The organism is bacterium (genome assembly GCA_022763185.1).
Lineage (GTDB): Bacteria > Bdellovibrionota_G > JALEGL01 > JALEGL01 > JALEGL01 > JALEGL01.
Genome location: JALEGL010000005.1, coordinates 173014 through 229497 on the forward strand (window position 1 = coordinate 173014; position 56484 = coordinate 229497).

Consider the following 56484-nt stretch of genomic DNA (forward strand, 5'->3'; position numbering starts at 1 on the left):
TCAACAGGCTCCTCTTTGATGGCTGCTGCAGGAGGTGCAACATCAACCACACCACCTACCGTAATAGGGGCATTCGTGCTATTTAAATTAGTATTCTGCTCAAGCACGGTATCTTCTGTGATGGGCATGCTTTGTCGAACTTGTTTAACCACCGGCTCAGTGCTAACTTCTTCGCTAGGTAAAAACAAACGCTTTTCTTCTTCACTCATTTCCTGCACTGTAATAACAGGAAGCTCTTCTGAAGGCTGGGCGATGACCAAAGAACCTGCAAAAAAACTCAAAATTAAACTCAATGATAACAACTTTTTATCCATTTTTTTACCTCATTAACGTATGTATACACTGCAGCTAACACATTGCACAATTATCTTCAAGCATAAAATTACACACTGCTTCATTTTTTGTAACACTATTAATCTGCACATGTTCCCGCTATTAAAAAGCAATTGCTGTGCCAGCACACAATATTCATAAGGTATTGATTTTTTTAGATTAAAAGAATGGCGTTGTATCTTTTTGCGGCAAAGCTGTCGCAACAGCAGTGTCCCTATAAATTGCTTTAAGAAAAAAATTAATATTTTTAATGATTTATTTTAATATTATAAAAATAGCAAATACTGCCAATCACTATAGCAATTAAATTCAATGACTTTTAAATTTATTATCTTACTGAACGTAGCGGTATTCGACTTGGCTTTGTTTGTCTTGAGTTAACAATTTAGACAAAAAAGTCTTGCCAAAAACCTTGGCAAAAAAACTGTCATCTTCTTTGGGAGGATAAATGGCTTGAATATCTTTTTCTTTAATATTCGCCAACTTAGCCGCTGCTTTAATGGCATACTCTAAGCCACCCAACTCATCCACCAATTTAACTTGTTTTGCCTGGCGACCTGAATAGACTCGACCATCAGCCAAATTACTAACCGTTGCTTTATCCAATTTTCTGCCTTGGGCAATGGCCTCAATAAACTGATCATGCATATCGTCCATCATATCTTGCATGATTTTTCTCTCTTCTGGCCGCAAGTTACGCAAAGGTGAACCAATATCTTTATTTTTACCGGCTTTAATCAATTCCCAGCGAATGTTCAACTTTTTCAAAGCATCGCCAAAAATAAAGTAATTGGCAATCACACCAATGGAACCCGTTATGGTTCCTGGATTGGCAATAATTTTTTCTGCTGGAGCTGCAATATAATAACCTCCAGATGCTGCGACATCTCCCATAGAGACCACGACTTTTTTACCTTTATTGATGCGTTTAATTTCATCATGAATTTCCTGAGATGAACCCACAACGCCACCAGGAGAGTTGACTCGCAAAACAATGGCTTTAACCTCTTTTTTTTCTTCATATTTTTTCAATAATTTTACAGTATCCATTGAGCCATCAATAGCGCCTTGAACTTCTACAACTGCTATATTGCCATCGGGGTTGGCATCCCCCTTTAAAATAGCAACAATCATCCCCAATTCAATAACAATACCTAAAAGAAAAATAACAATAAAAAACCTTGAAAAACCGCTTCTGTTGGACATGCCGCCTATTGTGACCTTTTTATCAAAGAGGTCAACTTATTCAGCTGTTCGTGATTAAAATTATAAAAAAAGGGGCACGCCTTTGATGCGTGCCCCTTATTAAGAAGAATAGCTATGAATAACTAATAACAAGCTATTTATTCAGCTTTGTCTCCACCAAAACCTTTGAACTGGTCGCCCATGATATCACCCAAGGTAGGCTTAGCTTTTTCTTTAGCTTTTTTAGCCGCTTCTTGTGCAATTTCTTGTGACATACCATTTTCAAAAGCTTTTATAGACAAGCTCAATTTTCTTTCTTGCGGATCCATGGAGGTTACCACTGCTTTCACAGCATCTCCCACGGCATATTTATCATTGACCGTTTCTTCAGCGTTCAATGGAATTTCAGAAACGTGAATCAAACCTTCTAGGTCGTCTTCCACTTCCAAAAACAAACCAAAATCTGTGATTTTGACAATCTTGCCTTCAGTTTCTGTACCGGCAGTGTACTTGCTTTCAGCTTTGTTCCACGGATCATCCGTCAATTGCTTGATGCCTAAGGCAAAACGTTCAGCACTAGGATCAACATTCAATACTACTGCTTCAATTTTATCGCCTTTTTTGTAAACATCATTGGGGTTCTTCACTTTGTTGGACCACGAAATATCTGATACGTGAACCAAACCATCAATGCCGTCTTCTACTTCAACAAAGACACCAAAGTCCGTAATATTACGCACTTCACCAGAGATTTTTGAACCTGGCTGATATTTTTCAACCAAAGCATCCCAAGGGTTAGGCTGAGTTTGCTTAAGACCCAAAGACATTCTTCTGTTTTCTGGATCTAATTCTAAAACAACCGCTTCCACTTCTTCACCCAATTTTAATAAAGCGGATGGATGTTTCACACGTTTGGTCCATGACATTTCAGAAACGTGAATCAAACCTTCAATGCCTTCTTCCATTTCAATAAACGCACCGTATTCAGTCAAGTTAACCACTTTACCTTTTACAGTAGCATTTTTGGCGTATTTCATTTCAGCATTGATCCATGGATCTTCACTCATTTGTTTCAGACCTAAAGATACACGCTCTTTGGCACGATCAAACTTAAGAACTTTAACATCAATCTCTTCACCCAATTTTAAAATTTCATTGGGATGATTAACCCGTTTCCATGACAAGTCTGTAATGTGCAACAAGCCATCTAAACCGCCCAAATCAACAAAGGCTCCGTAATCGGTAACATTTTTAATGATACCTTTAACAATGGCACCCTCTTCAATTTTACCAATAATTTGTTGACGCTGTACTTTTCTTTCTTGTTCAAGAATAGAGCGACGACTTAAAACAATGTTGCCTCTGATTTTGTTAAATTTAATAATTTTAAACTGATAAATGTTACCCACCATGTTACTCAAGTCACGCACGGGTGTTAAATCAATTTGTGAACCTGGTAAAAAAGCTTTGACACCAATATCTACAGATAGACCACCTTTGACTCTATCTAAAACACGACCTTCAATAATATCACCACGCTCACAAGCTTCGGCAATCTCATCCCAAATTTTAAGTTTATCGGCTTTTTCCTTTGATACAATAACCAAACCATCTTCGTCTTCGGCAGTTTCCAAAAAGACATCTACTTGATCGCCTACTTTTACGGTTAAGTTGCCTTCAATATCGACAAATTCTGAAATATCGACTCGACCTTCAGACTTATAGTCAATATCAACCAAGACTACGTCACGGCCGATCTTAATGACTTCACCTGAAATAATTTCACCCGCTTTAATTTCTTTATCATCGCTAACGGATGCCAAAAAGAGTTCTTCAAAGCTTTCGCTGTTTGTTGTTTTAGTATTTTCCATTGAATTAAATGTTTCCTTTCATTCTTTAAAAACAAAACTAAAATCTTAATTTTAGCTTTACCCTGATCATCCAATAATGTGTGATTGTTTAAAGAATGAATTGTTAAAGGTTAATATTACTGCATTCCAGCCTATCTGGATTGCCTTATATTTTAATATCTAAATCCTCCTTGTGATTTTTTAGATATGTTTGCCATACTTTTCGTAATGACACTTTTTTGCGCTTGCTACCCAGTTGTCTCTTTCAATGCGGTCTTTAAAGGCATCCAAATTAACTGACACTTTTTTAAGGTCCGCTTTTGACAATTGAGCAACATGCTCAAACTTTGTAATTCCCAATTGGTGAAGTTTACTTTCTATAACCTTCCCAATACCATAAATCTTTTTTAAATCGTCTGTTTCCTGAGTAACAGGAGCGTTCATACTGTTTTTTACAGTTTTTGCAAGCTTTTTGCTTGGCGTCACCTTACTAGGAGTTGTTGATGTTAATTGTGCTTGCAAAGCATCAATGGTTTGTTGCTTTTCACGCAAACGATCTTGCATATCAGCCAACTGCACGGCATGAGTATAGTCAGAGTTTTTTTCACCAACACTGGGTGAAATCCATAAAACTTTTTTCATCCACCAACCTGCGACCAAACCTAAAATAAAGGCTGCCAACATCCAAAATAAAACTTGTATTGCTAAATACACCATGCCCATTCTCCCTATGTCTTAATACATCCCTGGCTTAAGTTGAACAATTTCAATTCTTCTATTTTTCTCTCTACCGACAGCCGTACGGTTATCAGCCACTGGCTGGCTGTCCCCATAACCTTGGGCGATCAGCTGATCTTGCGGCACACCTTGCGCAACCAAGTAAGCTTTAACAGACTTTGCTCTTTTTAAACTCAAAGAAAAATTGCTTGCTGAGTCGCCTGTTGCATCCGTGTGCCCAGACACTTTAAACACTGCTCCAGGCATAAGCTTAATGGCTTCAAGCAAATGATCAAGCTTGTCTTTTGCTTGTTGACTTAAGTCAACACTTGCGGAAGAAAACTGCAAACCAGATAAGTTTACATGACCGGTCTCTAACAGCTGTTTGGCTGTCTGGTTGACTTGTAAATCTTGTGAAAGGCTTGGCATGATATCCAGCTGATTGTTAACTGCCCGCACGCCCCATACCTGAGCAACCTTATCGACTAAGTCTGCTCCTTCTTTTTCAGATAAAACAGTTCCGGTTAGCGTAGCGTCACGGCCCTCAAAAGAAACGTTTACGTTCTCATTACTTAAACCCGCCATGGATCTGGCTGTAAGGTCTTGTTCAATATGTCGTTTATTCAATTGTAAACTAAAAAAGTATAAAAGAGCAAAAGCAGTGCTCACAACAACCAAAACAGGCCTTATTTTACGTTGCCCTTCTTGACTGAATAGATACAACTCATGTTCATTGAATGCTTTAAAATCAGCTTGTTGCTTAGCGATTGCCATGATTGCTGGCATCTTTATACAATATGTACCAAAGCGTCAAGTCAATTCTTGACTTTAAGTGGCTTAAATTTATAGGCTTTTCTTACTAAAAGTTGATCATCACACATAAAAACACATGTTCATCTAAGTATTTATGACCCAGACGATCCTGTATTTAGGGCATCAATGGCTGCTCGCAAAATATCACTTTCTTTGTTTAAGCGCCTTGACCATACCAAATCAACCTTAGGATACTTAAAGCTAGGCATACCGTAAGGAACATAATTTTTAAATCGATCATCATTTTTTAAAACCATACGCTGAAAGCCCAAACCATCTCTATGCAACATTGCGTTGGGTTTCTCAAAACTCATACAGCCATAAAGCCATATGGCGTCAGAATAGTTCCGTTGCAGTTCTTGCCCATCAGGACAAGCACCCGGGTTTACATCATTGACCGCACACACGGCCGGGTTTTTTTGATGAAGCCAGGCCGCACTGACCGAGTCATAATAGTAATAATAATCACCGGCTCCTGAATTGTACTGATCCCAAATCGATCCATTATTGGCAACAATCTTATCGGCCCCATATGAAAATGGCCAAACTTCCAAATCACCAAAGCTCATAAAACACCCATCCAAATCCAAGTTACCATAGGCATTTTGACTGCCTCCAGAAACATTAGGGTTATAATACCGGTTATTCCCCGTATCCCGATCATTACTGACCGTCACATTGGTTGAGCTGAGCAAAGTTCCTGTGCTAGCAACATCAAAGTAACGACTGTAATGGTTGGGAATGGTGCTAGGAATTCTAACCCCATCCAAGGCAAAAACACTGAACATATCATTGGATTGACCCGATTGATCTGCATACTGAATATCCCCTTCTATCCAAGCATAACCCTTTGCAAAAATAGCAACTTTGCCATCAAGCTTGCCCTTCACATGCACTGAGCCTTTGATATAAATATTCAACCCTCCATCTGGGATTTGATAAGTCTTTATGGGTGCGCCACCCTGAAATTCCCCATCATAGCGTCTATCTGGACGCAAATTGCCTGTCTTGCACTCCCACTGTTGAATAATGTTATCCACAAACTTAAAGCAAACATCACTGGCGACAATACTCAAGTCAGCTGTATCAAACAGCTGTCCATCCCATGCATTAATTTTACTCGAACTATCATCCATGTATTGAACATCAAATTCATCTTCATAATCACTCATTGAAAAGCTGACATTGGCAGACCTGTTAAATGTTGCTGCAGTTAAATCACCTGTAACGGCATTGATCGTGGTTTTTCCACTAAAGACATATTCATTGGCCGGCACGGTATGACCAGGGTGATAAAACGATGCCCCAAAATAAAAATTGTCTTTGTGAATTTTACCCAAATGCACATCACCCTCGGCCACGATAGGAATGAAAGTATACGGTACCGGTGTCCGGGCATTATCATCTAATGTATACAAGCCCCCACCATAATGGTTTTCAACAAAGCTTAATGCATAGTCTCCTGGCGTCATCAACTTTACCGCCACCAGCGCTTCCATACTTTCAATTTGAGCAGAACCGGCCTTTTTACTTTCTACCACCACATTGAATAACTTTGGATATAAAGAATTGTAATTATCTACCCCTCCTCCAGGGTCTGCATTTTCTATGCTGGGAATATAATAAATATTCATGATAGAACCATCCTGTTTTTGCCGTGAAAATCTTGGCGTCATATTTTCTCGCAAAGGATTGCGAGTAGCTATCACCAGGCCCATATCGGTCATTCCTTGCAGACTAACAGTCTGGCCATTTTGCACCATTCCCGTCCAATCATTTTGTTGAGCCCGCTCAAGCAGATCTCGGATGGCGAGCTGTAGACCTTCTTCTGATAAACTGCGCATATCCGTGCCTTTATTACGTTGACCAAAATACCGCTGCATGGGTTGAATCACCGACGCACTGCCCGCCATAATCAAGCCAGCGATTCCTAAAAGAATAACCGCAGCCAATAAGGCGCTCCCTTGTTGCTGATGTTTAGTTTTAAACATGATTGTTATTAAAGAATCCTCGCTGCACTTTTATTTGCTTGAACACACTAAGAAAAATAGAAATATTTGTGTCAAAAAAGCAAATGATTAAAAAACTTGGGCCATCTTCTATTATAGCAAAAAACATGAGCAAAAATACAGCACTTTCTCAAGTTTTTAAGCTATTGCTAAAAGAGTAAAATACTGAATTTTATACAAAAAACCCATTCTTTTTCTTTATTAAACTTTATTTTTATCTTCTCAAATAATGATAAAACAGCATGTCTCTTGCAAACTGAATTTTATACCTGTTTCAAAGAAAGTTTCCTACACTCTTTTTATTACCGATCAAACGGTTAAAACCAATCATGCATAAAAAAACTCTGCAAAAAACACCGCCGGACTTGCATAAGATAAAAAACAATCCATAAAAAGGCTTGACAAACAAATCTAAATTATATTTAAGGTCGGGATTATGGCATCACATGCATCAGCACTAAAAAAAATTAGAAAAGATAAAACTCGCACAACTTTAAATCGTTGGTGGAAAAGTAGAGTTAAATTTGTAAGCAAACAAGTATTGGCTTTGTGTGAAAGCAAAGATAAAAAAGGCGCTCAAGACGCTTTAAGACAAGCCAATCACGAGATTAGCAAAGCTCAAAGCAAAGGTATTTTGCATAAAAACACTGCAGCTCGTAAGGTTTCTAGTTTGAGCAAAGCCGTTAACAACATTGCTTAAGTTTCTCTAAAGAATTTTTTATTTTAAAGGCGCTTTTAAGCGCCTTTTTTCTTTTTCCATTTGGCCGAGTATTTATTGTCCGCCTTTGCTCTCGTGCTTTTGTTGGAAGTCAATCGCAAACTTAATCCTTGATCAAAAATAGCCAACATGTTTTGCACCATGGACCAAGTGAGTTTGATTTTTATTTTTTCTTTTAAATCCATTTTAAGCAGCCACTTGCCTTTTTTGGCCAAGTACACATCACAATCGATATTTCCAGGATTATCTAAAAGTGTTTGCCTCAACCGCGCTACTTTATCCTGCTGTAAATACTCCCATTCTAACTTAATTCTGACCTTTCCAGAAAAAACTTCTGCTGGCGTTTCAAGGTAAGCAAATTTATCCGCTATAATTTTGCAGCTCAAATCATCGCCATGCTCCAAGATTCCACTGACAATGATGGGTTTATCGGCCTTGAGCAACTCTCTTGCCTCTTCATACACATCTTTAAAAACAACCAACTCTGTGCTGCCAGATAAATCCTCTAAACCCACAAAAGCCATCCGATCGCCTTTTTTGGTGGTAATTTCTTTTAAACTTGAAACCACACCACCCACCCTAACCGTGGACTTGTTGCTTTGTTCGCTTAAACCCAAAACATCACAAGAAGCAAAGTACTTTAAAGCCGGTGCAAAACTGGCCAAAGGATGCCCAGACACATAAAAACCCAACATTTGTTTTTCAAACTCCAGCTGTTCTTTTTCCGGCCAAGCTTCTATTTTTGGATTGATCAAGTCAACCGCCATCCCAGTTTCATGGATACCAAACAAGCCCACCTGGCCCTGACTGTTATCTTTTTGGTTTTTACCGGCAATGGCCAAAATTTGTTCAATACTGGCCATGCTTTGCGCTCGATGCGGATGCAAAACATCCATCGCGCCACACTTGACCAAAGCTTCTAAGGTTTTTCTATTGACAGATTTGGTGTCAATGCGCGAGGCAAAATCAAATAAATCTGTAAAGGGCCCATTCTTTTTTCTTTCTTGCACCACGGATTCTATAGCGGCTACCCCAACATTTTTGACCGCTGCCAAACCATACAGCACCTTCCCATTCACCACATTAAAATCGACATCACTCTCATTGATATTGGGAGGGCACAACTCAATGTCTTGTTTCTTACAGTCGTTGGCAAAACGCACCACTTTATCGGTATTGGATCGGTCAATGGTTAGACAAGCTGCCATAAACTCTTTAGGGTAGTGCGCTTTTAGATACGCCGTTTGATAAGAGATTAAAGCATAGGCTGCAGAGTGCGATTTATTAAAACCATAGCCGGCAAATTTTTCCATCAGATCAAAAATCTTCTTGGATTTATCGGCTGGAAATTTATTTTGGGCTGCCCCCGTTAAAAAGCGCTCTTCCTGCTTGGCCATCTCAGCAGCAATTTTTTTACCCATGGCTCTGCGCAGCAAATCCGCTTCACCTAGCGAGTAACTGGCTAGAGTAGAGGCAATTTGCATCACTTGTTCCTGGTACAAAATCACACCATAAGTCTCTTTAAGAATAGGCTCAAGCTCAGGCAAATCGTATTTAATTTCTGTCCGGCCGTGCTTACGATTAATAAAGTCATCCACCATGCCTGAGCCCAGAGGACCCGGCCGGTACAAAGCCACCAAAGCCACTATATCTTCAAAACTATTGGGTTTTAAACGCATGACCAGTTCACGCATGCCGGAGGACTCCAACTGGAAAATACCTTGAGTTGAGCCTTTGGCTAAAATTTCAAACACTTTTTCATCTTGCATGTTCAGCGTTAATAAGTCGATATCAATAGCATGCGAGGCTTGAATCAATTCACAGGTTTTATGCAATAAAGTTAGGGTTTTTAAACCCAAAAAGTCAAACTTAACCAAGCCAACATTTTCAACCGCTTTCATATCCCACTGGGTGACGGCTTCACCATGTTGTCCAATAGATAAAGGAACATGATGTACCAAGGGCTGTTCATCAGAAACCACAACACCGGCAGCATGCACGGAAACGTGACGGGTCAGACCTTCCAGCGACAAGGCTACATCCAAAAGCTCATTGACTCTGGGGTCTTCTTGCCTGAGTTCTTCAAACTGCGCTTCTTGTTCAAAGGCTTCTTTTAATGAAATATTCAAAACATTGGGGACCAGTTTGGCTATTTTATCGACTTCTCCATAAGGCATACCTAAGGCACGCCCAACATCTCGAATCACCGCTCTAGCTTGCAACTTCCCAAAAGTCCCAATTTGCGCTACTTTAATGCTATCCAAAGTTTTTTCTTTAGCATCCAAACTGCCATCGTATTTTTTTGCCACATACTGAATAACCTTGTCTCTGCCCTCTTGGCAGAAATCAACATCAATATCCGGCATGGAAATACGCTCAGCATTCAAAAAGCGCTCAAACAACAAATTATAGGGAATTGGATCAACGTCCGTGATCCGTGTGCAAAAGGCCACCAAAGACCCTGCCGCAGAACCACGCCCAGGACCCACTGGGATAGCATTGTCTTTGGCATAATTGATAAAGTCTTGCACAATCAAAAAATAACCCGCAAAACCTGTACCCTCAATCACTTTGAGTTCGATTTCCAGCCTGTCTTTGTATGTTTGTTTCATCCCGGCCATAGATGCTGTTGGATCATTTTTTTGATAGAAGCTTTCTATCTGTGGCCAGCGCATCTCTAAACCTTCATAGGATAAACGCACCAACTCCTCAAAAGCTGAACGACCCTGCGGCAAGTCATATTCCGGCATGCAATAGTCTTCTAAATTAATACTGACCTCACATGCCTGGGCAATTTTAACGGTATTCTCTAAAGCCTGGGGACAGTTAACAAACAAATTTTGCATTTGCTCTGCACTTTTCAAATAGTGCTCGGTGCTCTCGAATTTGATTCTATCTCTGTCCTGAACCCTGCGGGCAGAGCCTATGCACATCAAAACATCTTGGGCATGCGCGTCGGACTCTTGTAAATAATACACATTATTGCTGGCCACCAAGGCCAATTCATGCTGCTTAGCAAAATCAATAATCTCTTGCGCATCATTTGCATGCTGCTTACTGATGGCCATATACATATCTTGTGGTGCAAAACATTGTTTCAAACGATTGATGTGTGTTTCTATGAGCTGCAATTGTCCAAACAAAGCGTGTTGACCAAAAGGTTGTTGCGGTGCCAGGGCACAAATCAGACCTTGGCCGTGCTTTTGTAAATACTCTATGTCAACAAAAGCCTGTTCGCTATTGTCTTGGGTGAATTGTGCATGACTGGAGAGATAAAAAAGATTGCGCAAGCCTGCATTGTTTTTTGCCCAAAACAACACTGGACAAAAACGGCTATTTTGTGGATCTAAACTTAAATCAAGTTCAAGACCAATGATGGGTTTTAAATCTTGTTTTTTGGCTTTTTGATACAACTGCAAAGCACCGTGCAGATTACCTTTGTCCGTCAGTGCCACTGCTTGCTGCCCCTGTTGTTTGGACCAAGATACCAAGGCTTCTATTCTGAGCGAGCTCTCTAATAAAGAATATTGCGAGTGATTATGTAAATGAACAAATTGCATAGGGCCTTTAACATGTATGAAAAAGCCCCATTTTGATCAAGCTTTTCTTTAAGCAAAAGTCTTATTTTGCAATCGTTTTTGTTTTTTTACATTAAGTCAGCGGCACAGCTTTTTAAATCTTCCAAGCTACACACTTCTAACGCTTTTTCATGGGTACTGGCCAAAAAAACTTTAGGCGCTGCACCCACTTCAAAAGCCTCTTGCCAGCGTGACGCACACAAACACCACTTATCTCCAGCCTTTAATCCTGGAAAGCCCATTTCTGGTCTAGGGGTCATCAAATCGTTGCCTCGACTCAAAGAAAACTGCAAAAATGCATCAGTCAACTCAACGCAAACTGCATGCACACCATGATCTTCTTCTCCAACTTTACAATAACCATCGCGATAAAACCCAGTTTTGGGAGAAAAACAACAGGGCGTTAAATCATCCCCAAAAACATTTTTATGACTGTCTTGCATAAGCATCTTACTTAGCACAAAAACATCCATGCCTTAAATATATGTTCGGCACAATTATTTTTAGTCCAACTTTAACGCTTGCACTCAATTTAAAAGATGTCGTTGCCCACACTTTACATTGTATTGCTTGTATCCGGGGTTTAGAAATTTAAAATCTCATCAATTCTGAAACAATATTTTTGATAGTTTAAAGTTTTATGCCGCACCGTAGGTTAGCGCTCTTCTTCTATTCGTTGTTCTTTCTTTTCAATCAACCTATCAAAGCGTTCCAACTTATGCTTTAAACTTTCTATGGTTTGGCTTTGCTCAGGTGTGGGTTCTTTTTTACCAATCAGCTCTTTGATTTCATCAACTTTGTTTTGATATTCCTTTTTCTTTTCTTTGATACTTTCTATAGACTCCAGTTCATCAGCTTTATCAAAAATAATATTTTCTGGACCGCTTTGTGTGTTCTCTTCGTTTTCTTTTTTATGTTGCGGGACATACATGAATTTTTGTTTGGGTTGAAATACGCGCTGATTCATAAATGTAGGCGAAACGATTTCTATTCCATGCGCATGCAAAGACACCAACATGCTCTCTCTTAAGTTTGACCGTGCAGATATCAAAGACTTTACTTCTGACAAAAAACCCGCCGCTTTGTAGCTGACAGAAAAATCACCTAATTTTTCTAATAGAACATAAGGCTTTTCTAGTCCCGCATTCAACACCGCTTTTTCCAAAGCTTCTTTTATTTTTTTATGACTGGTGTCATACCCTAATGAAACCTCAGCAGATACGATGGTACCTGAACTGCGCACCACATTCACTGGGTTGCTGACCAAATACAAATTGGGCAACGTGGTCAATGAACGCTGATCAGTTTGGATTTCTGTATGCAACAAACCCCATTCTGATATACGACCAAAATGCTCTCCGGCTTGAATAAAGTCTCCAGGCTTAAAAGCTTTAATAGACCTTAACATCATACCTGCCATAATGTTGCCAAGAAAAGTCGTTGAAGATAAAGCAATAGCTGCTGCTGCAACCACACCAAACAAGTTTAGCAACTGCCCTCTTGAAGTAATATCAATAGGCAAAGTCATCAACACGGAGATCACAACAATCACAAACACACAAACCATTAAAATGGGCTTGATTAAACTGCTGCTGGCACTGGGAAAAAGCTTATCTAAAACATTTAATTTTTTAACCGTTCTAAACAGAACAAACCAAATAAGAATTAAAAGTAAAAATGGCATCCAAGCAACGAAGTATTCTACGATTGAAGCAATCATGATGAATAGACTATAACAATCCTTTGACTTAGGCCATCATTTTAACGCATCAAACAGCATCTTTGGGATGATTGATACCATCACTGTAAGGGGTATTTTTATAATCTTCAATTTTGATGCCTTCAATACAAGCAATGTTAACGCCATATTCTGATGGATCAGAGCGCCTTTGGTGATGCGTGTAAATTCCACAGACCTTGCAAAAGTAATGCTTGGCTGTATGAGTGTTAAACGTATACATCTGAATTAAATCTTCACCTTTGATAATTTTTAATTGATTCAAAGGAACCGAAGCCACCACCGCTCCCTTACGAGAACATATAGAACAATTGCAACGGCGTACTTTTTCTAAACCCTTGTTAAGCTCGACTTCTATTTCAACCCCTGCACAATGACAGGTCATTTTATATTTTTTCATAAACTAATGTATTTATAACTATCGAAAACACCTAAGTAAAGGATGCTTGAGAAAAATATTTTCTACCAGCTCAAACAGTGGGCAGCATAGCTGCCCAAACTCGCTGTACGAAATTTATTTTTCACAAGACACCTATAATTATATAGCCCTCAAGAAACGGAAAATTTTGTACAGATCGATTTTTCTTATTTAGTTTATAAAAGGAATGGTAAGTTTTTCGAAGACCTAAGCTCAAAGGAGAGAAAAACCGGAGGCGTAGCCCACTTACCTCGAGCTTTTAACATTAAAAACAGGTGAACAAATGGCAACGAAGGCAATGCATGTTGAAAGCATGCTTATAATAAGCAGCGGAAAAGTCGCCATTCCCTTAAATATCGGCAAAATTTTTTATTCCCATTCGATGGTGGCTGGTGGCTTACTGCTGATATCGTAGACTACTCTGTTGATGCCTTTAACTTCATTGATGATGCGGTTGGATACATGCGCTAAAAATTCATGCGGTAGATGCGCCCACTTGGCCGTCATCCCATCTACGCTAGTCACTGCCCGCAAGGCACAGACGTGCTCATAGGTTCGTTGATCACCCATCACCCCTACGGTTTTAACCGGTAACAAAGTGGCAAAAGCCTGCCAGGTTTCATGGTATAAACTTTGGCTTTTTAACTCTTCAATAAAAATAGCATCCGCGTCTTGCAAGGTTTTGATTTTATCTTCTGCCAACTCTCCCAAAACTCGAATCGCCAAGCCTGGCCCAGGAAAGGGGTGCCGCTCTATAAAGGCTTGAGGCAAGCCCAACTCTTGACCCAATAAACGGACCTCATCTTTAAATAATTCCCTTACCGGTTCAATTAACTGTAAGTTCATTTTTTCTGGCAAGCCGCCAACGTTGTGATGACTTTTAATGGTGACCGATGGCCCACGATGGGAAACACTTTCAATTACATCGGGATACAAGGTACCTTGTGCCAAAAACTTAACATCGTTTATTTTTTTAGCTTCTGCATCAAAGACTTCAATAAAGGTATTGCCAATAATTTTACGCTTCTCTTCTGGATCACTGACGCCTTGTAATTTTGACATGAATAAATCTTTGGCATCCACCGTAATCATATTCAAAGAGAATGCCTCTTTAACATCTCGTTCTACCTGTTGACGTTCATTTTTACGCAATAAACCGTGATCCACAAAAATACAGGTCAATTGCTTGCCCAAAATTTTATGTAAAAGAATGGCCACCACGGATGAATCTACACCACCAGACAAGGCACATATGACGTGCGCATCACCCACTTGCTGCTTAATGGCTTTACTTTGGACTTCAATAAAATGTTCCATGGTCCAATCTTTTTTGGACTGACATACATTAATCACAAAATTGTTTAAAATATCTTTCCCTATACTGGAATGCACCACTTCTGGGTGAAACTGCACGCCAAAAATAGTACCCTTATCAGACTCAAAGCCAGCATAAGGACAGGTTTTGGTTGTGGCGGTTACCTGCCAACCTTTTGGGATACTTTCAATTTGATCACCGTGACTCATCCACATTTCATGACGTGTTTCATGATCTATTCCAGAAAAAATTGCACTGGCTTTTTCAATTTTAACCTGTGCAGAACCAAATTCTCTATGTGAACAAGCTTCTACTTTACCGCCAAACTCTTGGCTTAAGAGCTGGGCACCGTAACACACACCTAAAATAGGAACATTCCAGTCCAGTATTATTTCTGGCAAGTAAGGAGAAAGATCTTCATAAACCGATGCCGGGCCACCAGAAAGAATAACGCCTTTCACTTGATCCTTATAACTTTCAAGCACATCGTCAAAAGCTACTACTTTTGAAAAAACATGCATCTCACGTATTCTTCTTGCAATCAGTTGGGTGTATTGAGAACCATAATCTAAAACTACAATCATTTTACTGCTCCTGTGTATGCTTATATTTTAGCAACCTTCAAGTCGCTATTTTGTCTAAACTACGTTTAACGGGTTTGTTTTTATACATCATACCTTGCCTGTACTGGAATTTTACACAAGGTTCCCTCTACTATCACTTGGTTGACTATAGCATTCATCTGCAACAAAACATCGCACACTTGTGGATCTAAGTCCTGTAAAACAATATAAATTTTACCTTGTATTTGACTGGTGCCTAAACCCAAAAGGCTATTTTCTCCTGACCAGTTGAGCTGAGTTGACGCAATTTCAAGTGCATTGTTCAATAAAAAGCAACGCGTTTGCCCGGCAGTTTGTGCAATCCATTGCGCATTACCAGATGCTAAATTAAGTTGAGCTTGACCTTGGACGTCCACATCATTCATTAAGCAGTTTAAGCTTGCAAAAAAGCTATTTCCCGATGTGTCCACAGCAGCCACTATGGCTGCTTCTACGATCTCTTCATGCGTTGAAGTGGCTAAAAACTCCAAAATTGCTTCTTGCTGCGCTTCGTTCAAAACAATATTTTTTTCAGAGGCCTCTCCACACGCACTTAAACTTAAAATCACCAAAAAACTAAAAAAAACTCTCATCTCATGCCCAACTTGCTCACTTTTCTATAAAAACACCCTGCTACCTTGTTGCCTGATAATTTGGTGTCTCCTTAGTAATACTTACGTCATGGACGTGGCTTTCTCTTAGACCCGATTGCGTGATACGCACAAACTTTGCACGCTCATGCAAACTTGCAATATCTTGGGCACCCACATAACCCATTCCTGCTCTTAAACCACCGGTCAGTTGATGGATAACATTGGATAAAGAGCCTTTATAAGGCACTCTGCCTTCAATGCCCTCTGGCACCAACTTGTATTCTGCAGTCATTTGATCTTGAAAGTATCGATCAGCAGAGCCACCTTTCATGGCCCCCAGGGATCCCATACCTCGGTATGTTTTAAATGTTCTGCCTTGATACAACACCTGTTCACCAGGAGCTTCTTTGGTTCCTGCCAACAGAGACCCCACCATAACACTTGATGCCCCGGCTGCTAGAGCCTTAACAATATCACCGGAGTATTTTATGCCGCCATCGGCAATCACTGGGATATTTTTCTTTTGTGCTATTTTGGCCACATTCATAATGGCAGTAAGCTGAGGTACACCGATTCCAGCAATAATACGCGTTGTACAAATAGATCCTGGTCCAATGCCAACTTTTACGGCATTGACCCCAGCATCAATCAGTGCTGAAGCGGCAGCTTCCGTGGCTATATTGCCCGCAATAATTTGTACATCACTGAACTGTTTTCTGATGGCTTCTATTTTTCCAAGAACGCCACTAGAATGTCCATGAGCTGTATCAACTACAATAACGTCAGCACCGGCTTCTAAAAGGGCCGCTACTCTTTCCATGGTATCTTCACCTGTTCCAACAGCGGCGCCACATAACAAGCGGGCTTCTTTATCTTTAGAAGCATGAGGAAATTCACTGGCTTTTTTAATGTCTCTAATGGTAATCAAACCTTTAAGTTCTTGCTTTTCGTCCACCACCAACAACTTTTCAATTCTGTGCTGATGCAACAAGGCTTTGGCTTGTTCTAAACTCACCCCTTCTTGGGCGGTCACCAATTTTTTTGTCATCACCTCATTGACCGTCAACTGCATGTTGCTTTCAAACTGCAAGTCCCGGTTGGTCACAATACCTTTAAGCTCATTGCCCACAGTTACAGGGATACCGCTAATCTTATTGTCCAACATAATATTGAGCGCTTCTTGCACGGTTTGGTTGGGCCGCATGGTAATGGGGTCTTTAACCATGCCACTCTCTGATTTTTTAACTTTTTTGACTTCTACCGCTTGCTGCTCAATGGTCATGTTGCGATGAACAACTCCTAATGCACCTTCCTGTGCCATGCGAATAGCAAGTTTGGCTTCTGTCACGGTATCCATGGCTGCTGAAACAATGGGTGTATTAAGCTCTATTGCCTGCGTGAGCTTGGTTTTCAACTTAACTTCTTTGGGTAAAACTGTGCTTTCTTGCGGAAGCAACAAGACATCATCAAAGGATAATGCGGTTTGAATATCTGTAGAATTGTTTGCCATAAAGTACACCTCTTTTGGCAAGTTCTTATACTGAATTTAGATGGCTTTAGCAATCTCTGATTTTATTTTTATGCATGTGTGCCGGTTTAGCAAACTTGAGATTTTTATCTAGTAACCACAAGATGGAGCACACACAGATGTTCCATAAGTGTCACAGACACTCATTCCACATGAGGTATAACCAACCAAGCCACCTCCATTACAGGCTCTCAAAGTACACAACGAACCGTTGGTTCCCTCAAAGACGCAGTAAGCTCCAGAACAAGTTCCACCTGTTGGTGTTGGCGAAGGTGTAGGTGTAGCGGTAGGCGTGGGTGTTGGCGTAGGTGTTGGACTAGGGGTTGGACTAGATGGAACGGGTTGACTAGGACAACTGTTCCCACTACTGTAAGAAGGCACAGTAAAAGCAAAACTTTCAGTGCGATCGTAACGGGTAGTTCCTGGTGCAGAGCCAGTCCCCGCAAGATCAAAGACTGAGCTGTCACTAATATACGTCGAAGGTCCAACATATATGTAAGAACCAAGCGGCAGAGTGGATGTACTCCCCACATTACTATTCAAATCAAATCTCAAATACACCGTAAAACTTCTACTTGCTGAATCCAATATACTGATATTACATGAACTTGAACCAGAAGAACTCATCGTACCGCTACAGACAGTCGCGCCTCCACCACTAACTCTAATCTGATAGCTTACTGCTGAAGGTGAACCTGATTCAATGCTCCATAGAAGACCAATTGAACAGCTGCACCCACAACCACTGCTGTCACAAATTGACTGAGAGTTATTACAGTCGCCATTGGTAGAACACGTTTGAGTACAACTCGTAGGTGTAGGTGTTGGCGTCGCTGTTGGCGTAGGGGTTGGACTTCCAGGCGTTGGCGTGGGTGTAGGTGTAGGTGTAGGTGTAGGTGTAGGCGTGGGCGTGGGCGTTGCAAAACCTGGACATCCTGGTGTAGTTGAACAGACTATTGGCCCGTACAAAAAGGCACCTCTGTTACAAGAGTCAACAACCTCACACTGAGGCTCTTTAAAAGGACGCGGATTTATGTATTGACACTGCTCACATGATGGCGTTGGTGTTGGCGTGGGCGTACGTGTGGGTGTGGGTGTTGGCGTCTCTCCTGTTGGTGTAGGAGTTGGAGTAGGCGTAGGACTCGGATTCGGCGTAGGCGTGGGCGTAGGCGTAGGCGTTGGACTAGGTGTCGGTGTCGGGGTTGGACTCGGCGTCGGAGTAGGACTCGGCGTCGGAGTAGGCGTTGGGGTTACAGGCGTTGGTGTAACATTGGGCGGAGACGCTGGGCAACTACCGCCACTTGCACCAGCAGGAATAGTAAACTGTGAACCGCTGGCTGCAAATTGCCTCGATGTTCCTGAACCTGCTCCTGTTGCAGTATATGTCAAGCTATGCGCAGCATCTGTTCCAATATAAAAAGTTTGCCCGGGAGCCATGGTTGCTTGAGCGCTCATATCTCTAAGCCAAAAATCATAACGAGGTGTAATGTAGCGTGTATTGCCAGTCAAAAGCTTAATTCCACAGACTCTCGTACCTGAACCTGTCACTGAGCCTGTTTGAAATCCGCATCCTGGTGATCCAAAGCCGCTCTGGTCTAAATCATAATATACTTGATCAGGCTCAGACGAACTGGTTAGATTCCAGCTCATACCAACATCACAATAACAACAATTGCTTCTACACACAGATCCAGATACGCCACAGTCGCTATCAACGTTACACGCAAAACCTCCAGCACATGAAGGGCCCGTTGGTGTGGGTGTTGGAGTTGGACTCGGTGTAGGGGTTGGCGTTAGCGTTGGTGTCGGCGTTGGACTCGGCGCAGGTGTTGCTGAACAACAAGGAGGATTTCCAAAGGTTGATGTGTAAGTACAACTAGGATCTGAACAACTTATTGGTCCACCACCCAAATAGGTAGTAGGGCAACTAAACCGGTAGCAATCGCCACCGCTTTCTACACAATATGTTGTACAAGAACTTGAAGTTGGGACTGGGGAAGGTGTCGCCGTTGGACTCGGGGTCGGCGTTGGACTCGGTGTCGGCGTTGGTGTCGCTGTCGGCGTTGGACTCGGTGTCGGTGTCGGTGTCGGTGTCGGCGTTGGACTCGGCGTTGGTGTCGGCGTTGGACTCGGCGTCGGCGTTGCAGCCGGAGTTGAGCCTGTTGTAGGTATTGCCGTTGGACTTGGAGTTGAGCCTGGGGTTGGTGTTACACCCACGGTTACAACGCTAGAACCGGCTTTATCTAAGCCTCTTAACCTTGGTGGCGTTACCAAACGTTCATAAGACTCACCAGCTACATCAATTTTAAGATGAACTTGTTTTAAATAAGGCAGGCCCAATTGATTACCACAATCACCCGTTTGCCCGACCAAACCAGCAATAGGACGGCGTGTTCTAAAACGACTACCATTTTTATCTTGCACAATGTACTCAATGACAAAACGATCAACATCCTCAGCCAATTTACGCCACTGATTGGCTCTTCCAGAAGCAAAATTAAAACTTTTATCAATTGGATTAAAGCCATCGTCTGCGACATGATCATTTACCCACAGGGTTTTATCACTGGCTGAATAAGCGTAGCTTGCCAAGGCTGCCTTTTGCACTGTAGCACCACCGAGTTTGCGGCTTCCGTCTTCATTTAAACCATAATTGCGGCTCACATCTCTACCACTGTTCCATAAGGATTGAGAACTATGATGTAAAACATAAGGCCCATAAGTTTCGTTATTATCAATAGTTTTGCTGGTAACCCTGCCCAAACGAATCCCATCCGTATCCGATAAAATAAAAAAATCTCCAGTATTGAAGTTTTTGTATGCTGTTTTATCACCAATATTGATTTTATAACCCGCTGCATCGTTGGTTGGGTAAGGTGTATATACCCCCTGAGAAACTTGTGTACCCACCAAATCTGTGGGGTAACTGTCACTGGGAACATAGGCAACCCTAATTCCATCTGCTTCTGCACTGATATTGGCTGTTGATGGGTCTATGGCTGAACTGCTTAAAGCATCAATGCCTGCTTTATCCATCCCTGGAAACGCAACAATTGAAGAGCTCACTGCCGTAGCACCACAACTACTGGGAGATTGATTTAAACGAAGCGGGTAACTGGTATCATTGACATCATAGCTATTGCGAATTTGCCCTGCAATTTGATCCAGAACTTTTTCCACTGAGGCTCTTCCACGAGTACTGGTCACGGTTTTGCCTACTTGCGATGTGGAGGCAACAAAAAGGCGATAAGCTCCAATTAATAAAAAACTCATGACCACGCCGCCAATGAGTAATTCTATTAATGTAAACCCTTGCCTATTTTTTTTCATTGTTCCTTAAAATATTTACATGCACACTCTATGTATTACCTTGGGTAGGTACCTCATTAAAGCTTAAAAAACCATTACTTACAAATTTTTTTTAAAATTTTGCTGTAAACTATCATTATAACAAATTTTTTTATTTTTTTCACTGCCTAAATGCACTGCATCCCTGCTGCATGGCTTGATTAAGAACTATTCCACAACAACAATCAAAGGAAACAATGTAAAATTTGATGCAAAACTATTGACCTACATCAACAAACTGGGTATGACAGACTTTCAAAATTCCCCGGTAGCTCAGTCGGTAGAGCAAATGACTGTTAATCATTGGGTCGGCGGTTCGAGCCCGTCCCGGGGAGCCAGCTAATCTTTAAGGCTTCAGACTTAGGGATTAATCATTAGACAGATTACTGTAAACACATTAAAAATTAAGGGCTACTAAAAGCCAAGCCTTAAGTCCAAAGCCCTTCAAACTCTTAAAGTTTAATCTTTATTGTCCTGCTCTCTTTCACGAACAGACCGAATCAAACCACTTAACATTTTCCCTATTTCACTCATTTCTTTAATGACTTCTTGATACTCTTTTCTATCAATAATTTGCAAAGACTTCATAATATCTATGCATGCAACACATTCAAATAGTGAGCCTTTGGCTATTCGTAAAAAGTTAATTTTCTCTTTAGCTCCATAACGCGAAATCCCTTCGGCAATATTTAAAGGAATAGATAAACTAGCCCGTGTTAACTGGTCTTGAAAATTTTTAATCCCAATCGTTTGTCCACATTGGGCTAACTCTTTTGCAAATTTAATAAAAAGAACTGACCTTCGATACACCTCCCAATTTTGAAACTCAAATGGGCCGGAACTCAAATATTGCTTAGACTGAAAATTAGACTTATTTCTTACATATGCTGGCATAAAGCCCTCCTTTAAAGGTTTTAAAATGAAAAATCTTCAAAGAAGCAATTTTAATGCCTTATCAAATTAAGGGAGCTGTCCCTGTAATAAAAAATGTTTTTTTCTTTTTACATATTTTTATGTGTTAGTTTGTATTTTGCGATATGACTCTAAAGGTCGAATAAGCCAAATGAGCGGATACGGAAAAACGTTCAAATCATCCAAAAACACTTCTAAACGTTTGGCACTTGGTGAAATTTATTTTTAAAAGATACAACACTTGTTCACAAGCAAAATAACCGCAAAAGCAATCTAGTTTCTCTTTGACTCTTCTTTTGAAAAAATATTTTTACCACAGCTTTTTTCTGCATTATCAATCCAGTCATCCAAATGACGCTCTTGTTGTCTAAGTGAAAGCTTGTTTGCATGTTCCAGTGTCATTTTATCAATATTATTAAATTTACCCATGAGTACAACATTTTGAAAAATAATCTCAAGTGCTAAAACACAGCGCCCTTTTACTTTCTCTGACAAATCACTGCTTATGTTATTAATATAGATGAAAGGTGTTGCCCCTACAAGACTTGCCGTATCATAAAGAATTCTCAGTTGATTTTGATAGGTTTCATCTTCTTTGTGCAAGTCAAAAAGTTCGTAAAAAACTCTCTGAAAAAACTCACTCTTGCAGAATTCTAAATCTAATTCTTCTTGTCCGCATTTTTCCAAATTGACCATCATCAACTCAAAGTCAGCTCTTAACTCAGGATAATCTTTGAGATAAGTATTAATAAAAACAGATTGATGTGCCCCAAAATGATACATCTTACCCGTTATCATTTCAAAAGTGGGATTTTCTTGAGCAAGACCGTGTTGTATAAAAAACACCAATATAACCAATAAAAACTTAATTACTTTCATAGTAAAGACTAAAAACCATAAAAACAAAAAAAACGCAATGCATTATTTTTTACAGCTTTTCCATGAATAGCTTTTTTTAGCCTAGCAAAGACAATCAGGTCCCTTTGACAAGAAGTTATGAATGTTTTAAGTATTGATAGCAAAAATTTAACTTGGGGGACATATGAAAACATTTATTCTTTTGTTGTTGAGCTGGCTTTGCATTGCTTACAGCCAAGTGCCTGGGCCTCATGGTCAGCCCATAGAGATTATTTTAGAACAACAGGATAAGCTTAAACCAGACGCGCAGTTTTCTGATTTTTTTTCTTAGCTTTCCTACAGATCTAGGTTATGAACATCAAAGCCTTATCATTTGGCAATTAAATTATTTTGATGACAGCATGTCTCTTAAAACTTTACCCGGTTATTACATTCAAAACCCTGTCACGCGTATCTATTACAAAATCATTCTTCGCATCAATTCCAAAGAAGTGGCCATTGAAAAACTGCCTGACCTGCTTGAATACTTGCAGCAACACTTTATGAACAATCCCAACTATGAACTCAAGCAAGACCAAGAAAAAAAGCTAAACATTATCCCTTTGCCTACACAATAGAGCTCAATCTAAGGCTAGTTTAGAGTTTATCTTGCTAAACTTTTGACTCCCAAAAAATGTTTTTTTAAGAAAACAGCCTCTAGCTTGATCAATCCAATACATCCGGCCATACTCGTATGCGTTTATGCCAGTCACCAAGTTTAAGTTTATTCGTTTCTTTAGCTTACTGTCTTTATGTCTTATGGCTTGCGAGCAAAAGCCAGCAGAGGCCATTGAAATACAAAAATCACAGCATGGCTCATTTAAAGTAGAAAAAATAGTACAAGAAAAACGTGCCATCTGGGGCTTTGATTTTATCAATGACCAACAAATTATTTACACTTTAATTTCTGGCCAAATCAAACTGTTTAATCTTAAAAACAAAAGTTCCGTGCAAATTAAAGACCTAGACACTGTTTATGTGGGTGGCCAAGGTGGCCTGCTAGATATTGCGGTTCATCAGAACAAAGATAAAAACAACAGCATCTTCTTTTGCTATTCAAGTAAAACCAAGCAAGGCAAAACCACTGTTTTGGCCAAAGCAGAGCTGATCAACCATAAACTGCACAATATTAAAACCATTTTTACAGCTCAGCCTTATTTTAAAACTTCGCATCATTTTGGTTGCCGCATTGCTTTTGATGGCAAAGGCTCATTATTTTTAAGCGTTGGCGACCGAGGGCATCGTGACCTTGCTCAAAGCCTAAACAGCCATAACGGAAAAATATTGCGTTTGGACTTAGACGGCAAGCCTGCCAAAAACAACCCTTTTGTTAAGACCAAAGATGCGAAACCAGAAATTTGGTCTTATGGCCACCGCAACCCACAAGGCTTGTTCTACAGTACAACATCTCATACTTTATACGAACAAGAGCACGGCCCCAAAGGCGGTGATGAAATCAATATTATTGAAAAAGGAAAAAACTATGGCTGGCCCACCATTACCTACGGCAGAGAATACAGCGGCTTTAAAATCAACGGTGGTTTAAGTAAAAAAAGCGGCCTCGAGCAACCGGTACACTATTATACACCCTCTATTGCGCCTTCTGGACTCACGCAATACAAAGGCAGACTTCTTAAATTCTGGGATCAAGACCTGTTTTCTGGAGCCCTGGCACTAAGACACATCAATAGAATTAGAATAAAAAATGGCAAAGTCATTGAAGAAGAACGTTTGTTAAAAAACTTAAAGCAGCGTATTCGCCATGTAAAAACAGGGCCTGATGAAAAGCTGTATTTTTCAAACGATTCTGGTGCGCTTTACAGCATCAGCCCAGCACCATAAATTAAACAGTTGTTATCTCAAACCACCCTGGAATCACTTTTATAAAAAATTATGCACCGCGTAACTTTATTAATTCCGGGGACAGCTACCTTAATTGAGAGAATTTAAATTCAGTCGACCGTCCCCGGAATACCTGAGGAGCCGGCATTTTCATTAAATAAATATCTAAAAGAATCAAAGATTAAATAATTGTGAATAATACATCAAAATAAAAAATTTTTAGTAAAAATTTTTCGGTAGTACCTTTTCTGGATTTACACTTTATGACGAGTGACTTGTCACTTAGCGGACTAATATAATATTATTTGAGTAAAATTTCAGCATATTGAATGTTTATAAGTTATTAATTTATTTAATTTTATACCTGGTATAAATCTTGCTGATATCAGAGGGTGTTACTTTGTGTTTAAATAAAGGAGTTTATTTTATGAGATATGGTTTTAATCAAAAGTTTTTTTTTATATGTTGTATAGTTACATCAATTAGTTTTGCACAGGTTCGGAATCCACAGGTTCGAAATCCTGTATCTCCTCCAGAAGGCTTTATGTTCAATAAAGAAGATGCATCTTTACGACTAGATAATTTCGAATACGAAGATGTATATATAAACGAAATTGATTTGAGAAACGATGGATCAGCAGCCGTTAAAATATCTATTCAAGATAGAAGGTCACCATATCCAAGTGGTGGTGGAGTTAGAGTTACTCGTCATCTCATATCATATAGTAAAGTTTTTATTTCAAGCGAGGCTTCATCTGCAATAATTGTTCTTTTGATAAAGGCAAAGACATTAGATTTACCTTTAAAAATGGATATTGATAATGGATATATACAAAGAGTAGGAATGTAATTTTCTATTTTAGAAAGATAATTATAAAGAAGAAAATATTTTTTGCGATAGGGTTGTTTTAATTCCCGGGACAGCTACCTTAATTGAGAGAATTTAAATTCAGTCGACCGTCCCCGGAATACTAATATATACCGCTTACTTGGGCATTTGATTTTGTATTTCAAAAAATATTTATTGTTGAGTCAAAAAATTGCTGCACTACATCCGAAAAAGATGCCTGGCACCATTAACTCTGACTGAGAAATTTAACGTTTATACCTTTTTTTCAATTTACAGTTAAAATTAAGATAAAAAATATTAAACCCCATTGCATTAAAACAATGGGGTTTAACTATATTTATTTTTAAGCTTTTTTTCTGAGTTTAAAAGCTCATTAAATCGCCGTTGCCTAAACTTAAGCTGCTGCTTGATGATCCTAAGACCACTTCTTTACACCACAGCGGATCACCTGACTCAGGCTCTTCTCCTTGACCATTGGCATTGATAAAGCCAGCCACTGCATAATTGCCTTTTTCAATGAAGTTTACGGTTTCAAAGTCTTCATCTTCCCATTCATCCGACATCACCATTTGTGTACAGGTGTTGGGTGTGCTGCCATCACAGGATGCTGCAACCACTGAAAAATGCGTGGGTTGGACTTCACCGCCGCTTAATAGGCTTGAACACGACGTTGCAGGGAAAAAGAAGAAATTGGCATCATTCCCGTTTAAAGCAGCCACACAATCTGTGCTGCCTCCAGCAGAATCATCACAGATAGCCGTTAAGGAAGGAACAAAAATTATGGGGTATTCTGGCTCAACCAAATCATCATTGTCTAGCGCAATGTTACCGATTGGGGTAGTGGTTAAAGTTACTTCTTTACAATGCAACACATCTCCTGGAGTTGGATTTCCGTCTCCCAACTGATCAACAAATGAAATTACCGCATAATTGCCTTGCGGAACTTCTGTCATCATTGACGGCCCACCATCAGCTCCACTGGCCCAAGAACTCACTGACATAGAACAAGTATCTGGATTGGAGTCATTACACGATGCTGTGCCCATACCTTGAGCATGCATATCCAAAGAATTTTGATTGCCCGCTTCTAAAGCAGATAAAATTTGAGCACAACTTTGATCTTTAATGTAACCATGAAAACCCTCGTTGCCATCAATAGAGTCAACTGTACAGTTTTCACTGGCCGTCTCACTGCAACTCATATCCACCTGCTCCAAAGAAGCCAATGTTGGCCAGGTGATGCTCAGTAAATCTGACTCTTGCAAGCTGATCATTGAAACACTTTGATCAACCTGGACTTCTTTACAGCTGACAACGTCGCCCTCAATAGGAAAGCCAGAAGTATCGCCCATGTGGGCAACAACAGCATACGACCCAGCTAAAATATCTTCTGTGGTCGATCCTCCATCATAGCTCCAGTCGCTGGGAGTGCCTGCTGCACAGCTTTCTGGACTGGTAACATCCTGACATAGCGATGTGGTATCGCCCACAATATGCTTGTCTGCTGTGATCAGTGCATCTTCAACCCCAGTCTGTATGGCTGAGCAACTGGTATTTTTATAAAAAGCATAGGCGACATCAGCACCGTTTTGGGCAACGGTACAGTCTGCATTGGCAGTTTCTGTACAGGTAAAGCTAATGCCTGGAATCTGAACAAATGGCCAATCTACATTTAATGTATCTGTTGAGGCGTCCAGATCAAAATCTTCTTCAACCGTATCTTCTTCCAAAGTCATTTGTGCACATTGAATATAATCCCCTGGCTCCGGCTCTACAATATCTTCATCTTCACTGGTTTTAAACACTACAAGTACAAGGTAATCATCTTTTTCTAACTCTAAAAGATTTCCAAACTCAGCGCCTTCCCAACTCACTCGGTCTTCTAAATGACAAAAGGTATTGGTTCCGTCATCTTCACAATCAATCTCAGAAAGACCTACCGCCACTGGAGATAAGTCAAAGGTTTGTGCTTCTAATGCACTTTCAATGCTGGCGCAGTTTGCAAATGCAGACTGTTGATCTGAACTTTTGCTGAATAAAAATATTTGCGCTTCATTGTCATCAAAATCAGTACGGCAGTAGCTGGCCGGGTTGGTCTCAGAACAATAGGCATTGATATTGGGCAAAAGCGCCGTTTCATCAGGTTTCACCTCGGGTAGCAAGCTTTCTGAACATGCACTTAAAAAAACAATCAGCGCAGACAGCGCCACATAGCCTAGGGATTTCAGATTCATCGTAAATACTCCTTGTTGTTGCTGGTGATTTATTAACTTTATTCAAGAAGTTTACAGCATCTTAAAAAATATGAAAGTTTTTCACCCAGAATAATCAGACACTCAAACCAAGCGAAACAAGATTTAGTTTGCAAAAATAAAAGATAATGATTATCATTATTAAATGATAGATAAAAAACCTTTATCCCTTAAGGCATGCACATGTAATTGTGGCGGTTATATTTTACAGATTGGTATGAATGAGATGCACTTAAAGCAAGAAACCCTCAATATTTTGTTGGATAAACTTAAGCTTGCCCAACAGTATCCCAATTCTAATGAGCCTACGATTAAACGCATTGTGAACATTTCTAGGCCTAACAACACATAGGGTAAACCTTAAGCATTGATAAGCTGGTTTACACTCCATTGCAAACAGAGACTCTGTAGCAAAGAGTCTCCGCAAGTATCTGTTTGTATGAATAAACTTATGAGCCGTTATCAGTTACAGATGGTGTAAATCACAGGTTGATAATTTGTGTTTTGATCATCTGAGAAAGTAAATCGAAAGTACCGTTGTGTACCGTCATCTTGAAGCTCACAAACTTCCAGCTCATAGTCAACGGTTACATGCAGAGTATTGTTATCGGTATAATTTTGTTCATAACTTCCACTTAAGCTTTGACAGTTTTCCTCTCGCCCTTGGTTACAGACACTTAAAGAAATCAACTCAAAACCCTTTATCTCAGCATCATTAAATTCAAAATTATAAGAAGCATTGGATTGACTTTGCTTTTGATTATTCTGTTTATCAGATGATCCAAAAGCAAAAATTGACGGCGCTTTTAATGTTGATAAATTAACCTTGGATTTTGATATATTGGACCAACGGCTTGACCTTCTTTGTGCATAGACATTTGACGTCAACAAAACGGCCATTAAAACTAAAACTATTCTTTTCATTTTTTCCCCTATTCCCTGGTGTTTAAATAATAAAGTTATTTTTAAAATCAATATTAATAACCACTATCAATATTAACTGCTGCTTAAAGTCAAGCATTTTTAATAATGATATCTATTATCATTATTGATTATTTTCTTGACTTATAAATGATAACGAATATCAATAAGACTAACTGGCACGCTAAGCGCAAAATTTTATGGGTTGTTTATTTGGTTTCACATCCTTTCAACTTTAATAGAACGTCACCGCCTTAGCGTGCTTTTAAATTTAAACTGTTTTTAAATATTATTTGAGGAGTATGAGATGGTTCATCAATTGAAGTTTTTAGGTTTTATTTTTTCTTTATGTCTTTTTTCTTCTTCGCTTTTTGCACAAGAAAAAGATCCCACAAGACGGATTTTGGTCAAAGATATCGGAATTCTAGGTTTAGCCTCACATGATATGTTCAGCTGGGATAGAGATGATGAAATCAGCAGAGAAAATGGTCGCTTGGACTTAAGCACTGTTTTTGCCAACGATAAAGAAGGCAAGCTGATTACCAATGATTGGTATGAAGCCGGTTACTGGCAGACAGGAGGCAACAAAAAAAACTCTGAAAATGCTCCTGTATACACCATCACTCAACTTGTCATTGAGCGTTTCAAATCCTATCTTCAAGATGAGGGCCTCAATCCCAATGAAGCCCGAAAAAAAGTGGTTGCTGACTTTCACCAAGCGCTCAAACCCTCTGTTGAGAGAATGCTTGGTATAAGCTATCCAAACATGGCAAAAAGAGGCGCCGTCACCAATCAGGAACAAGCTGCCTATCGTGTATTTCATGACATCTTACCTGCTTACATCAGCTTGGATAACGGCGACAGACTGAAAATTACCGATATAGACTCTGCTGAAACTTTACTCAGTGAATCTGAATTAAGTCGAACAATAAAACATTACGATGGTGAATACGATCCTGAATACAATAAAATCAGAGTCCACACCATTAGACTTTTGGGTTTTGATATTAAAGACATCAACATCAACCTAGAACAACTCGATGGTGAATTTATCAACACCTACGGTGAACACTTCAATCAAAAAGATGCTTTGCAAGAGCTGTGTGACTTTGCCAATGGTCATTGTGAAGTCAACAACCTTTCTTTCATTGGACACATTCATGATATGTTTGAAAAAGCTCAGTGCAAATACAATGTAGATGGCAGTCTAAACCTTTGGATACCTGCAAACATTGAATGCTTATAACCATCATTTCTCTAAACATAAGGTCGTTTTATGTGCTTTTAAAACGACCTTGCAAGCTATAAAAAAAATCTCATGCCTTTGATTGACTGAAAAAGATTAAGTTGTTACATCCAGAAAACTATGCAAACAATTTTTACAACGCTTATGGTTTCTTTGTTTCGTGTATTTCCGCATGCGCCTAATTTCACACCTGTGGGTGCTTTGGCCATCTTAAATGGGAGAACTCAGTCTAAAAAACAAGCTGTTTTATCCATTGTTGTGGCCATGATTGTCAGTGATTTTTTACTGGCACAAATTTATGGCTATACTTTTTTAAGCAGTATTTCGCTCTTTGTTTATCTAGCTTTTATTGCTCAAACATTTTTAGGGCGTGCTTTAAAAAATGTTAAAGGTGGGGTTTTTCTAGCCGCCCTTACAGGTGCACTATCCTTTTTTATTATTACCAACTTTGCAGTTTGGGCCACATCCGGCATGTACAGTAAAAATTTATCCGGCTTGATGGCTTGTTATAAATCTGCGCTGCCTTTTTTCAGAATGACTTTGATCAGTAATTTAGTATGGACCCCGATTTTGGTTTATGGCTATCAATACCTAAACAAAATCCGCTTTGTTGCCACAGTACAAAACTGGGTTAAAAAGTAATTTATCCTTTGTGAACCCAAAAAAAGACAAAAAACAAGAACTCTTAGCAACTTTTTTTGTCGGTGCAATATGTTTTATCTATGTATTGGTTTTTGGCAAGCCTGATAGCAAACACACACAAGGTTCTAACGCTCCCCCTATTGTTTCAAGCACTCCTTATGTTGCCCCTTCTCAATCAACATCTAAAACTGTAGAAAAAACTTTGGTTCAACATGCTGTGTTTGACTCAATGGAGCCTATCAATAAAAGCTCTTCTGGACCTATGCTCAAAAAGCCCACGCCAGCAAAAAACACAAGCTCCCTACCTTTAACCACTGCCTCCTATCAAATGCCACCTTCAACTGAAAAACTATATCAATCTCCAGATGAGCAAAAAAATCCTGTAGCCCTAGAGCGCATTAATAATAAAAGCTTTGAACGCCATAGTTTTTTCTCTGAAGAAGGCGTTTTAAACAACTCTGAAGCTCTTGATAAACAAGCTAACGATGAGACCTTTACAATGGGTTCGCTCATAGCTTCAAATACTCAAAAAGTCTCTCCCCCCAACAGCCGCCAAGCTAAACCCCAACAATCACAATCGGCTGCAATGAAAAAGCTTCATCAGGCCAACACAACGACCTTCAACACAACTCAAAAACGAACACAGCAACAACCGTTCAAAAAACAAGCTTCACAAGAAAGTCAACAAGAACAAGTGTCTATGGCTAACACACAACAAGATAAACCAAAAAGCACTTCCCCAGATAGTACAGCCCCAATCATTAAAGAACGGTCGCCTTACGATTACACCATAAAAATCGATCCCGGTTTATGTCTAGAAGAAAAATATTTTGATGCCTCCGATGCCTTATTACGCATACAAGGTTTACCTGATTACAATGATCTCAACTTTGACCATACAGACAAGCAAATTCAATCCTTGGGTTTTAATGGCACCTTAACTGTAAATTTTTTACCCCATCATAAAGTACTTGATAAACCTGGAATTGATTTTTCAATACACGTACCCACACCTAAAACTTTAGGTAAACGAAGACGGGCTGATATTTATGTTAAGCAAGACACACAAGATATTCACATTGGGCATATTGCCATGGGAACCTATGGCTCTGGAAAAGCTGGCTTTGACTTAGAACTTTTTGGTATTGATTCCATTGATGCAATTATGGTAGTTGACGCTGAACAAGTAAACAAAGACTTATTTAATTATTGCCAAAAGGAAATTATGCCGCTTGCTGGCTTTGGCATTGACAGTATAGAGTTGAATCATTATTTTGAGCAAATAGAAAACGAAACTTAAAAAGAAGAAAGAGACAAAACCATGAACACAAAATCTTTAAGCGCACTGCTTTTCTCTACAGTCTTATTTGCAATAAGCCTTGTGTCGCATGCACAAATATTTACCAGTGCCAGTGAATTTGTTACTGCTCTTAATGAAGCAAAAAGTGATGCTGGTATTCAAGTGGGTATTGTGATTGACCCACACGATTTAGGTGAACTTCACTATGAAATTGTCAGCTTATCAGAAGAAACAGCCAGTGCTTATGATGCAATTGAGAAAGCAAGCATTCAAAAAAGTTACTACCCTGGATATTTACCTCCAGATTTCATGATTTTGGGTCTCAACGGTGTGTCCGCTCAAAAGGTAGCAGGCAAAAGAAGAGATTGGTCTTTTTTCTTTAGAAAAGATAAAAAATGGCTTCTTGCTGATACTGGCATAGGACGTTTCTCAATAAAAGATGGCGCAATCCTTGGATTATCCTTAACGTCTTGGTCTCAACAAGGCTCTAAATATATCCCTGACCTGACTCCGCGTATGCTCAATCCAACTCCTCGGCCTTAGTCAGCGTATTGTGTTTGGATAATAAAATGGTTCGTCGTTTTTACCCATGAACCAACATGTCTTTTAAGGTTTATCAAGACAAATTGACTAAGGCACACTATATTGCTAAAACTCAATTCATGACATCAGCCCTTCATCAACTGAAACAGCTCGCTTTAATTTTCATGCTATCCATAGCTTTCTCCAGCTGTGATCAACTTAAGGATATGTTAGGTAAAAAACCAGTTATGACGGATGCTGAGTCTGTTGACCTCGTTACACCAAAATTTGTTCAACAGTTCAACGAATTAAAAGATCAACCCGGAATCCAAATAGCCTTGGTGATTGATCCAAAAGATCAGGGATCGGCTTTTTTTGAGATTGTTAGTTTTGACCAAAACACGCTTACTGCTTATGATGTTTTAGAAAAAGCCCATATAGAAAAACAATACCATCCAGGCTATAAAAAACCTGAAGTGCTTGTTTTATCGCTAAACGGTGTGACGCGTAAAAAAATTAACGGTCGTGCCCATGATTGGGCTTTCTTTTATTTGGAAAACAAGCAATGGAAGCTTTCTCCCAAAGGCATAGGAAACTATGAACTCAAAGATGGCGACATGATAGGCTTTTCATTTTCTAGCTGGAAAAACATCAACGGCGAATTCAAACCTGAAAAAACTCCTCTTGATCTTTTCAAGCAAAAACCTTAACTTTGTGTCTGTTCGTTGGCGCAGGTAAAGTTTTCTATGCCAAGACTTATTATAAAACTATAAATTTTTTTTGGGTGCCCAGGCACGCCTTTTGCCTATAGCAAAAACTGCTGGGCACTTATTGAACTGAACTATCGTTTATTCACTACTCTCATCATCTGACATTACATCATCAATGGATGAATCGTCCATTGTACTTGCATCATCATAAGCTGAAGTATCCTCCGCAGCAGATGAATCAATAACTTCACTGCTGTCACCATCAGAGCTGTCAGTGTAAACACTATCATCATAAGATGCATCATTGCTGGATGTGGATGTTTCATCTCCATGAATCGATAACTGCTTCACTTCACTGACCAACCATCCTGCTACCCAGCCCTCACTGATTTTATACCAAAGACGTCCAGTAGCATCTTCTTGACGACCTTCAACCATGTAGGTTCCTCTATCATCAATTGACCCCACAACTTTTGTTTTTTCTGTTGCCGTATCTTTAGTGCTGGGTATATTTCTAATATTAACATTACCTGACTTAGCCGTTATCTGCGTCTGAGCAACACTGCTCGACACAAGTAAAACCAAAGCTAAACTTAAAAATCTTTTCATAACAATATCCTTTCTTACGCAGCTCGCGTATTAAGAATATTGTGCCCTATTTTTTTGATTTGTCTTTTTATTTTTTTAAATTTATTGCAACGCAAAAATCATTTTTTGTTGCCAAGAAATCATGAATGTGAATCTAGCGTTTCCACATTTGCATCCAAGAAAACCCAGTAGAATATCTTTTATAAGGTGGCATGATATCTTCTTGTGCCTCCTTTACCTCACTCACTGAAATAAACGATCTTGGATGATATTGCCGAATCAAATCCATGCATTCCTTCAAAAGCTTTTTCACCACAACAATATAAATAATACTTACCTCACCATGATGACCGTTTCCTTTAGAAACCGTATAACCATAGCCTTCCTGTTCTAAAACACTGACCAACTCATCTGAGTTTTTTCGCGTTACCAACCTGAGCATTACCTTGCCCAGGGCAAGTTTTCCTTCAACATATATCCCAACAAATGTACCCGCAGAAAATCCTGCGGCATACGCAAAGGCATTGAGAAAACCACCTAAATTGGCTATCACTTGAGATATGGCAAAAACCCAAATCAGTGTTTGAAAAAACCCCAATGTTGCCGCTGTGTATTTTTCACCTCGAGTAACATAAATCACTCTGACAGTATCCAAGGTCATATCTAAAAGACGCGCAAAAAAGATCAGTACCGGTGTTATGTAATCAATTGTATCTAACTGCTCTAACAACATATCCATAAAAACCACATACTACGATGCTTTGTTTTATCCAAATCTTAATAAACATAAAACCATTAAAAATGGCCATATGCTCGCATGGTATCTAAAACTTTGCTGTATGATGAGTGTTTAAAACGTCCCTTCAAAAGTGAATGCTTCTACGGGTCGACGCTGGTTAGGCTCTTCTTTTTCACGTAAGTTTTCTGGTAAATTTTCTTTATCCCCTTGATAACCTACAGCAATAACCGACATGGCCTGATACTCTTCTTGATCAACATTAAGAACATCATAAATTTCATTGGCTTTAAAGCCTCCCATAGAGTGGCATATCATACCCATAGCCTGTGCTTGCAAAGCCATGGACATCCAAGCAGCGCCCGCATCAAAAGCTGCCCAATCATTTTCCTGCCCAGTAGAACTAAAGTTTTTCCTTGCAAACACTGCAATAAGTACCGGTGCATGATTGGCCCAAACCTGATTGGCATCATTCAAAATAGACTGCATGCGTTTTAAATCGTCTTGCTTTTTGGCATAAACAAACATCCAGGGTTGCTCGTTAAAACAAGAAGGTGCCCAGCGAGCTGCTTCAAATAATGCTTCTAGCTCTGCTATCTCTACATCCTTATGCATGAAAGACCGAGGTGACCAACGATTGATAAACTGTTTTTTTAATTTTCTGCTGTGACTTTTTCTTTGACTCATACTCACCCTTTCGTTGTATTGAAACCTTTGTACGCCATCTAAAAAACTGGCCTAAAAAATTTTATTCAATTGACAAGTTTATAACACATAAGATAACTTTTGGTAAGTATCAGGGTAAAAGTAAGTATGAATTCTTCACAAGACATTTGTCCCATCCGCGCATGTGCAAAAATTATTTCGAGGGCTTGGGCATTAGAGATTATTTACCATCTTAGTCATGGGCCTTTGTTTTATGGAAAACTTAAAACAGCCTTAAATAACATTTCTGATAAAGTGCTGACCACACGTTTAAAAGAATTTGAATCTGAATTTATTGTTAAACGTAAAGTTATTCCCTGCAAACCCCCTAAAGTAGAATACAGCCTGGGACCTGTGGGCAAAGATTTAGTTCCGCTTTTTCAATCCATGACTAAAATTGGTAAAAAGCTGAATAAGAGAAAATAAGCTTTGCATGCATCAAAAGTACCCCTCAGAATTTGAAACGGCTTTACTCAACATGTTTTCACCTGATGTAAGTATGCCGGATAATCATATGCAAGTTGAACATACTGAATATATTGATCGTTACATTGGTCCTGGGGACGCTGCTTTTTATTACAGTTTGCATCTCAAAAAAGCTTGTTCACAGGAAAAATTCATAGCACTCATTAAGCACGAAATTAAATTGGCTCAAAAGAAACAAAGAAAAGCTTTTGAACTTAGGCTTTTCCCACTGCCTCAACTTACCTTTTCACCCGACTTGCTAAAAGACTTAAACTTTGAGCCCCCACGCATTTTAGATTTTTTCTATACCGCAACCGATACAGCGATTGCTACATCCAACAGAATAAACCATAGACGTGTTCAAAATGATCAAGATTTTAAGCTTTTACTTTCATTGCTTGAACACATTTTTGGACCGCCTTCAGAAACCTTAGCTCAATATTTTCAAAACGGTTTAAAACATGAAGTCTTAGACTCTAAAAAACGTGTGGCTGCCTATATTAGTTTCCTTGATGATCAACCAGCCGGTGTAGGTTGGATCAAACTGTACAATAAGATTGGTTTTTTATTTGGTGGCGGTACTTTAATAAAATATAGAAAGCAAGGTGTTTACCGGGCAAATGTATGTGTTAGAAAACAATTTGCTCAACAGCATGGAGCAGACTTTGTTGTCAGTGAGTCTTCTGAGCAAAGTGCGCTGGCTTTAAACACATTAAGCTTTACCCATTTAGGAAAAAGTCATTCCTGGGTTTATCGTTTTGATCATTAGCTTCAAAGGGCTTACAATATAAAAAATATTTTTTAAGCAAGATCTTGCCAATTCATTTTAAGTGCTTAAACTTAGTCCAAACGATATCAATATCATTCACATTTTAAAAAAGGAGATTTTTGTGAAAAAATTAGTTTTAACGTTATTAAGCTTGGCCATGGTGCCTGCAGCATTTGCGGCAAAAAAGGTGAAGACTCTTGCTGTGGATAAAGATGCAAGCACCCTTTCCTGGACTGGAGAAAAAATTACAGGTGATACGCATGTTGGTACCATTTCTATAAGTGAAGGCTCACTTGAAATGAAAAAAAATAAGCTCACTGGCGGTTCATTTGTCATTGATATGTCCAGCATTGTTAATACAGACGTTGAAGATAAAAAATACAATAAAAAATTGGTTGACCATCTTAAATCTGATGACTTTTTTGCCGTAGAAAAGCACCCAACTGCTAAATTTGTGATCACAGATGTTAAGGCAAAAAAAGATGGAAAACACACTATTACAGGTGATTTAACCATCCGAGATAAAACAGAGTCCATTAGCTTTGATGCAGATGTTACACAAGAAAAAGACAGTATCACTGCCAAAGCAGAAGATATTAAGTTCAATAGAGCTAAGTTTGATGTCAAATACAACTCTGGAAGCTTTTTCTCAGTTAAAAAGCTTGGGGACAAGCTCATCAAAGATGAAATTAAATTGGATGTGGTCTTAAAAGCTAAGAAGTAAAACAGCTTTCCATAGATCATCTTTATAAAAGCAGCCTAAATTGTTTGGGCTGCTTTTTATTTTTACGCATGTTTTTATACATAGCCTCATGCCGTTGACTAAGGGAACAATTTAAGCTGAATGTGGTGAAGCCTTGAGCAAAAGTAACCATAAACGATATACTTTTAGAATAGGGTTGTTTAAGAGGATGCAATCCATAGGCTAAGCCCTGTTCCATTAATAACCTTGCGTCCTCACAATGAACAAGTTCAGAAAAACAAGCATTCGCATTCTCCCTAAACTTTAAACGGAGCTTGATTTATTTTTTACCGTTAATATTCAACTATTAAGAATGCTTAGCGAACAATACTGATAATGCTGTTTGCTTCTGGAAAGGCTTGACTTAGACCATTGAGCACCAACTGTACAGCAATAGCAGCAATCAACAGGCCCATCACTCGATTCACTACTCTAATTCCAGAAGGTTTAATTTTTTTCAGTAAAATATGCGAATAGCGTAAAACCAAATATGTAAATAAACTGACAAATGCTATTGAAAAATATACTGACCCGGCTTCAAAGGCACTGTAAGCTTTCGATTTCATCACCACCACCATGGTAATGGCGGCCGGCCCAGCCAAAAGAGGCATGGCCAATGGAATAATGGAAATATCCTCTTCTTCCAAAGCATCCGCTTGTTCTTCAGGCAAAGTTTTGGCTCTAACGTGTTTACCTTTAAGCATATCTAGCGCAACGCCAAATACAAAAACACCGCCAGCAATTTGAAATGCATTGAGTGTAATTCCCACCAGCTTAAAAACCAGTTCACCACAGATTGAAAACAGCAATAAAATAACAAAAACACTCAAACTGGCTTTTTTGGCCATTAACTTTTGAGTTAACCTCGAGGAAGATACATGTGGATGCGAAACAAAAAACATCGATGCTCCCAATGGATTAACCGCGGACAACAAACTGGATATCGTAATGATAACAAAATTAAATGTCGACATTGCGCTTTGATCAAATGTAAAAGCAGAACTTAGTAATACAAATCCTTCATTCATTTCAAGTGATATCTAGCACGCATATATTAAGATTTAATAAATTTTTTATATTTTTCCCCTTAGTTACTGCAATAATATTCATGAAAATAATCATGCTCAAACCCTTTAAAACCAAATATTCCTTTACCCTATGAGCAACACAATGTTACTTTGATTAACTCTTTATGAAACGCAAAGATTTAACTCAAGGCCCTGTTTCTGGTCATATCATTAAGCTTGCCCTACCCATGATGGTAGGCGTCTTCTCAATTATGGTGTTTAATTTAATTGACACTTATTTTATTGGTCGCCTAGGGACGGATGCTTTAGCTGCCATCAGTTTTACCTTTCCTGTGGTGATGTTGGTGGGCAGCATTTCTTTTGGCATGACCATGGCCATGACCAGTATGATTTCTCGCTTGATGGGTGAGCAAAAAAGTCAAAAAATAAAGCAAACCGTTTCAGATTGTTTATGTTTTGCGCTGCTGATTGTCATGTTTATTTCTCTTCTAGGTCAACTCAGCTTGGATTGGGTTTTTGAAAGTTTGGGAGCCAAAGATCATTTAATGCCACTGATTCGTGATTACATGCAGATCTGGTATTACAGCATTATTTTCTTACTCATTCCCATGATGGGCAATGGTGCAATCCGCGGCTTGGGAGATACTTTGTTCCCAGCCATTGTGATGTTAGTTGCGGCCTTGGTCAATGCTATTTTTGATCCCATTTTAATTTTTGGTCATTTTGGCTTTCCAGCTTATGGCATCAAAGGTGCCGCTTATGCCACCATCATTTCTAGAATTTTTACGCTCATTGCCGGGCTTATAGTTTTGCATTACCGAGAAAAATTGTTGGTGAGACCGTTTAAAAATATGCAAGAAAGTCTGGGCCATGTCCATGACTTGATTCGTTTAGGGATTCCTGCTGCTTTAAACAATATGATTGGCCCAATATCCATTGCCATCATTACTAAAATGATTGCCCAATATGGTCCTGAAGCCATTGCCGGTTTTGGTGTGGCTTCAAAAGTAGAGTCCTTTGTTACCATTCCATTGATGGGTATTGCTGCTGGTCTTGGTCCTTATGCGGGACAAAACTACGGCGCGCATCTTATTAATCGTCTAAAACAAGGCATTACTTTTGCCAATAAAAGCTCAACTGTAACTCTTCTACTCATGGGATCCATCTGCGTTATTTTTGCCAAAAACATCAGCCAGTTTTTTAGCAACAATGCTGCCGTTATTGATAGCGCTTCAACATACATGCAATGGGTTGCTTTGAGTTATATTTTCTTGAGTTTTCTGGCCAACACCAACTCTTCTTTGATTTCCATGGGAAAACCAAAGCTTGCCTTGTGGATCACCATTTTAAGAACCCTGATTTTTTATATTCCCTTGGCTTATGTTTTAAGCTCTATCTTTGAGCTCAATGGCATTTATTATGCGGCAAGCTTGGCCAATATTTTTTCTGGCTTGGCTGCGCTTTATTATATCCATACAAACTTGCAAGGCACCACAAGTACAAAAACAAATAGATGATTTCTTTATAGTATAGTCCTGATTAAAAAATATGACTTAATTCATTAAGCTTACAACGGTATCTTTTAAGCTTGTTAAGCCCGCTTTTTGGCCTATGCTTAAACTTTCTTCTTTGCTTTTACCATCCAACCAATATGCTTTGAGCGCATACATAGCACCAACACGGTTAGAACTACCGCAGTGAACCAAGGTTTTTTCTGATCCAATACTGTCTAAAATATCCGAAAAGGCTTTGACTTTGTCTTTTGATAAATCACCGGCATTGGCAATACTAAGGTGATGGTAGGCAATACCCGTATCAGCAAACCAATTTTTTTCTTCTAGCGGGGATGGCATTTCATCCTGACCTCTTAAATTAATCACATGAGAAAAGCCTTCTTGTTTTAAGATGGGTACGTCCTGGGGAGAGATTTGGCCAGAACATAGTTGAGAAGACTCTGTATTGAAAACATATGGTGTTGTTAATTGCATGGGGACAGTTTAATCATTTTTGGCAAAAATGTGAATTGTTTTCACTCCTTCATCCAATAAAACAAAGTTGATGCCTGAACACTGGTACTGTGTTTGTCTGATTAGACAATCTTTTATACCCTCAAGCTTTTGCTTACTTGAACCAATAGCTATGCCTTCTCGTGTTTTATAATCTTCATTGTTCACTTCAATCAAAACCAATTTTTTTTGGTCAAAATAAAAGCCCAAACCTTGAGCATAGCTTTCATAATAAAGATTGTTCTGTTGATTGATAGGGTTCAGTTTATTTTTTCCTGCTCCCAAGGGCAATTCGGTTTTTACATCTTCTAGCGTCATATGCAAAAAAAACTTCCCTGCTTGTCTGCCTGGATCAAGTAAAAAATCATCTTGCACACTCACCAAAGCTTGGCCCTTGCCTTGAAAAGAAAAAATACCGTCGACTTCTGGCCCTGATTCATACACACCACGCACAGGGGGTTCACAATAATCTTGGGCATGGGCAGAAAAAAACCCACAGACGCCTGCTATAAGCACTACCAATGTTTTGACATTCAACATAACGCTCAAAATAGTATATCTTATTTATCTAAAATCTTCCACCAAGCAAACTGGTGAATCATGCCAATCTTTGGTATCACTCATAGGGACACATATGAGCAACACTTCAACACGCATTGTTATGAGCAGTTTTCCTTCTTTGGCTGTTGCCAAAAAAGTTGCGCGTATTGTTGTGCAAGAAAAACTTTGTGCTTGCATACAAATTCAAAGCCCAATGACCTCCGTCTATACTTGGAAAGGTACGCTTGAAGAAAGCCGGGAGTTCATGGTTTACTTTAAAACTTTATCGCATTTAGAAAAAAAGCTATATCAACGGATAAAAGATCATCATCCCTACGATTGCCCTGAAATTATAAGCATAGCAGCCAGCAATGTGGATGAAAACTATCAACAATGGATGAAAAACACATGCCTGAAATGAAAAAAAATTTAAACATTGGCCTTATCACCGGTGGAGGCGACTGCCCAGGGCTTAACAATGCCATTATGGGTCTGGTCAAAGCCAGCGAAAGCCATGGACATCGAGTAACTGGATTTTATCGTTCATGGAATGGCTTGATTGAAAATCAATATCTTAAATTAAACTCAGATGCTGTCGACGGTATTGGTCACATGGGAGGCACCATTTTAAAAAGTGCCAAAAGCTTTCCTTTAAACTCCCAAGAAAAATTGGATGCCATTGCCAACACAATTAAAGAACATGCTTTAGATGTCTTGGTTATTATTGGTGGCGACAGCACCTTGTATGTAGCCAAACAAATTCATGAAAAACTCAATATCCCTATCATGGGCATCCCCAAAACCATTGACAATGATATCCCTCACAATGATTACAGCATTGGTTTTATGACCGCTGTAGAAACCGTTTGTCAGAGCATTGAGCAAGTTAAAACCAGTGCTAAAAGTCATAGTCGCGCTATGGTTGTAGAAATCATGGGCAGGCATACCGGCCATTTAACCGCTTATGCTGGCTTGGCCTCGGGCTGTGACATTATTCTGGTTCCTGAACACCCTATGCGCCTGGATAAACTTAAAAAAGACATTGAACGCCGCTTTAACAGCTCAAAAAAATATTTGCTCATTGCCGTTGCTGAAGGCGCCATTCTTCTCGATGAAAAAGATAAGCCGATACAACTCTTTGAACACGATGAAAGCTTTAAAGGCATGAGTGAAAAAGGCAGCATACGCTACGGGGGTATTGCTGAATATATAAGCGATTGGATCAACAGCTTTGTTGATTGGGATGCACGACACTTGGTTTTGGGGCATGTTCAGCGTGGCGGAAGTCCAAATGCCATGGATAGAATCTTGGCGTTTTCATTGGGCGCAAAAACAGCTGAACTAATAGGTCAACAAAAATTCAACCAAATCTTGGGCTATATGAATGGTCATATTACTCATACCCCTTTTGATGAAGTCTTTGCCAACAACAAAGAACAGCAAAAACCCTTGCCTGAAAGTTTTTACAGACTGTGCAACCTTAACACTTTTTAAGGCTCTAACTTTTTAAGGCTCTAACTTATTAAGAATTACTTTTAAAACTTAACAAAAAAATTGTTTAATATCTTCAACTAATTTTTTTGGTTCTTCTAATTGGACCATATGGCCACAGTTTGGGTAAATTTTCAACCGTGCTTTTGGAATCTCTTGATTTAAAATTTCACTATGCCTTAATGGCGTTAATCTATCTTCTTCTCCAACAAGAACTAAAGTTTCTACATCAATCTTTTTTAAATTTTCTTTACCGATTTTATATGTATTTAAAGCATTGACTTGATGTTTTAAACCAATACTGCTTTGTGGATACTCTTTATTGATCATTCTATTTTTTTCATGTTCTAATAGAACTTGATCAGACAAAACTTTACTGCCAAATAGCCAAGGCAACACTGTTTCAAGAATTAAGTTTGAATTTATATTATTTTCTTGAAGCTTAAAAATTGAATCAATATGAAACTTGGAAACATCTGAGATTTGGTCATATGACGATAATAAAATAGCTTTTACAATTTTTTCTGGATAATTTAGACAAATCTCTTGTGCAATCGCTGCCCCCATAGAATGTCCAAGAAAATAAGTCTTTTTGATCTCTAAAACATCCATCAACGCCAATGTGTCTCTGGCCAACATCTTAACTGAATAAGGTTCATCAGGTGTTTCTGATTGGCCTGTACCACGGTTATCAAAAATCAAAACACGAAAACTCTGCTTTAAATCATCAACAACTTCTTGCCAAATTCCATGATCCGCACTTAAGCCGGCATTTAAAACCAAATATGATTCACCCTGACCATGCAGCTCATAATACATATTGATTCCAGTTTTAAGCTTAATCTTTGGCATCAACCCTTTTTTATCAAACGAGAATACAATAACCAGAAAAAAATATCTTTTGAGATACATCAACTAAAAGTACTAAAATGTAGCCGGTGCCTTTTATACGCATTAAAAAACAATTGTTGGATTTTCTTGTGCGTATATTTTTATATTAATGATGTTTTTCAATAGACTCTATATGGACTATTCCATCTTTATGCTTCCAATGAATCCGCCAAGCTTTTTTCTCCAGTGGAGAATAGTGTAATTTTTCTTTATTCACATATTCTTTATATCCGTAGGTAGCAATGTATTTTTCTATGCCGTTTTCTTTTATAAAATTAACAAAGTTTTCATAATACAACTTTTTTACAGAATTGGGCAGCTTTGCAAACTTTTTTTCAAAGCCATCCATAAAGACAAACGCATACTCTGGCAATTCATTTTCTTGATCTGCTATTATTTCATCTGTGTTTTCTGTTTCTGCTCCCGTTTCTATTTTTTTCACTTTTTTTAAACTTGATTTGATCTCTTGTGCAATAGACATATTTTCAGACCCGACCAAATCCAAACATCGAATCAATATACCTTGCGCCTTATGAGCGTCTTCGTCCTTCATGGCCTTTAAAAAACCGGGCTTTAACTCTTTGTTTTCTGCTACAAATTTTCTAGCAAAAAATTCTTGCTCTTGATCAAGCCCAGAAAAGACAGTCTGATAAACATAATAATAACGGGCATGATCCAACATGGGTAAATAATTTTTATCGGTCAACATTAACCTATTATTTTGATTGTTGGCAGCCGTTAACTTTTTATTAACTGCATCAAAGTTACTTTGAATTATACTTGTCAAACGTTTTTCAATAAAGAGGATCAAACGCTGATATGCCTTTTCTTTTTTATTTTTTTTGCCCCAATGGTACAGAAGAATAGAAATGGCTTTTTGTTCTTCAGAAGACTTTATGGCTTGAGCAAATTTTTCAAAAACTGTGCTTTGAGAGACTATATCAACCTGCGGTTGAGTGGCCGAAAGCGTAACTCTTGGCTCAAATGCGTCAAAAACAAAATCAAAAAACAAATCTTCGTTAAAAGATGACAAGCTTTGAAAGATATGGTGCTCGCTTAAGTTTTCAATTTGATCTTCAAGAGAATCATCATACTTTTCCATTTCGTCTTTTACTATAATTTGCAGCATATAGTCTAAAGCAAGATTTTGATTTGCTTTTTTTTGACTTAACTTAGGTTTGTAGTTGTAAATTTCTTGGTAAATCTTTAACTGTATATCTTTTATTGAATCTTGCTCTAAACTGACTTCAAGATCTTGATAGGGCATATGATTGTTCATGTTATGATTCAATGCTTGAGCATAAATCCTAAAAATAAGATCAATTTTTTCTGAGCTTAGGCTCGGAAAAACCGTTTTAATTTTTTTGTAATCCTCAATTAGTTTTTTGAGCCCCGCTGGATCAACTTTAAATATTTTATTTTCTGGTCTGCTTTTGTATCTCTTAGGATCAAAAACAGCTTCTAAGCGAGGAAAAAAGTTTTTTAAAAATCTTGAATTTTTATAATAACTTTTATTCGTGTGTTCTTTTAAGTCATTATATGTCACGTAGAGTATTTCATGATAAGCTCTTTGCTCAACTCTCTTAAAAAATTGATATACTTTACCGGCTCGTTTCTCGCCATAAACATGCTTGATAAACTCAAAAAAGAAGTTTGCAATTGTACCGCTCTTACTTTCAACAAGTAAAAGGTTTCGCGTATACTGAATAAGTCCAGATTTTTCTAAATTGTCTACTACCTCTTCTTTATATTTATTCCCCGTCAAGCTTGTATCTACTAAAATTTCACCTCTCGCATCAAGAAGCCTTTGTAAAGTTTCACACATTTGTTGACTAGGTTTTTCTTTTACACTGATTCTGCAAAGCTCCAAAAGCCTGTTGGCCAATATCATGCATTGAGAAGGTATGTTGCCCAATAAAATTGCCTGCCTGCAAGCCCACGAATCCCAAACTTTGATTTCATTGTCATCCAGGTATTCCTGAATCAAAACCATATTTTCTTCATCATCATCTGAATTTTTTTCATCCGTTTCAGCATCATCGCGGTGACCAATGGTTTCTAACTGCTCAACATCCGTTAAACCATAAACATCTTGCGCTCCAGGCTGTATTGTTGTTTCAAATGGACTTATGGTCCATTGGGCTTCATGTTCAATCCATTGTTTGGCCGCGGCGACTGTCATCAGGTTGTGCTTTTGTGGTCGGGATCGAACATAAACGTTTTGATCTGAATTATTGATAAGGTATAATTTATCCCCTTCAATACGAATATCCTGCCCCCAATAACGCTCTTTGCTTCTGTTGTTGTAATGATCCATTGCGTGAATAAAATCTTTAGTTTTTTGGCTCATGTTTCTAGAGAAGACTTCTTCACTCATACCCATTTCATTCGGTTTTGCGCCAGGCAAAATTTGTATGGCAAACAAATAAGTCCTAGGAGCATCTTGATCCGTATAGTCTGTCCCTGGGCTAGCCCCAGTGTATGTTTTTTGCCACAACTCAAGTCTGGGTATGACAACATTGTTAACCCCTAATTTATTTTCTTGTTGACGAAACCTTTCATAAGCTCTCCACTCCTCAATTGCTCCTCCTTTTGGCAAATGGATGATATAATTTTGTCCAAAATCCTTTGCATACAATAAGGTTGCGTGTTGAGGACTGCTCATCATTGTTTTTTCACTGATGCCTATATCTTTTAAATCAAAGTTTATATCAAATTGACTGATCTGATTGGATTGAGCTAGACTGAGATTCTGCTCTTGACTGTTGTTAAATGGTACCGGTACAATACTGTGATTTCCATCCTTGGTGCTTGTTTTTGTGTTTTTAACAATGTCACCCTTTGAAGTAACCTCATAGTTTGAAAGCTCTTGTTTAACTGAAGCTTGTGTTTTTTGTGCAACTCCAGTGTCAGTCGGTTTTGCACTACTTGGCTTTATGGCTTCTGATTGCGTGGGACTGGGATTAAGATCATGGTCTTTAGGCCCTTGATCGGAGGCATCCTTTGCCTCTTGTGATCTAAATATTTTTTGATTAATGCTCTTAAGCAACTCTATTATTTTTAATAGCTCACGGGCTATAATTGCAAACTTATCATTATTTTTTGCTGCTTTTGTCAGCATTCGTATAAGGCTTTTCCCTGCAATTTGGCCGGCTACACCCGATAACACAGATATTAAAACGTCTTTACAGAGGGCTCCCAACACTTTTCCAGCTTCATAATACTGGCCCTGATAAAGCTTTTTGCCAAAGTGTACAAGTTCTGTTCCAACCGTGTAAACGGCATAACTTGTAAGCAGCGTCCAAGCAACCGGTCCCAAACCGTTAAACACTCCAATTATAACTCCAATTGATGCGCTGATCGCAGCATTTAAAGCATCATCTTTTACGTCAAAATCAAATGCTCCATCCGAAAGACCTGCCATAAAACTATTGTTTTCTTCTTGGTTGAGCTGATGGTGACCTGATTGCGCATATGCACTGGGAAGGACCGCATTGAAAAGAGATCCAGATTCAAATGAACGGGCTTGGCTCCAGCGCAATGTTTCCCCACCTCTTATTTCTAAGTAACATGCACCCGGATATTTACATTCTGCATCATTTATTCTGATAAACTTTATATAGATATTGCTATATGCTTCATCAACTTCAAACCCTTCTTGAGCAATCAGTGTTTGAATTTTTTTGGAAAGTTCATTCAAGCCATAAATAGCGGCTCCAAACTGAAGAGGTTTTTTATCATGCTGATCCACCCTCCCAATAAATTGGGCTTTTAGAATACCTTGTTCAATGCTGACTTCTGTTTGGATATGCTTTTGAGCATACTCAACGAGCTCTTGCATATGGATTGTGTTTTCTTGAGTATACGCTTTTGACTTGACGTTGCTGGGTGATTGCGCCGCAAGAGACGACACCATACTTTGACTGAGTAAAATTAAAATTAAGCTGTAGTGAATACTAAAGCGTTTTAAAGATTGAACCATTTTTTCCCCTGCTGTGTTTTTTAGCCCCGCATAAAAATAAATAATTTTTATGATTATATAAAAATTATTTGCGGCCAATATAAAACGTTTTTAGTTTTTTTGCAACACGTTATTTAGAAACAAAAGGAATTTACCCTCAGCAGTTTTTCCCCATTCCATTCAAGATATTTTTTGCACCTTAGAATACATGGTGCTGGAAAAAATTGAATACCGCAAGCAGTCTAAAAAACTTTCTTCATGGCTTTATGGCAGAATAAAAAACCTTTGCCTCAGCAAAGCATCCTTAGTATTTTAAAACCTGTTTATTAATGTTTTAGCCTATTGATACGCAGCTCTTAGAAAAAACACCCTAGCCTTTAGGCTTTCTTTAGGTCTATTCTTGGAAATAATGGCTCAGCTTTTTCTATATTTACTGAACCATCAAGCACCTTAAAATACTCAGCTTGATCAATGTTAGTATTTTTCACACCCAGCCTACAAAAAAGATCTTGCATTTTCTTTGGCATCACCGGCTGCAGCAAAACGGCACTGACTCTTATCGATTCAATACAAAAGGCCAAAACATGACCTGCTTTTGCAATATCTTCTTTGGCCATTTTCCATGGGGCTTTTTCATCCACATATTGATTGACCTGCGTCAACACATCAAAGATTTTTCCTACTGCCTGATCTGGCGCCATATGATCTATGTGGTTTTTGACCTCGGCTTTCAGTGACAAAACTTTGTTTTTTAAACGCTCTTCTTCTTGACTCAACTCTTGCATGGCTGGCATCTTGCCCGCAAAATACTTGCCCACCAAATTACTGACTCTATTAAGTAAGTTGCCCAAGTTGTTGGCCAAGTCTGTATTGATCCTGCTCACAACCAAGTCTTGAGAAAACTGCGCATCGTTGCCCAAGCGAATATCCCGGATCAAAAAGTAGCGTAAAGCATCCACACCCACCAAATTTTTCATGTCCAAAGGTTTGATCACCGCGCCTTTGGATTTACTCATTTTTTCATCGTTGTTTGTTAACCACCAGCCATGGGCAAATATGGTTTTGGGCAAGTCAACGCCAAGCGCCATCAACATGGTAGGCCAATACACGGCATGGGTCATAAGAATATCTTTACCAATCAAATGAATGGCGCCATTAGGTCTTTTCCACCATTGTTCAAATGTGTGTAGTTGTTCTTTTTGTTTGAGTCCAACAGCTGCCGCATAATTGATCAAGGCATCAAACCAAACATAGGTGACATAATTTGAATCAAAAGGTAATTCTATGCCCCAGCTTAAACGCTCTTTGGGACGGCTGATGCACAAATCATTCAAAGGTTTTTTTAAAAAACCTAAAACCTCGTTCTTTTTACTTTTTGGCAAAATAAAATCGTCGTGGCTTTCAATGTATTGAATCAATTTGTCTTGATAGGCAGACATTTTAAAGAAGTAATTTTGTTCGGTAATTTTCTCTACCTCATTGCCTTGTGGACTTTTACCATCGATCAAGTCTTTTTCTGTGTAAAACACTTCTTCGCTTTGCGCGTACCAGCCTTCGTATTCTTTGGCATAAATTTCATCTTTATCAAACAGTTCCTGTAAACAGTGTTGCACAACTTTTTTATGCTCTTTGTCTGTGGTGCGATAAAACACATCGTATTTTATGTTTAACTCTTTCCAGATTTGCACAAAGTTTTGCGCCATTTCATCGCAGTGTGCTTGTGGATCTTTGTCCCTGGCCAAGGCTGCTTTTTGCACTTTTTGACCATGCTCATCCGTTCCGGTTAAAAGAAGGGTTTCATCACCAAACAAGCGGTGATAACGGGTCATGATATCCGCGACCACCGTGGTATAGGCATGGCCTATATGAGGGGTGTCGTTGACATAATACAAAGGAGTGGTCATGTAAAAACGCTTCATCCGCTCTTACTACACCAAGCGAATCAGCAAATGCAAATTCTCCTTGCAATATGAAACAAATACAGGCATCACAATGTTGTGCAATCGCCTCCACCCATACGCATCCTTTTTGGTGACAATCGTTTTTTACAAAATCTAGAATACCAAAAAGCCAAAGACAGCATGGAGCAAGCCGGGGAGTTCAATGAAGTCAATTTCAATGCTGAACAAGACGGTTGGAAAAGCATTTTTGATCAAGCCAACACCTTTGCTTTAATGGCGCCCAAACAATTGTTTAAAGTTTATTTAAATAAAGACTTTAAAGAAGAAGACACCAAAACCTGGGAAGCCTATTTAAAGTCGCCTTCAGATTTTACTCAGATCATTGTTTTTGCTCCCAAGCTGGACAAACGCAAAAAACTGACCAAACTTTTGCAAAAGCACAAACTGTTGCAAGAATGCCCGCAGCCCTCTCTTCATGAAATGGGTTCTTGGCTAAAACGCTTTAGCCAAGAAAAAAACCTAAGCTTTGACCCTCAAGCCAGCACCCTTTTATTGGACTACCTTGGCGCTGACCTTGCCAAACTGTTTAACAGTCTGGAAAAACTTGCCTTGTATAAACATCCTCAAACACAGGTTAGCCTTGAAGACATTCATCAAGTTATTTTACAGTCCAGTGGTCAAGATATTTTTACTTTGATTGACTTTGTTTTTGAACAGAAGAAAAAACAAGCTTTGGAAACCTTAAAATTTATTTTACAAGGCGGTGACCACCCTTTGGTTGTTTTAAGCTTGTTGATTCGGCATACGCGTATTCTTATGCTGTGCAAAACTCTTCAAGCTAGCCCTCCTGCCAGCATTGCTAAAAAGGCCGGCATACCGCCTTTTACGGTGAAAAAATATGTACAGCAATCCAAACACTTGTCCGGTCAAAAATTGTATCAGGTGTTTACACAGCTCAATCACCTGGACACGCAGTTTAAGTCCAGCCCCGTTCCTGCCCGATGGCAGCTAGAACAATTTATCATTGCTCTCTAGTTGAACAATTCAAAACACACTAAGCCAAGTATTGTAAAACTGCTTGCTGTAGCCATAAAAAAAGCCCGCATGTGCGGGCTTTTAATAAAATTTATGATTTGTTTAATAATTAAAATGTTGCTTTGATTTCTGCACCTGCTGAAAAGTTCCAAAAAGTCCCTCCGTCAGCAACGTTATTATAAATCACCCTAGCTGTTGGTCCTGCAACCAAGAAATCATTAATAGGAAATTCATACCCCCCAGCAAAACCTAAAGCCAAACCTAAATCACTTTCTGCTGAAACGCTGGTTCCTAAAATTTCAGTGTCTACTTTAAGCTTAGACAAACCAATGGAAGGTCTAATGTAGGCATTGTCTTGTAAATAATATTGACCACCCAACATAAAACCATTGTTCTTGGTATCAACATCATTTTTGGAGTACGCAGTGGTAAATAAGTCAATCATTCCAATCCACTCATCTGTTAACTGGTAACCTACTCTTAAGCTTACACCAACACCTGTATCAGATTCTGTTTCACCACCATCAGCTGCAACACCAACACCAAAATTTAAATCTGCTGCTACGTGAAAGCCATTGTTTTCTTGTGCTTTTGCCGTGAAGCTAAGCAAACTTATCCCTAGAAGAATTGTTAAAAAGAATTTATTTTTCATCATAGATAGCAATCTATTTTATTTTTTATACTAGCGCAAAAAAAAAGTGTTTTTACTTACTTTATCGTTATCAATATAAAAAAGGCTCTTTACAAATCCTATAAAAAACAGAAGCACTTCTACCTAATCTTAGTGACATTTTTGCGCACTTAGGCAGAATTAAAGCTACCCCTTGACTGGAATCTCTGTGCGCTTACCTTATAACTATCTGTAATTTAAGCACTTTAAAAAAGTCGTTTTTGGCTTTTAATTTGCAACATATTACACATAGTACTTTAAGAAAGGGGCTGTTTTATGAATCACATCATCAAACAAAAACAAGACAAAGAACGTTCTAAAGAACAGTTTGAACCCATTCCTCTCTATGTCCCACAATTTGATATGCCCGCCTTTGAACCACGTGAAGAAGATGAACTCAAAGATAAAAATGACAACACGTCTGAACGCGGCGTTTGGATTACTGAAATATAACAAAAAAACCAACTCAAGCCTTTGATATGATGAAAATTATTGACGCGTCTAGGCTTGCGCACTATAACACTAAGCATGGTTAAAAAATTTGTTTTAGCATTTTGCTTAATGCTGGTTTTTTTTATTTCATCTGCGCAAGCTGAAATGACAGCCGCTCCAGGGGACTACTCTCTGCGTATTAAAATGGGCCCTGCCTTTAACGTACAAAACTGGGAAGATCAAATGCGCGTTGGCGGTGAATTTGACTACGAACTGGGCTACAGCATGGGCGTTAATTTTTTAACCTTGTTTGGTATCGGGGATAACTTTCGTTTTCAAATGATTCCAAGTCTTCGTTATGACTATCTCTATATTGGACCCGCTTCTTTTCATGGCCTACTGGGTCTTGGGTATGGGCGCCTGGAAAAAGACAACACTTTGGACATGCGCTTGGGTACAGGCGTAATTTTACCGCTGGGAGATCACTATGAAGTGACCAGCGATCTCAACTTTTTTACCAGCCTTGCTGGTGCCAATGGCACCCCCATCACCATGGAGTGGCTTTTGGGCTTTGGATTTAAGTTTTAATCACCGTTTTTATTTACTTACATAGACAAACTCACCGTTGTCTATATTTACATTAAATAAAGCCTTAAGGCTGTTCCAACCAATAAACATGGCCCTTTGACCTACTGGATCAATAACAATATCCGATAAAATTAGATTCACCGGTCCAAAACTGTCATTGACATCAACAATATCTGTACGATCACCGCTCACAAGGTCTACAGACATAATTAAGGCATTGTTGGCGTTGAGTGTTATAATTTTCCTATTACGCTCATCCAAAGCAATGGCTTCTGTTACAGACAGTGAACTGCCTGTACCAACACTGTTACTTGAAACAACCACTCTATCGCCTGTTCCTGGATCAACTTCATATATCGCTGCCAAAAAAGAATCCACAACGTAAATTTTAGCAATGTTTGGGCTATATACTATATCTGTCATTTGAGAAAAATCATCGCCTGCACCTATTGAAGCATCTGCAACAATCGTGCGATTACCTGTGTTTACATCAATGGCCAACACAGCATGCAAGATACGATCAACCATATATATAATGTGATCCTCATCGTAAGCAATCCCAAAAGGCAAGGCTATATTAGGACCTGTACCGGTCATTCCATCAGAAATAATCGTTCTATTTCCGTTAGTAAGATCAACCATAAACAAAGCATCTATACTATTATCGCAAACATAGGCACGCTGGTTCAATAAATCTAAAGCCAAATCATTTGGGCTTGTAAAGTTTGGCCCGGAACCAACACTGTCACTTGAAACAATTGTTCTATTTCCGCTATTTAAATCAATACGAAATAAAGTATGCGCCAAACGATCTAAAACATAGGCCGTGTTGTTGACCCAATCCAGCTCAATAGCCTCAATAAAATCCAAGTTTTGTCCAGTGCCCACATTACCCTGAGAAATCACATCACGATCACCCGTGCTAAGACCAACTGAGAAAATATTGTTATTGTCACGGTCAACCACCCAAAATTCATTAGCGTTGTTAGGGTTGAGCAGAACGTCTGAAGGTGAAGTAAAATCTACCCCCAACCCTGTTGAAGCATTGGAAACAATGGCTCGGTTACCGGTTAAAATATCCACAGCAATCAATGCCGCCTGCGCTGTATCTGCAACCAAGAGCTGATTGTTGGATATATCTAAAGCCAAACCACTACCCCCCATGAAATTAGGACCAACTCCCGTTACAGTATCGGATAAAATGCTCCGATTACCATTGCTCAAATCAACTGTAAACACAGCATTAAGCACAGCATCAAAAACATAGGCGGTATTTTGAGCGCTATCAAGCACAATATCAGTTGGGTTAGAAAAATTGGTTCCTGTTCCAACACTGCTGCTTGACAAAACACTGCGGTTTCCTGTTGTTGCATCTATGGCAAAGATGGCATCGTTAAAGCTATCCAACAACAAAATCCTGTTCAAACTGGCATCAAATGTTATTCCAGCTGGGAATAAAAAATTGGTTCCTGTTCCAACAGAGCTGCTCGATAAAACACTCCGATTGCCCGTGTTTGTATCTATTGAATAGAGTGTATTATTAAGACGGTCGCTGACAAACAAGGTGTCGTTTAAAAAATCTGCCGCTATGCCAATTGGAAATGTAAAGTTGTCACCGCTGCCAGAATCAAATGCAGACACAATGTCTCTATGCCCATTGCTGGTATTGACGCGAACAATTGCTCGCAGTCTTCCATCTACGACGTAAAGTATATTTTGATTGCTATCAAACACCATGTTTTGAGCGAATAAAAATACTTCAGAGCGGACTATACTAACAAAGTCTTGCTCGTTGTATTGCGTTCCGTCTTGTAACTCAACATTAGCATCAAAGTCATTACTTCCCAGGTTCAGTGGAAGAGAAACTTCCCACAGCTCATAATTTGCCGACAATGACTGAACTGCAACTCCGCCAAGCGTAAACTCTGAAACAATTCCGTCGCTATCTAAACTCCCTCTAACCACAAGTGATGCTTCTGAAGTAACCGCGTTGCTGTTAGGGTACTGAACTGTTAAATTAACTGGCGTTTGCGGATTGAATTGATCCAAAACAACTTGAAAGCCTGAACATGATACAAGGCCCAACAAACAAACATTGATGAGCAGCATAATAAAATATTTTTGAAAAGCCATAAAGTTCCTTATGCGTTGATAAAAATGTTAATACCTAAGTCTAAAATTTATCACAGCCGTCTCTTTATCCACAAGATTTATTCACAATCAGTGTCTAATTTGTTTTTTCATCCCCGTGTCCTCGGCTGCTTTGGGCAGCCTCGCTTATCCTGCTTGCATCTTCTCGGCTTCTTCCCGCTTCGCTCCCTTTTACAAGGGGTCTCACGACCCCTTCAAAAACAAAAACGTCGTTTTGTTTTTTCATCCCCGTGGGCTCGCCTGCATAAAGCAGACTCGCTTATCCAGCTTGCATCTTCTCGGCTTTTTTACGGGCTTCTCGGCGGGCTTTGCCTAATAAAAAGTTTCTTTGCTCTTCTTCTGTTTCTGGTGCCAAGGCTGGGACTTCAATGGGTTTATGGTTGGCATCAATGGCAACAAAAGTCAAAAAGGCGTCTGTGGTGAGTTGGCGTTTGCCCGTTCTTGGGTTTTCTGCCAAGACTTCCACGCTCACTTCTAAAGATGTTCTGCCGGTAAACGTAACTTTGCTTTTTAAGACCATGACATCTCCCACTTGTCCAGAAGCATGAAAGTCTACTTTATCAATGGAGGCCGTCACCACATTGCCTTTAACATGGCGCATGGCTGCCACGGCTCCTGCCGTATCAATCCACATCATGACTTTTCCACCAAAAACAGTCCCTAAAGGATTGGTGTCTCCAGGCAAGACTTGCTGGATCATTTCTACATAAGATTCTCTTGGCGCTTTGCTTAATCGTTCTGACATGCATTTGTCTGTATCATTGCTTTTCACTTTGGTCTATGTGATTTATAGTCTCAGTATGAACGCCAGTCTTTTTGAAAACCAACACGCTGATAAATCGCCTTTGGCTGAGCGCATGCGCCCCAAAACTGTGGATGATTTTTTGGGTCTAAAAAACTTATTTGAGCGCCAAGGCATGCTGGAACAATTCAGCCAAAAACCGTTTTCCTTTATTTTGTGGGGGCCGCCTGGCTGTGGCAAAACCAGTTTGGCCAAAGCTTTGGCCAGCTCTTGTCAACTTCCTTTTTTATCTTTTTCTGCAGTTCTCTCAGGCATCAAAGAAATCAAAGACGTCATGGCCCGGGCCAAAAGGCGTTTTGAAGACTATGGCCAAGCTTGTGTTTTATTTGTGGATGAAATTCATAGATTCAATAAATCACAACAAGATGCGTTTTTACCCGCCGTTGAGCGCGGTGAAATTGTTTTGGTGGGCGCCACCACAGAAAACCCTTCCTTTGAAATCAATGCAGCTTTGCTCTCGCGCTTGCAAGTGTTCACTCTCCCTCCCCTTAATGACAAACAAATTGAGTACTTGCTCAAACGCAGCCTAAAAGAGGATAAAGCCTTGTGCATGTTTGCCAACCGTATCGATGATGATGTCATTCCTTATTTAGCCCACTTGGCCAATGGTGATGCCCGTTATGCGCTCAATATCTTTGAAACCGCTTTGCATGCTTTAAAAAAGAATGAAAGGCTGAGTCAACAAAAGCTAGCCAGTCTTATTCAAAAAAAGACGCTCTTGTATGATAAAAATCAAGAGCAGCATTACAATGTGATTTCTGCCTTACATAAAAGCATACGCAACTCTGATGCAGATGCCGCCTTGTATTGGCTGGCCTACATGTTAGAGGCCGGTGATGACCCCTTATATGTTGCAAGGCGTCTTATTCGCTTTACCAGTGAAGACATTGGCAATGCAGATCCGCAAGCTTTAACTTTAGCCATTGCTGCCAAAGACAGTTGCGCATTTTTAGGCATGCCGGAATGTGCTTTGGCTTTGGCGCAATTGGTCATTTATTTAAGTGCCGCTCCAAAATCTAACTCGGTGTATGCGAGCTACAAAAAAGTACAAAAAGATTTAAAGTCTGGTGAAGTGTATCCCGTGCCTTTGCATATAAGAAATGCGCCAACCCAGTTGATGAAAGATTTAGACTATGGCAAGGGCTATCAGTATGCCCACAATCATGATGAGGCCACCACTCCAATGACCTGCCTGCCTGAAGCATTAAAAGATAAAGTCTATTATGAAGGAAAAACTCAAGGCCAAGAACGTGCCTTAATGCAACGCTTGCAGGAGTTTAAAAAAAGAAGACAAACCTAATCTTGGGGACCGACTTGTGTCTACATGTCCCCAGAAATTATTCTGTTAGTTACATTTATAGGCTTGCCATACCCCTTGAGAAAAAGCTGTTTTTTCTGAGTCTGAAACAGAACTAAAATGATTACGACTAATCACTGCTTCCTTAACACCCAAATAGTCCTGATTTTCTAAATTTTTAAAAAATGTAAAACCAAGCTGACATTGTTGAATTAAAGCGTCACTAGAAAAAACTGGATCACGTTCACGAGAGTTTTTTGTTTTTTCTGAGCAATAATCCTTCACTAAACAGGCATTGTAATCTTCAAGCGTAGACACCAAATCAAAACCAATGACTTTAGCCAACATGGGGCCTTGCGCATTGGAAAGCTCATCTTCTATATCCTGATTTTGATAGGCCAGCAAAAACCCCTCCATACACTCTTCTAAGCTAAAATTATCTTTGGTGAAAAAATTATCGAGCATATACTCGTAACAGGTGAATTGAGCCAAATATTTGGCGTTGATAGTTTGGCTCTGTGCCTTTACGACGCCTAAAGAACTCATACATAAGACTGCTAAAATAAACTGTTTCATTGTTTCCCCTTTTTTAAGAATTTTTTAGATTGTTTAACAAAAAATCAGATTGGAATCAAAGCTATTTTATACTAGACCTAACTGAGAACAGCTCATTTAAGAATGGAGGAACGCTTTTGTTACAGTTGTTGTTACTGTAACTCATGTAAGGCGCGCCTTTAAAAAGCAAAACACGGTTTTGCTTTTCTCACCCCCTGCGCACTCAGCTGCATAAAGCAGCTTCGTGGACTCACTATTTTTTGTAGAGCAAGACATTGGCCATGGCCAGCAA

At 39.2% G+C, this 56484-nt stretch carries 52 protein-coding genes and 1 tRNA gene (1 of these 53 only partly in view); 22 read left to right on the forward strand and 31 right to left on the reverse strand.

Going from position 1 to position 56484, the window contains the following annotated elements; genetic code table 11:
• From MRY82_02375 to MRY82_02400, 6 genes are all read right to left on the reverse strand, one after another.
• Nucleotides 1-314, reverse strand: partial view of a hypothetical protein gene (locus tag MRY82_02375; GenBank protein ID MCI5071775.1) — the 5' end (the start) only. 991 nt of this gene lie to the left of the window's left edge; only the first 314 of its 1305 coding nucleotides appear in the window; the start codon lies at nt 312-314; its stop codon lies off the left edge, out of view.
• A gap of 352 nt (nt 315-666) precedes the next feature.
• Nucleotides 667-1539, reverse strand: a complete 873-nt coding sequence (gene sppA, locus MRY82_02380) for a signal peptide peptidase SppA (protein ID MCI5071776.1) — start codon at nt 1537-1539, stop codon at nt 667-669.
• 137 nt (nt 1540-1676) lie between these two features.
• Nucleotides 1677-3389, reverse strand: coding sequence for a 30S ribosomal protein S1 (locus tag MRY82_02385; GenBank protein ID MCI5071777.1), 1713 nt, complete (start codon nt 3387-3389; stop codon nt 1677-1679).
• Between the two features lie 180 nt (nt 3390-3569).
• Complete coding sequence (locus MRY82_02390) at nt 3570-4085, reverse strand: hypothetical protein (protein ID MCI5071778.1); 516 nt, start codon at nt 4083-4085, stop codon at nt 3570-3572.
• A gap of 18 nt (nt 4086-4103) precedes the next feature.
• Nucleotides 4104-4859, reverse strand: a complete 756-nt coding sequence (locus MRY82_02395; GenBank protein ID MCI5071779.1) for an OmpA family protein — start codon at nt 4857-4859, stop codon at nt 4104-4106.
• Nucleotides 4860-4990: 131 nt separating this feature from the next.
• The gene (locus MRY82_02400; GenBank protein MCI5071780.1) at nt 4991-6889 is read right to left on the reverse strand and encodes a hypothetical protein; all 1899 of its coding nucleotides are present in this window, start codon (nt 6887-6889) and stop codon (nt 4991-4993) included.
• Nucleotides 6890-7343: 454 nt separating this feature from the next.
• Between MRY82_02400 and rpsT the strand changes: the two genes are divergently transcribed.
• On the forward strand, nt 7344-7607 hold the full coding sequence (gene rpsT / locus MRY82_02405) for a 30S ribosomal protein S20 (GenBank protein MCI5071781.1): 264 nt from the start codon (nt 7344-7346) through the stop codon (nt 7605-7607).
• Nucleotides 7608-7642: 35 nt separating this feature from the next.
• Here the strand turns inward: rpsT and dnaE are convergent, their stop codons facing one another.
• The 8 genes from dnaE to MRY82_02445 all read right to left on the reverse strand — a co-directional run bounded on the left by dnaE (nt 7643) and on the right by MRY82_02445 (nt 20727).
• A complete protein-coding gene (gene dnaE / locus MRY82_02410) occupies nt 7643-11185 on the reverse strand; it encodes a DNA polymerase III subunit alpha (protein MCI5071782.1) in 3543 nt (1180 codons plus the stop codon).
• An 86-nt stretch (nt 11186-11271) separates the two neighbouring features.
• Nucleotides 11272-11676 (reverse strand): DUF2237 domain-containing protein, encoded by a 405-nt coding sequence (locus MRY82_02415; protein MCI5071783.1) that lies wholly within the window; start codon nt 11674-11676, stop codon nt 11272-11274.
• Nucleotides 11677-11858: 182 nt separating this feature from the next.
• Entirely contained in the window at nt 11859-12923 is a 1065-nt protein-coding gene (locus MRY82_02420; protein MCI5071784.1) for a mechanosensitive ion channel, read from the reverse strand.
• Between the two features lie 49 nt (nt 12924-12972).
• Nucleotides 12973-13341, reverse strand: a complete 369-nt coding sequence (locus MRY82_02425; protein ID MCI5071785.1) for a GFA family protein — start codon at nt 13339-13341, stop codon at nt 12973-12975.
• A gap of 387 nt (nt 13342-13728) precedes the next feature.
• Nucleotides 13729-15258 (reverse strand): glutamine-hydrolyzing GMP synthase, encoded by a 1530-nt coding sequence (gene guaA / locus MRY82_02430; GenBank protein MCI5071786.1) that lies wholly within the window; start codon nt 15256-15258, stop codon nt 13729-13731.
• 80 nt (nt 15259-15338) lie between these two features.
• Nucleotides 15339-15869: a hypothetical protein gene (locus MRY82_02435; GenBank protein ID MCI5071787.1), complete on the reverse strand. Its 531-nt coding sequence runs from the start codon at nt 15867-15869 to the stop codon at nt 15339-15341.
• Between the two features lie 40 nt (nt 15870-15909).
• A complete protein-coding gene (gene guaB, locus MRY82_02440; GenBank protein MCI5071788.1) occupies nt 15910-17379 on the reverse strand; it encodes an IMP dehydrogenase in 1470 nt (489 codons plus the stop codon).
• 108 nt (nt 17380-17487) lie between these two features.
• Complete coding sequence (locus MRY82_02445; protein ID MCI5071789.1) at nt 17488-20727, reverse strand: prepilin-type N-terminal cleavage/methylation domain-containing protein; 3240 nt, start codon at nt 20725-20727, stop codon at nt 17488-17490.
• A 280-nt stretch (nt 20728-21007) separates the two neighbouring features.
• On the opposite strand from MRY82_02445, the gene MRY82_02450 reads away from it, so the two are divergent.
• A tRNA-Asn gene (locus tag MRY82_02450) sits at nt 21008-21083 on the forward strand.
• Nucleotides 21084-21204: 121 nt separating this feature from the next.
• On the opposite strand, the gene MRY82_02455 is transcribed toward MRY82_02450, so the two are convergent.
• Nucleotides 21205-21639, reverse strand: coding sequence for a four helix bundle protein (locus tag MRY82_02455; GenBank protein MCI5071790.1), 435 nt, complete (start codon nt 21637-21639; stop codon nt 21205-21207).
• Nucleotides 21640-21930: 291 nt separating this feature from the next.
• Nucleotides 21931-22563, reverse strand: coding sequence for a hypothetical protein (locus tag MRY82_02460; protein MCI5071791.1), 633 nt, complete (start codon nt 22561-22563; stop codon nt 21931-21933).
• 136 nt (nt 22564-22699) lie between these two features.
• Between MRY82_02460 and MRY82_02465 the strand changes: the two genes are divergently transcribed.
• The 4 genes from MRY82_02465 (at nt 22700) to MRY82_02480 (ending at nt 25246) form a co-directional block, all read left to right on the forward strand.
• Nucleotides 22700-22846 carry a hypothetical protein gene (locus tag MRY82_02465; protein MCI5071792.1) on the forward strand — a complete coding sequence of 49 codons (147 nt, stop codon included), beginning with the start codon at nt 22700-22702 and terminating at the stop codon, nt 22844-22846.
• Nucleotides 22847-22916: 70 nt separating this feature from the next.
• Nucleotides 22917-23132 carry a hypothetical protein gene (locus tag MRY82_02470; protein MCI5071793.1) on the forward strand — a complete coding sequence of 72 codons (216 nt, stop codon included), beginning with the start codon at nt 22917-22919 and terminating at the stop codon, nt 23130-23132.
• Nucleotides 23133-23256: 124 nt separating this feature from the next.
• On the forward strand, nt 23257-24396 hold the full coding sequence (locus MRY82_02475; GenBank protein MCI5071794.1) for a PQQ-dependent sugar dehydrogenase: 1140 nt from the start codon (nt 23257-23259) through the stop codon (nt 24394-24396).
• A gap of 427 nt (nt 24397-24823) precedes the next feature.
• Nucleotides 24824-25246 (forward strand): hypothetical protein, encoded by a 423-nt coding sequence (locus MRY82_02480; GenBank protein ID MCI5071795.1) that lies wholly within the window; start codon nt 24824-24826, stop codon nt 25244-25246.
• Between the two features lie 362 nt (nt 25247-25608).
• Here the strand turns inward: MRY82_02480 and MRY82_02485 are convergent, their stop codons facing one another.
• Entirely contained in the window at nt 25609-27480 is a 1872-nt protein-coding gene (locus MRY82_02485; GenBank protein MCI5071796.1) for a hypothetical protein, read from the reverse strand.
• Between the two features lie 163 nt (nt 27481-27643).
• Between MRY82_02485 and MRY82_02490 the strand changes: the two genes are divergently transcribed.
• On the forward strand, nt 27644-27850 hold the full coding sequence (locus MRY82_02490) for a hypothetical protein (GenBank protein ID MCI5071797.1): 207 nt from the start codon (nt 27644-27646) through the stop codon (nt 27848-27850).
• 110 nt (nt 27851-27960) lie between these two features.
• On the opposite strand, the gene MRY82_02495 is transcribed toward MRY82_02490, so the two are convergent.
• The gene (locus MRY82_02495) at nt 27961-28422 is read right to left on the reverse strand and encodes a hypothetical protein (GenBank protein ID MCI5071798.1); all 462 of its coding nucleotides are present in this window, start codon (nt 28420-28422) and stop codon (nt 27961-27963) included.
• A 304-nt stretch (nt 28423-28726) separates the two neighbouring features.
• Here MRY82_02495 and MRY82_02500 point away from each other — a divergent pair, with 304 nt between their 5' ends.
• The 5 genes from MRY82_02500 (at nt 28727) to MRY82_02520 (ending at nt 32839) form a co-directional block, all read left to right on the forward strand.
• Nucleotides 28727-29665, forward strand: coding sequence for a hypothetical protein (locus tag MRY82_02500; GenBank protein ID MCI5071799.1), 939 nt, complete (start codon nt 28727-28729; stop codon nt 29663-29665).
• A gap of 120 nt (nt 29666-29785) precedes the next feature.
• The gene (locus MRY82_02505) at nt 29786-30307 is read left to right on the forward strand and encodes a hypothetical protein (protein MCI5071800.1); all 522 of its coding nucleotides are present in this window, start codon (nt 29786-29788) and stop codon (nt 30305-30307) included.
• Between the two features lie 10 nt (nt 30308-30317).
• The gene (locus MRY82_02510; protein MCI5071801.1) at nt 30318-31607 is read left to right on the forward strand and encodes a hypothetical protein; all 1290 of its coding nucleotides are present in this window, start codon (nt 30318-30320) and stop codon (nt 31605-31607) included.
• A 21-nt stretch (nt 31608-31628) separates the two neighbouring features.
• Nucleotides 31629-32150, forward strand: coding sequence for a hypothetical protein (locus MRY82_02515; GenBank protein MCI5071802.1), 522 nt, complete (start codon nt 31629-31631; stop codon nt 32148-32150).
• Between the two features lie 56 nt (nt 32151-32206).
• On the forward strand, nt 32207-32839 hold the full coding sequence (locus tag MRY82_02520) for a DUF4430 domain-containing protein (GenBank protein MCI5071803.1): 633 nt from the start codon (nt 32207-32209) through the stop codon (nt 32837-32839).
• Nucleotides 32840-32977: 138 nt separating this feature from the next.
• Here MRY82_02520 and MRY82_02525 read toward each other — a convergent pair whose 3' ends face one another.
• From MRY82_02525 to MRY82_02535, 3 genes are all read right to left on the reverse strand, one after another.
• Nucleotides 32978-33448 carry a hypothetical protein gene (locus MRY82_02525; GenBank protein MCI5071804.1) on the reverse strand — a complete coding sequence of 157 codons (471 nt, stop codon included), beginning with the start codon at nt 33446-33448 and terminating at the stop codon, nt 32978-32980.
• Nucleotides 33449-33581: 133 nt separating this feature from the next.
• Nucleotides 33582-34166, reverse strand: coding sequence for a DUF5698 domain-containing protein (locus tag MRY82_02530; protein MCI5071805.1), 585 nt, complete (start codon nt 34164-34166; stop codon nt 33582-33584).
• A gap of 111 nt (nt 34167-34277) precedes the next feature.
• Nucleotides 34278-34850, reverse strand: a complete 573-nt coding sequence (locus MRY82_02535) for a nitroreductase family protein (protein MCI5071806.1) — start codon at nt 34848-34850, stop codon at nt 34278-34280.
• Between the two features lie 126 nt (nt 34851-34976).
• On the opposite strand from MRY82_02535, the gene MRY82_02540 reads away from it, so the two are divergent.
• The 3 genes from MRY82_02540 (at nt 34977) to MRY82_02550 (ending at nt 36826) form a co-directional block, all read left to right on the forward strand.
• Nucleotides 34977-35294, forward strand: a complete 318-nt coding sequence (locus MRY82_02540; GenBank protein MCI5071807.1) for a helix-turn-helix transcriptional regulator — start codon at nt 34977-34979, stop codon at nt 35292-35294.
• Between the two features lie 7 nt (nt 35295-35301).
• Nucleotides 35302-36102, forward strand: a complete 801-nt coding sequence (locus MRY82_02545; GenBank protein ID MCI5071808.1) for a hypothetical protein — start codon at nt 35302-35304, stop codon at nt 36100-36102.
• A gap of 121 nt (nt 36103-36223) precedes the next feature.
• Nucleotides 36224-36826, forward strand: coding sequence for a YceI family protein (locus tag MRY82_02550; protein ID MCI5071809.1), 603 nt, complete (start codon nt 36224-36226; stop codon nt 36824-36826).
• 335 nt (nt 36827-37161) lie between these two features.
• Here the strand turns inward: MRY82_02550 and MRY82_02555 are convergent, their stop codons facing one another.
• Nucleotides 37162-37818: a MarC family protein gene (locus MRY82_02555; GenBank protein ID MCI5071810.1), complete on the reverse strand. Its 657-nt coding sequence runs from the start codon at nt 37816-37818 to the stop codon at nt 37162-37164.
• Nucleotides 37819-38036: 218 nt separating this feature from the next.
• Here MRY82_02555 and MRY82_02560 point away from each other — a divergent pair, with 218 nt between their 5' ends.
• A complete protein-coding gene (locus tag MRY82_02560) occupies nt 38037-39389 on the forward strand; it encodes an MATE family efflux transporter (GenBank protein ID MCI5071811.1) in 1353 nt (450 codons plus the stop codon).
• A gap of 36 nt (nt 39390-39425) precedes the next feature.
• Here MRY82_02560 and MRY82_02565 read toward each other — a convergent pair whose 3' ends face one another.
• On the reverse strand, nt 39426-39860 hold the full coding sequence (locus MRY82_02565) for a sulfur transferase domain-containing protein (protein ID MCI5071812.1): 435 nt from the start codon (nt 39858-39860) through the stop codon (nt 39426-39428).
• 9 nt (nt 39861-39869) lie between these two features.
• Complete coding sequence (locus MRY82_02570) at nt 39870-40418, reverse strand: hypothetical protein (GenBank protein ID MCI5071813.1); 549 nt, start codon at nt 40416-40418, stop codon at nt 39870-39872.
• Between the two features lie 94 nt (nt 40419-40512).
• On the opposite strand from MRY82_02570, the gene MRY82_02575 reads away from it, so the two are divergent.
• Nucleotides 40513-40839 carry a divalent-cation tolerance protein CutA gene (locus MRY82_02575; GenBank protein MCI5071814.1) on the forward strand — a complete coding sequence of 109 codons (327 nt, stop codon included), beginning with the start codon at nt 40513-40515 and terminating at the stop codon, nt 40837-40839.
• Entirely contained in the window at nt 40812-41912 is a 1101-nt protein-coding gene (locus tag MRY82_02580; GenBank protein MCI5071815.1) for an ATP-dependent 6-phosphofructokinase, read from the forward strand. Before MRY82_02575 ends, MRY82_02580 begins: the two co-directional genes overlap by 28 nt.
• Nucleotides 41913-41960: 48 nt before the next feature.
• Here MRY82_02580 and MRY82_02585 read toward each other — a convergent pair whose 3' ends face one another.
• The 3 genes from MRY82_02585 to metG all read right to left on the reverse strand — a co-directional run bounded on the left by MRY82_02585 (nt 41961) and on the right by metG (nt 48680).
• On the reverse strand, nt 41961-42761 hold the full coding sequence (locus tag MRY82_02585) for an alpha/beta hydrolase (GenBank protein MCI5071816.1): 801 nt from the start codon (nt 42759-42761) through the stop codon (nt 41961-41963).
• 145 nt (nt 42762-42906) lie between these two features.
• Nucleotides 42907-46782, reverse strand: coding sequence for a hypothetical protein (locus MRY82_02590; protein MCI5071817.1), 3876 nt, complete (start codon nt 46780-46782; stop codon nt 42907-42909).
• 356 nt (nt 46783-47138) lie between these two features.
• Complete coding sequence (metG, locus tag MRY82_02595; protein MCI5071818.1) at nt 47139-48680, reverse strand: methionine--tRNA ligase; 1542 nt, start codon at nt 48678-48680, stop codon at nt 47139-47141.
• A 78-nt stretch (nt 48681-48758) separates the two neighbouring features.
• Here metG and holA point away from each other — a divergent pair, with 78 nt between their 5' ends.
• Nucleotides 48759-49697 (forward strand): DNA polymerase III subunit delta, encoded by a 939-nt coding sequence (holA, locus tag MRY82_02600; GenBank protein MCI5071819.1) that lies wholly within the window; start codon nt 48759-48761, stop codon nt 49695-49697.
• A 109-nt stretch (nt 49698-49806) separates the two neighbouring features.
• Here the strand turns inward: holA and MRY82_02605 are convergent, their stop codons facing one another.
• Nucleotides 49807-50352 (reverse strand): porin family protein, encoded by a 546-nt coding sequence (locus MRY82_02605; protein MCI5071820.1) that lies wholly within the window; start codon nt 50350-50352, stop codon nt 49807-49809.
• Between the two features lie 291 nt (nt 50353-50643).
• Here MRY82_02605 and MRY82_02610 point away from each other — a divergent pair, with 291 nt between their 5' ends.
• Nucleotides 50644-50820 carry a hypothetical protein gene (locus MRY82_02610; GenBank protein ID MCI5071821.1) on the forward strand — a complete coding sequence of 59 codons (177 nt, stop codon included), beginning with the start codon at nt 50644-50646 and terminating at the stop codon, nt 50818-50820.
• A gap of 75 nt (nt 50821-50895) precedes the next feature.
• On the forward strand, nt 50896-51387 hold the full coding sequence (locus MRY82_02615; GenBank protein MCI5071822.1) for a hypothetical protein: 492 nt from the start codon (nt 50896-50898) through the stop codon (nt 51385-51387).
• A 9-nt stretch (nt 51388-51396) separates the two neighbouring features.
• Here MRY82_02615 and MRY82_02620 read toward each other — a convergent pair whose 3' ends face one another.
• Both MRY82_02620 and MRY82_02625 read right to left on the reverse strand, forming a co-directional pair.
• Nucleotides 51397-53520 carry a hypothetical protein gene (locus MRY82_02620; protein ID MCI5071823.1) on the reverse strand — a complete coding sequence of 708 codons (2124 nt, stop codon included), beginning with the start codon at nt 53518-53520 and terminating at the stop codon, nt 51397-51399.
• A 277-nt stretch (nt 53521-53797) separates the two neighbouring features.
• Complete coding sequence (locus MRY82_02625; GenBank protein MCI5071824.1) at nt 53798-54283, reverse strand: acyl-CoA thioesterase; 486 nt, start codon at nt 54281-54283, stop codon at nt 53798-53800.
• A 55-nt stretch (nt 54284-54338) separates the two neighbouring features.
• Between MRY82_02625 and MRY82_02630 the strand changes: the two genes are divergently transcribed.
• Entirely contained in the window at nt 54339-55640 is a 1302-nt protein-coding gene (locus MRY82_02630) for a replication-associated recombination protein A (protein MCI5071825.1), read from the forward strand.
• Between the two features lie 45 nt (nt 55641-55685).
• Here the strand turns inward: MRY82_02630 and MRY82_02635 are convergent, their stop codons facing one another.
• Nucleotides 55686-56213: a hypothetical protein gene (locus tag MRY82_02635; protein MCI5071826.1), complete on the reverse strand. Its 528-nt coding sequence runs from the start codon at nt 56211-56213 to the stop codon at nt 55686-55688.
• Between the last annotated feature and the right edge of the window lie 271 nt (nt 56214-56484).

What these genes read in the sequence shown, in the direction of transcription:
- sppA (MCI5071776.1), bottom strand. Translation starts at nt 1,539, where the DNA reads ATGTCCAACAGAAGCGGTTTTTCAAGGTTTTTTATTGTTATTTTTCTT.
- MRY82_02385 (MCI5071777.1), bottom strand. Translation starts at nt 3,389, where the DNA reads ATGGAAAATACTAAAACAACAAACAGCGAAAGCTTTGAAGAACTCTTT.
- MRY82_02390 (MCI5071778.1), bottom strand. Translation starts at nt 4,085, where the DNA reads ATGGTGTATTTAGCAATACAAGTTTTATTTTGGATGTTGGCAGCCTTT.
- MRY82_02395 (MCI5071779.1), bottom strand. Translation starts at nt 4,859, where the DNA reads ATGGCAATCGCTAAGCAACAAGCTGATTTTAAAGCATTCAATGAACAT.
- MRY82_02400 (MCI5071780.1), bottom strand. Translation starts at nt 6,889, where the DNA reads ATGTTTAAAACTAAACATCAGCAACAAGGGAGCGCCTTATTGGCTGCG.
- rpsT (MCI5071781.1), top strand. Translation starts at nt 7,344, where the DNA reads ATGGCATCACATGCATCAGCACTAAAAAAAATTAGAAAAGATAAAACT.
- dnaE (MCI5071782.1), bottom strand. Translation starts at nt 11,185, where the DNA reads ATGCAATTTGTTCATTTACATAATCACTCGCAATATTCTTTATTAGAG.
- MRY82_02415 (MCI5071783.1), bottom strand. Translation starts at nt 11,676, where the DNA reads ATGGATGTTTTTGTGCTAAGTAAGATGCTTATGCAAGACAGTCATAAA.
- MRY82_02420 (MCI5071784.1), bottom strand. Translation starts at nt 12,923, where the DNA reads ATGATTGCTTCAATCGTAGAATACTTCGTTGCTTGGATGCCATTTTTA.
- MRY82_02425 (MCI5071785.1), bottom strand. Translation starts at nt 13,341, where the DNA reads ATGAAAAAATATAAAATGACCTGTCATTGTGCAGGGGTTGAAATAGAA.
- guaA (MCI5071786.1), bottom strand. Translation starts at nt 15,258, where the DNA reads ATGATTGTAGTTTTAGATTATGGTTCTCAATACACCCAACTGATTGCA.
- MRY82_02435 (MCI5071787.1), bottom strand. Translation starts at nt 15,869, where the DNA reads ATGAGAGTTTTTTTTAGTTTTTTGGTGATTTTAAGTTTAAGTGCGTGT.
- guaB (MCI5071788.1), bottom strand. Translation starts at nt 17,379, where the DNA reads ATGGCAAACAATTCTACAGATATTCAAACCGCATTATCCTTTGATGAT.
- MRY82_02445 (MCI5071789.1), bottom strand. Translation starts at nt 20,727, where the DNA reads ATGAAAAAAAATAGGCAAGGGTTTACATTAATAGAATTACTCATTGGC.
- MRY82_02455 (MCI5071790.1), bottom strand. Translation starts at nt 21,639, where the DNA reads ATGCCAGCATATGTAAGAAATAAGTCTAATTTTCAGTCTAAGCAATAT.
- MRY82_02465 (MCI5071792.1), top strand. Translation starts at nt 22,700, where the DNA reads ATGAAAACATTTATTCTTTTGTTGTTGAGCTGGCTTTGCATTGCTTAC.
- MRY82_02470 (MCI5071793.1), top strand. Translation starts at nt 22,917, where the DNA reads ATGTCTCTTAAAACTTTACCCGGTTATTACATTCAAAACCCTGTCACG.
- MRY82_02475 (MCI5071794.1), top strand. Translation starts at nt 23,257, where the DNA reads ATGCCAGTCACCAAGTTTAAGTTTATTCGTTTCTTTAGCTTACTGTCT.
- MRY82_02480 (MCI5071795.1), top strand. Translation starts at nt 24,824, where the DNA reads ATGAGATATGGTTTTAATCAAAAGTTTTTTTTTATATGTTGTATAGTT.
- MRY82_02485 (MCI5071796.1), bottom strand. Translation starts at nt 27,480, where the DNA reads ATGAATCTGAAATCCCTAGGCTATGTGGCGCTGTCTGCGCTGATTGTT.
- MRY82_02490 (MCI5071797.1), top strand. Translation starts at nt 27,644, where the DNA reads ATGATAGATAAAAAACCTTTATCCCTTAAGGCATGCACATGTAATTGT.
- MRY82_02495 (MCI5071798.1), bottom strand. Translation starts at nt 28,422, where the DNA reads ATGAAAAGAATAGTTTTAGTTTTAATGGCCGTTTTGTTGACGTCAAAT.
- MRY82_02500 (MCI5071799.1), top strand. Translation starts at nt 28,727, where the DNA reads ATGGTTCATCAATTGAAGTTTTTAGGTTTTATTTTTTCTTTATGTCTT.
- MRY82_02505 (MCI5071800.1), top strand. Translation starts at nt 29,786, where the DNA reads ATGCAAACAATTTTTACAACGCTTATGGTTTCTTTGTTTCGTGTATTT.
- MRY82_02515 (MCI5071802.1), top strand. Translation starts at nt 31,629, where the DNA reads ATGAACACAAAATCTTTAAGCGCACTGCTTTTCTCTACAGTCTTATTT.
- MRY82_02520 (MCI5071803.1), top strand. Translation starts at nt 32,207, where the DNA reads ATGTCTTTTAAGGTTTATCAAGACAAATTGACTAAGGCACACTATATT.
- MRY82_02525 (MCI5071804.1), bottom strand. Translation starts at nt 33,448, where the DNA reads ATGAAAAGATTTTTAAGTTTAGCTTTGGTTTTACTTGTGTCGAGCAGT.
- MRY82_02530 (MCI5071805.1), bottom strand. Translation starts at nt 34,166, where the DNA reads ATGGATATGTTGTTAGAGCAGTTAGATACAATTGATTACATAACACCG.
- MRY82_02535 (MCI5071806.1), bottom strand. Translation starts at nt 34,850, where the DNA reads ATGAGTCAAAGAAAAAGTCACAGCAGAAAATTAAAAAAACAGTTTATC.
- MRY82_02540 (MCI5071807.1), top strand. Translation starts at nt 34,977, where the DNA reads ATGAATTCTTCACAAGACATTTGTCCCATCCGCGCATGTGCAAAAATT.
- MRY82_02545 (MCI5071808.1), top strand. Translation starts at nt 35,302, where the DNA reads ATGCATCAAAAGTACCCCTCAGAATTTGAAACGGCTTTACTCAACATG.
- MRY82_02555 (MCI5071810.1), bottom strand. Translation starts at nt 37,818, where the DNA reads ATGTCGACATTTAATTTTGTTATCATTACGATATCCAGTTTGTTGTCC.
- MRY82_02560 (MCI5071811.1), top strand. Translation starts at nt 38,037, where the DNA reads ATGAAACGCAAAGATTTAACTCAAGGCCCTGTTTCTGGTCATATCATT.
- MRY82_02565 (MCI5071812.1), bottom strand. Translation starts at nt 39,860, where the DNA reads ATGCAATTAACAACACCATATGTTTTCAATACAGAGTCTTCTCAACTA.
- MRY82_02570 (MCI5071813.1), bottom strand. Translation starts at nt 40,418, where the DNA reads ATGTTGAATGTCAAAACATTGGTAGTGCTTATAGCAGGCGTCTGTGGG.
- MRY82_02575 (MCI5071814.1), top strand. Translation starts at nt 40,513, where the DNA reads ATGAGCAACACTTCAACACGCATTGTTATGAGCAGTTTTCCTTCTTTG.
- MRY82_02580 (MCI5071815.1), top strand. Translation starts at nt 40,812, where the DNA reads ATGGATGAAAAACACATGCCTGAAATGAAAAAAAATTTAAACATTGGC.
- MRY82_02585 (MCI5071816.1), bottom strand. Translation starts at nt 42,761, where the DNA reads ATGCCAAAGATTAAGCTTAAAACTGGAATCAATATGTATTATGAGCTG.
- MRY82_02590 (MCI5071817.1), bottom strand. Translation starts at nt 46,782, where the DNA reads ATGGTTCAATCTTTAAAACGCTTTAGTATTCACTACAGCTTAATTTTA.
- metG (MCI5071818.1), bottom strand. Translation starts at nt 48,680, where the DNA reads ATGAAGCGTTTTTACATGACCACTCCTTTGTATTATGTCAACGACACC.
- MRY82_02605 (MCI5071820.1), bottom strand. Translation starts at nt 50,352, where the DNA reads ATGATGAAAAATAAATTCTTTTTAACAATTCTTCTAGGGATAAGTTTG.
- MRY82_02610 (MCI5071821.1), top strand. Translation starts at nt 50,644, where the DNA reads ATGAATCACATCATCAAACAAAAACAAGACAAAGAACGTTCTAAAGAA.
- MRY82_02615 (MCI5071822.1), top strand. Translation starts at nt 50,896, where the DNA reads ATGGTTAAAAAATTTGTTTTAGCATTTTGCTTAATGCTGGTTTTTTTT.
- MRY82_02620 (MCI5071823.1), bottom strand. Translation starts at nt 53,520, where the DNA reads ATGGCTTTTCAAAAATATTTTATTATGCTGCTCATCAATGTTTGTTTG.
- MRY82_02625 (MCI5071824.1), bottom strand. Translation starts at nt 54,283, where the DNA reads ATGTCAGAACGATTAAGCAAAGCGCCAAGAGAATCTTATGTAGAAATG.
- MRY82_02630 (MCI5071825.1), top strand. Translation starts at nt 54,339, where the DNA reads ATGAACGCCAGTCTTTTTGAAAACCAACACGCTGATAAATCGCCTTTG.
- MRY82_02635 (MCI5071826.1), bottom strand. Translation starts at nt 56,213, where the DNA reads ATGAAACAGTTTATTTTAGCAGTCTTATGTATGAGTTCTTTAGGCGTC.